This is a genomic window from Burkholderia sp. AU16741, from assembly GCF_002223345.1.
GTDB classification, from domain to species: Bacteria; Pseudomonadota; Gammaproteobacteria; order Burkholderiales; family Burkholderiaceae; genus Burkholderia; species Burkholderia sola.
This window is the reverse complement of sequence record NZ_NKEZ01000011.1, coordinates 341,241-398,911: the sequence shown is the minus strand read 5'-3', so window position 1 is coordinate 398,911 and position 57,671 is coordinate 341,241. Positions and strand designations below refer to the sequence as shown.

The 57,671-nt window shown below is 68.4% G+C and carries 47 protein-coding genes (1 of these 47 only partly in view); 24 read left to right on the top strand and 23 right to left on the bottom strand.

What is annotated here, in order from left to right; genetic code table 11:
* Positions 1-384 precede the first annotated feature (384 nt).
* The gene (locus tag CFB89_RS30795; RefSeq protein ID WP_089471253.1) at positions 385-936 is read left to right on the top strand and encodes a sigma-70 family RNA polymerase sigma factor; all 552 of its coding nucleotides are present in this window, start codon (positions 385-387) and stop codon (positions 934-936) included.
* A 77-nt stretch (positions 937-1,013) separates the two neighbouring features.
* Here the strand turns inward: CFB89_RS30795 and CFB89_RS30790 are convergent, their stop codons facing one another.
* The 12 genes from CFB89_RS30790 to CFB89_RS30740 form a co-directional block, all read right to left on the bottom strand.
* A complete protein-coding gene (locus CFB89_RS30790) occupies positions 1,014-1,466 on the bottom strand; it encodes a Fis family transcriptional regulator (protein WP_306427142.1) in 453 nt (150 codons plus the stop codon).
* Positions 1,467-1,473: 7 nt separating this feature from the next.
* A complete protein-coding gene (gene tldD / locus CFB89_RS30785; protein WP_089471251.1) occupies positions 1,474-2,961 on the bottom strand; it encodes a metalloprotease TldD in 1,488 nt (495 codons plus the stop codon).
* Positions 2,962-3,012: 51 nt separating this feature from the next.
* Positions 3,013-4,371, bottom strand: coding sequence for a TldD/PmbA family protein (locus tag CFB89_RS30780; RefSeq protein WP_089471250.1), 1,359 nt, complete (start codon positions 4,369-4,371; stop codon positions 3,013-3,015).
* Between the two features lie 224 nt (positions 4,372-4,595).
* The gene (gene trxA / locus CFB89_RS30775; RefSeq protein WP_089471249.1) at positions 4,596-5,816 is read right to left on the bottom strand and encodes a thioredoxin; all 1,221 of its coding nucleotides are present in this window, start codon (positions 5,814-5,816) and stop codon (positions 4,596-4,598) included.
* Positions 5,817-5,894: 78 nt separating this feature from the next.
* Positions 5,895-7,703, bottom strand: coding sequence for an ABC transporter ATP-binding protein/permease (locus CFB89_RS30770; RefSeq protein WP_256979837.1), 1,809 nt, complete (start codon positions 7,701-7,703; stop codon positions 5,895-5,897).
* Entirely contained in the window at positions 7,703-8,125 is a 423-nt protein-coding gene (locus CFB89_RS30765) for a biopolymer transporter ExbD (protein WP_089471247.1), read from the bottom strand. Before CFB89_RS30765 ends, CFB89_RS30770 begins: the two co-directional genes overlap by 1 nt.
* Before the next feature lie 11 nt (positions 8,126-8,136).
* Positions 8,137-8,877 (bottom strand): MotA/TolQ/ExbB proton channel family protein, encoded by a 741-nt coding sequence (locus CFB89_RS30760; RefSeq protein WP_089471246.1) that lies wholly within the window; start codon positions 8,875-8,877, stop codon positions 8,137-8,139.
* A gap of 23 nt (positions 8,878-8,900) precedes the next feature.
* Entirely contained in the window at positions 8,901-9,689 is a 789-nt protein-coding gene (locus tag CFB89_RS30755; protein WP_089471245.1) for an energy transducer TonB, read from the bottom strand.
* Positions 9,679-12,069 (bottom strand): TonB-dependent receptor, encoded by a 2,391-nt coding sequence (locus CFB89_RS30750; RefSeq protein ID WP_089471244.1) that lies wholly within the window; start codon positions 12,067-12,069, stop codon positions 9,679-9,681. The genes CFB89_RS30755 and CFB89_RS30750 overlap by 11 nt, the downstream gene beginning before the upstream one ends.
* Positions 12,070-12,164: 95 nt before the next feature.
* Positions 12,165-12,368, bottom strand: coding sequence for a hypothetical protein (locus CFB89_RS34615; protein ID WP_144030182.1), 204 nt, complete (start codon positions 12,366-12,368; stop codon positions 12,165-12,167).
* A complete protein-coding gene (locus CFB89_RS30745) occupies positions 12,365-12,829 on the bottom strand; it encodes an Lrp/AsnC family transcriptional regulator (RefSeq protein ID WP_089471243.1) in 465 nt (154 codons plus the stop codon). The genes CFB89_RS34615 and CFB89_RS30745 overlap by 4 nt, the downstream gene beginning before the upstream one ends.
* Positions 12,830-12,965: 136 nt before the next feature.
* Complete coding sequence (locus CFB89_RS30740; protein WP_089471242.1) at positions 12,966-13,913, bottom strand: DUF4880 domain-containing protein; 948 nt, start codon at positions 13,911-13,913, stop codon at positions 12,966-12,968.
* Positions 13,914-14,052: 139 nt separating this feature from the next.
* Between CFB89_RS30740 and CFB89_RS30735 the strand changes: the two genes are divergently transcribed.
* On the top strand, positions 14,053-14,145 hold the full coding sequence (locus CFB89_RS30735; protein WP_089471698.1) for an SDR family oxidoreductase: 93 nt from the start codon (positions 14,053-14,055) through the stop codon (positions 14,143-14,145).
* A gap of 28 nt (positions 14,146-14,173) precedes the next feature.
* Here the strand turns inward: CFB89_RS30735 and CFB89_RS30730 are convergent, their stop codons facing one another.
* Complete coding sequence (locus tag CFB89_RS30730) at positions 14,174-15,376, bottom strand: sugar transporter (protein WP_089471241.1); 1,203 nt, start codon at positions 15,374-15,376, stop codon at positions 14,174-14,176.
* Positions 15,377-15,577: 201 nt separating this feature from the next.
* Here CFB89_RS30730 and CFB89_RS30725 point away from each other — a divergent pair, with 201 nt between their 5' ends.
* The 7 genes from CFB89_RS30725 (at position 15,578) to CFB89_RS34610 (ending at position 22,209) form a co-directional block, all read left to right on the top strand.
* The gene (locus CFB89_RS30725) at positions 15,578-16,252 is read left to right on the top strand and encodes an HAD family hydrolase (protein ID WP_089471240.1); all 675 of its coding nucleotides are present in this window, start codon (positions 15,578-15,580) and stop codon (positions 16,250-16,252) included.
* 521 nt (positions 16,253-16,773) lie between these two features.
* Positions 16,774-17,736 (top strand): cyclopropane-fatty-acyl-phospholipid synthase family protein, encoded by a 963-nt coding sequence (locus CFB89_RS30720; RefSeq protein ID WP_089471697.1) that lies wholly within the window; start codon positions 16,774-16,776, stop codon positions 17,734-17,736.
* Between the two features lie 13 nt (positions 17,737-17,749).
* On the top strand, positions 17,750-18,844 hold the full coding sequence (locus CFB89_RS30715) for a methyltransferase type 12 (RefSeq protein ID WP_089471239.1): 1,095 nt from the start codon (positions 17,750-17,752) through the stop codon (positions 18,842-18,844).
* 12 nt (positions 18,845-18,856) lie between these two features.
* On the top strand, positions 18,857-19,915 hold the full coding sequence (locus CFB89_RS30710) for a Rieske 2Fe-2S domain-containing protein (protein ID WP_089471238.1): 1,059 nt from the start codon (positions 18,857-18,859) through the stop codon (positions 19,913-19,915).
* Positions 19,916-19,941: 26 nt separating this feature from the next.
* Positions 19,942-20,964 (top strand): Rieske (2Fe-2S) protein, encoded by a 1,023-nt coding sequence (locus CFB89_RS30705; protein WP_256979810.1) that lies wholly within the window; start codon positions 19,942-19,944, stop codon positions 20,962-20,964.
* A complete protein-coding gene (locus CFB89_RS30700; RefSeq protein WP_256979809.1) occupies positions 20,939-21,802 on the top strand; it encodes a DUF6402 family protein in 864 nt (287 codons plus the stop codon). The genes CFB89_RS30705 and CFB89_RS30700 overlap by 26 nt, the downstream gene beginning before the upstream one ends.
* Entirely contained in the window at positions 21,778-22,209 is a 432-nt protein-coding gene (locus CFB89_RS34610; protein ID WP_144030181.1) for a hypothetical protein, read from the top strand. The genes CFB89_RS30700 and CFB89_RS34610 overlap by 25 nt, the downstream gene beginning before the upstream one ends.
* Before the next feature lie 30 nt (positions 22,210-22,239).
* Here CFB89_RS34610 and CFB89_RS30695 read toward each other — a convergent pair whose 3' ends face one another.
* Together CFB89_RS30695 and CFB89_RS30690 are read right to left on the bottom strand one after the other, a co-directional pair.
* On the bottom strand, positions 22,240-22,947 hold the full coding sequence (locus tag CFB89_RS30695) for a succinate dehydrogenase/fumarate reductase iron-sulfur subunit (RefSeq protein WP_050013958.1): 708 nt from the start codon (positions 22,945-22,947) through the stop codon (positions 22,240-22,242).
* Positions 22,948-23,039: 92 nt separating this feature from the next.
* Complete coding sequence (locus tag CFB89_RS30690) at positions 23,040-23,282, bottom strand: DUF6566 family protein (RefSeq protein ID WP_089471236.1); 243 nt, start codon at positions 23,280-23,282, stop codon at positions 23,040-23,042.
* Positions 23,283-23,458: 176 nt separating this feature from the next.
* On the opposite strand from CFB89_RS30690, the gene CFB89_RS30685 reads away from it, so the two are divergent.
* From CFB89_RS30685 to CFB89_RS30620, 13 genes are all read left to right on the top strand, one after another.
* Positions 23,459-24,154 (top strand): MgtC/SapB family protein, encoded by a 696-nt coding sequence (locus CFB89_RS30685; protein WP_089471696.1) that lies wholly within the window; start codon positions 23,459-23,461, stop codon positions 24,152-24,154.
* Positions 24,151-24,489 (top strand): hypothetical protein, encoded by a 339-nt coding sequence (locus CFB89_RS30680; RefSeq protein WP_089471235.1) that lies wholly within the window; start codon positions 24,151-24,153, stop codon positions 24,487-24,489. Before CFB89_RS30685 ends, CFB89_RS30680 begins: the two co-directional genes overlap by 4 nt.
* A complete protein-coding gene (locus tag CFB89_RS30675) occupies positions 24,486-26,684 on the top strand; it encodes a VTT domain-containing protein (protein ID WP_089471234.1) in 2,199 nt (732 codons plus the stop codon). Before CFB89_RS30680 ends, CFB89_RS30675 begins: the two co-directional genes overlap by 4 nt.
* The gene (locus CFB89_RS30670) at positions 26,675-27,466 is read left to right on the top strand and encodes an endonuclease/exonuclease/phosphatase family protein (RefSeq protein ID WP_089471233.1); all 792 of its coding nucleotides are present in this window, start codon (positions 26,675-26,677) and stop codon (positions 27,464-27,466) included. The genes CFB89_RS30675 and CFB89_RS30670 overlap by 10 nt, the downstream gene beginning before the upstream one ends.
* Positions 27,467-27,495: 29 nt before the next feature.
* Complete coding sequence (locus tag CFB89_RS30665; protein WP_089471232.1) at positions 27,496-27,984, top strand: phage protein NinX family protein; 489 nt, start codon at positions 27,496-27,498, stop codon at positions 27,982-27,984.
* 151 nt (positions 27,985-28,135) lie between these two features.
* The gene (locus CFB89_RS30660; RefSeq protein WP_089471231.1) at positions 28,136-31,528 is read left to right on the top strand and encodes a maltotransferase domain-containing protein; all 3,393 of its coding nucleotides are present in this window, start codon (positions 28,136-28,138) and stop codon (positions 31,526-31,528) included.
* Entirely contained in the window at positions 31,528-34,938 is a 3,411-nt protein-coding gene (treS, locus tag CFB89_RS30655) for a maltose alpha-D-glucosyltransferase (protein ID WP_089471695.1), read from the top strand. The genes CFB89_RS30660 and treS overlap by 1 nt, the downstream gene beginning before the upstream one ends.
* On the top strand, positions 34,935-37,142 hold the full coding sequence (gene glgB, locus CFB89_RS30650; protein WP_089471230.1) for a 1,4-alpha-glucan branching protein GlgB: 2,208 nt from the start codon (positions 34,935-34,937) through the stop codon (positions 37,140-37,142). The genes treS and glgB overlap by 4 nt, the downstream gene beginning before the upstream one ends.
* Positions 37,143-37,174: 32 nt before the next feature.
* On the top strand, positions 37,175-39,289 hold the full coding sequence (glgX, locus tag CFB89_RS30645) for a glycogen debranching protein GlgX (RefSeq protein WP_089471229.1): 2,115 nt from the start codon (positions 37,175-37,177) through the stop codon (positions 39,287-39,289).
* Positions 39,290-39,298: 9 nt separating this feature from the next.
* Positions 39,299-41,170: a malto-oligosyltrehalose trehalohydrolase gene (gene treZ / locus CFB89_RS30640; RefSeq protein WP_089471228.1), complete on the top strand. Its 1,872-nt coding sequence runs from the start codon at positions 39,299-39,301 to the stop codon at positions 41,168-41,170.
* Complete coding sequence (malQ, locus tag CFB89_RS30635) at positions 41,167-43,392, top strand: 4-alpha-glucanotransferase (RefSeq protein ID WP_089471227.1); 2,226 nt, start codon at positions 41,167-41,169, stop codon at positions 43,390-43,392. Before treZ ends, malQ begins: the two co-directional genes overlap by 4 nt.
* On the top strand, positions 43,389-46,154 hold the full coding sequence (gene treY, locus CFB89_RS30630; RefSeq protein WP_089471226.1) for a malto-oligosyltrehalose synthase: 2,766 nt from the start codon (positions 43,389-43,391) through the stop codon (positions 46,152-46,154). Before malQ ends, treY begins: the two co-directional genes overlap by 4 nt.
* Before the next feature lie 584 nt (positions 46,155-46,738).
* Positions 46,739-47,989, top strand: coding sequence for a phosphatidylserine decarboxylase family protein (locus CFB89_RS30620; RefSeq protein ID WP_089471224.1), 1,251 nt, complete (start codon positions 46,739-46,741; stop codon positions 47,987-47,989).
* A 22-nt stretch (positions 47,990-48,011) separates the two neighbouring features.
* Here the strand turns inward: CFB89_RS30620 and CFB89_RS30615 are convergent, their stop codons facing one another.
* The 5 genes from CFB89_RS30615 to CFB89_RS30595 form a co-directional block, all read right to left on the bottom strand.
* Positions 48,012-48,245 carry a hypothetical protein gene (locus CFB89_RS30615; RefSeq protein ID WP_089471223.1) on the bottom strand — a complete coding sequence of 78 codons (234 nt, stop codon included), beginning with the start codon at positions 48,243-48,245 and terminating at the stop codon, positions 48,012-48,014.
* 307 nt (positions 48,246-48,552) lie between these two features.
* The gene (locus CFB89_RS30610; RefSeq protein WP_089471222.1) at positions 48,553-48,882 is read right to left on the bottom strand and encodes a DUF1488 domain-containing protein; all 330 of its coding nucleotides are present in this window, start codon (positions 48,880-48,882) and stop codon (positions 48,553-48,555) included.
* A gap of 3 nt (positions 48,883-48,885) precedes the next feature.
* Entirely contained in the window at positions 48,886-49,434 is a 549-nt protein-coding gene (locus CFB89_RS30605) for a type 1 glutamine amidotransferase domain-containing protein (protein WP_089471221.1), read from the bottom strand.
* Between the two features lie 268 nt (positions 49,435-49,702).
* Positions 49,703-50,068 carry a DUF3022 domain-containing protein gene (locus tag CFB89_RS30600; protein WP_089471694.1) on the bottom strand — a complete coding sequence of 122 codons (366 nt, stop codon included), beginning with the start codon at positions 50,066-50,068 and terminating at the stop codon, positions 49,703-49,705.
* An 85-nt stretch (positions 50,069-50,153) separates the two neighbouring features.
* A complete protein-coding gene (locus CFB89_RS30595) occupies positions 50,154-50,606 on the bottom strand; it encodes a hypothetical protein (RefSeq protein ID WP_089471220.1) in 453 nt (150 codons plus the stop codon).
* 158 nt (positions 50,607-50,764) lie between these two features.
* Here CFB89_RS30595 and CFB89_RS30590 point away from each other — a divergent pair, with 158 nt between their 5' ends.
* Together CFB89_RS30590 and CFB89_RS30585 are read left to right on the top strand one after the other, a co-directional pair.
* On the top strand, positions 50,765-51,127 hold the full coding sequence (locus tag CFB89_RS30590; RefSeq protein WP_089471219.1) for a DUF3175 domain-containing protein: 363 nt from the start codon (positions 50,765-50,767) through the stop codon (positions 51,125-51,127).
* Between the two features lie 43 nt (positions 51,128-51,170).
* Complete coding sequence (locus CFB89_RS30585; protein WP_089471218.1) at positions 51,171-52,493, top strand: cation:proton antiporter; 1,323 nt, start codon at positions 51,171-51,173, stop codon at positions 52,491-52,493.
* A gap of 4 nt (positions 52,494-52,497) precedes the next feature.
* Here the strand turns inward: CFB89_RS30585 and ligD are convergent, their stop codons facing one another.
* From ligD to katE, 3 genes are all read right to left on the bottom strand, one after another.
* Complete coding sequence (ligD, locus tag CFB89_RS30580) at positions 52,498-55,308, bottom strand: DNA ligase D (protein ID WP_089471217.1); 2,811 nt, start codon at positions 55,306-55,308, stop codon at positions 52,498-52,500.
* Positions 55,309-55,362: 54 nt separating this feature from the next.
* Complete coding sequence (locus tag CFB89_RS30575; protein WP_089471216.1) at positions 55,363-56,385, bottom strand: Ku protein; 1,023 nt, start codon at positions 56,383-56,385, stop codon at positions 55,363-55,365.
* A 91-nt stretch (positions 56,386-56,476) separates the two neighbouring features.
* A protein-coding gene (gene katE, locus CFB89_RS30570) for a catalase HPII (RefSeq protein WP_089471215.1) crosses the window boundary here: on the bottom strand, positions 56,477-57,671 show its 3' portion. Its footprint extends 920 nt past the window's final position; only the last 1,195 of its 2,115 coding nucleotides appear in the window; its start codon lies off the right edge, out of view — the gene reads right to left on this strand; its stop codon occupies positions 56,477-56,479.

Genomic DNA, 57,671 nt, shown 5'->3' with positions numbered 1-57,671 from the left:
GCGGCGGCGCTCGGCGGAATACCTTTTCAGCGCAGGTTGCGATGTCGGGAATTCGCCGTCCTCATTCCGATCGTCGCCTCACCACGATTCCACGATCCCTTGGTTTGTCGACGATGCGGTATCCGTATCGTTCACGGATTCGTCAGACTTATCGGCCGATGGCAGCGTGATTTTTCGACGGCGAAGCGACGGCACAAAATATTGCGTTGGTTTCAAACCACTTTGACTCCGGCGGTTTTTGTAATGGCATACTCAAGCCTGGGCGCTGCGCAGAGGCGTTGTCACTTCCAGAGGCGTGGCGGCGCAAATAATGTGCGCTTCTCATGTGCTGTTTTCGTGCACGCTTGCGTGCCTTGACGCCACGGGTCCAGGAATCCGTTTCATATGAATTACAGCTCACCGATCAGTGGCTCCCCCACGAGAAGCGACGTCGACGACGAACGCACGCGCTCGCGTGCGGCATGGCTGACCAGTGAATTCCGCGCGAGCTATGCATGGCTGAAGTCGAAACTGCAAAGGCGCGTCGGCTCGCCGGCCGACGCGGAGGATCTCGCGTCGTCATCGTTTGCAGAACTGGCGGATGTGCAGGACCTGACAGCCGTGCGCGATGCACGGGCCTTTCTCACGGTCATCGCCCAGCGTCTCACCTACGAGATGTGGCGCCGCCGCGACCTGGAACGCGCGTACCTCGAAACGCTCGTCCATCGGGAAGAAGCCGTCACGCCGTCGGCGGAAAGCATGGCGGAAGTGACGCAGGCGCTCTTGCTCGTGGATCAGGCGTTGAACGGCCTGTCACCCAATACGAAAAGCGCTTTCGTGATGAGTCAGATAGACGGCCTCACGCACGCTGAAATCGCCGAGCAGCTCGGCGTGTCGGTGAGCATGGTGCGCAAATATATCGCGCAGGCGCTGACGCAGTGCTATCTGATGGCATGAGCCGGCTGCGCCCGCGTCGGCGCTCCGCTGCCGGCTGACATTCTCCCCTGCCGTTCGTCGTCACGGACGTGCGTCTCTCACTGCGCCGCACCGGGTCGCTCCAGTTGCCGTGCGACGATGTCGATCACCCGGACGGGCGCTGTCTCGAGTTGCGAGTCGTGATCCGTCACGAGCGCCGCGAAGGCGCGAAAGGCGGCCTGGTCGAATCCGTAGCGGCCTTCCTCTCCCGATTCATAGGCATTGCCGGCGATGCGCTCGTATTCGTCGGACGCATGCAGGTGTTGCCCGCCGTAGCCGAGTTCGCGCAGCATCGTGGCGGCCATCGCCACGCGCAACAGGATGCGCAGCGCGGTCAGCGAGCCGGCGCCGGCGCGCAGCGCTTCGAGCTGAAGGTGATACTCCAGGGCAAGCGCATCGCGAATGGCCTTCGGTAAAGGCAGAAGCTCCGTCTTGTCCGCCCGCGACCGCACTCTCGACTGGTCGAGACGCTGTGCCCACCCTCTCATCGTCGGCTCGCCATCCGTCCGCACGCATTCGTCATGCCGTGCCGCCCACCGTCATGTCGTCCACGCGAACGGTAGGCTGCCCCACGCTCACCGGCACCGACTGGCCGGCCTTGCCGCACACGGCGCGGCCGGTGTCGAGCTCGAGGTTGTTGCCGACCATGCTGATTTTCTGGATCGTTTCCAGCCCGTTGCCGGTGATCGTCGCGCCTTTCACGGGCGCGCAGAGCCTGCCGTTTTCGATCAGGAACGCTTCCGATGCCTCGAACACGAACTGCCCGCTCGTGATGTCGACCTGGCCGCCTTCGAGCCCGGCTACATAGATCCCGCGCTTCACCGACGCAATGATCTCGTCGTGCTCGCGATCGCCGTTGAGCATGAACGTGTTGGTCATGCGAGGCATCGGCAACACCGCATAGCTCTCACGGCGGCCATTGCCGGTCGGCCGCATGTTCATTAGGCGCGCGTTGAGCGAGTCCTGCATGCAGCCGCGCAACACGCCGTCCTCGATCAACACCGTGCGTTGCGTCGGACAGCCCTCGTCGTCGACATTGAGCGAACCACGGCGGCCTTCGAGCGTGCCGTCGTCGACGATGGTGACGTTGCGCGCCGCCACTCGCTCACCGATGCGGCCCGCGAACACCGACGTCTTGCGCCGTATGCCGTCGGCCTCGAGACCATGACCCACGGCTTCGTGCAACAACACGCCATTCCAGCCCGGCCCGACGACGACCGTCATCGTTCCCGCCGGCGCGGGCCGTGCATCCAGTTTCGTCAGCGCGGCTTCGACGCGGTCGTACACCAGCGTGCGGAGGTCGTCGTCAGACCAGGAAGCGATCCCGTAGCGACCGCCGATCCCCCCGCTTGCGCTTTCGACCCGGTCGCCCGATTTGACCCGTACGTTGATCGCCAACCGCAGCATGGGTCGCACGTCGCCGACACTGAGCCCGTCGCAACGCGCGATCCACACCGTCTCGTGCGTCGCGGCGAGCATGGCGTTGACCTCGACCACGCGCCGATCCTTCGATCGCGCCAGTTCGTCGACGCGCTTGAGCAGCGCGAGTTTGCGCTCCGCGCCGATCGTGCCGAGCGAGGCTCGCGGGGCATAGATCGATCGCGCCGCCGCCGAGCCGGCTGGTTCGCCGCGAGGCGTTGCGCGGGCGATTGCCTCCGGTCCCGAACGAATCTGCCGCGCGATCGTGCGCAACGCGTCGGCCCCGATTCGTTGCGAACTCGCGAACGTCGTCTCCTCGCCGTTCAGCACGCGAATGCCGAATCCCGAATCGCATAGCCAGGCGCCGCCCCGCACGGCGCCGCCTTCGAGCGACCACGATTCGGCGATCGACGCCTTCAGATAGATGTCGGCGAAGTCGCCGGACTGGCCGAGCGCGCTGTTCAGCGCGGCGAACAGGTGCGTTTCGTCGATGCCGTGTTTGTCCAGCAGCCCGGCATACGCCGCGCGACGCATGTCGTCGAGCGAGGGGCCGCGGGTGTGGGTCAGGGTTTCGTTCGTGTCCAGCATGGTGTCGTACCGGTATGTGACAGGAAAGGTTGGCCGCGCACGCCGGGCGCGTCAGCTGCCGCCAATTCTCATTTCATCGATCAGCCACGAACCCGTGCGGAAGCTTCCTCTGGTCACGGTGTCGGCGCCCACGGCGAGCAGGCCGGAAAACATCGCGTCCAGATTCGACGCGATCGTGATGCCGGTGACCGGAAAACGGATCTGGCCGTTCTCCACCCAGAACCCTTTCGCGGCACGCGAGAAATCGCCGGTCAATCGATTCACGCCACCGCCTGCCATCTCGGTGACGAACAAGCCGCGATCGAGCCTTTTCAGCATCGCGTCGATCCCGTCCGCGTGGCCAGTTTTCTCGCTGCGCACTTCGAGGTTGTGCGGGCCCCAGCCGTTACCGGTCGGCGCCATGCCGAGACGCCGGGCCGCATACAAGCCAAGAAAATAGCCGCGCAACACACCTGCGTCGACAATCGATCGCCGGGACACGGCCACGCCGTCGGCGTCGAAACAGCGGCTCGCCAAGCCTCTCGGGACGAACGGATCTTCGTAGACCTGAATGTGATCGGCAAAGACGCGAGTGTCGAGACGGTGGGTCAGGTATGAGCCCGTCCGATAGAGCGCATCGCCCGACGCCGCGTTGACGAACTCGCCGAGCAGCGACATCGCGGCCATCGGCTCGAACAACACGGAGCAACGCTGCGTTTCAACCTGCGTGCCGCCCAGCAGCGCGAGCGCGCGCGTCGCGGCTTGCGCGCCGATCCGTGCGGGGGCGTCGAGATCAGCATAGGCGCGCGCGCCATCGCTCCAGAATCCCATCTGTTTCTCGCCGGTGCCTGCCGCGACAGGCATGCACGACAAAAAATGCGTGGACCACGGCACGCTGTGCCCGAACCCTTCGCTGGTCGCGAGCAGCGACAGCCCCGCGGAAGTCCCGACGCTGGCGCCGTTGGTCGTCACGATGGCGGGGCTCGTGGAAAATGCGGCCTCTTCCGCGCGACGGGCGTCGTCGAGCATGTCATCGAGCGACAGATCGAGCGGATGATACAAATCCAGATCGATGAAGTCCTTGGCGAGCAAGTCCGCCCGAGCCAGGCCGGCGGCAGCATCGACGTCCGTGACGGACGCGATGTCGATGGCGGCCGCCACCGCACCCGCGAGGCCGTCGGCGGACAAATCGGACGAGGTCGTCGCGCCGCGTCGGCCATTGCGATAGACCACGAGCGAGACCGATGAAGACAGCCGAAGGCTCCGCTCGGTCGGCATCCGGTTGCGCACGGTCGCTGTCCGCGATTCGACATGATCGATCTCCACACGAACGCCGTCGGCCCCTGCGCGTCGTGCGAGATCGAGTGCACATTCGGCCGCTGCCTCCAGGCTGGATTTCACGTCGCGCCACTGCGTACCGCCGTCTTGCATGGAAATTACTCCGAGTGTTGGAATGCCGTGTACCCGCTGAGCCCGCTCATCTGCCGAGACGTTTTCGCGTCATATCGAGGGGGAGCACATTGGAAACAGTCTATCGATCGCGATCGAAATTTTTTTACGAAAGAAATCGCCGTCTCGCGGATTCGTGGAATCGTTTTGCGCGCACGCCGGCGTATCCGGAATTTACGTTCGACGCGCGCTTTTTCTCAGAAGATTTACGTGCAGCGCTTCGTTATCGCGATCAAACGATCGCCGATGCTAATGCCGACCTTTTTCATGGCCCGCGTGCCATCGCCGTAGTGGGATCGAAACCGCGCGATGAGTGAGGAATCCACCAACTCGATCCGCTCGAGGGTCTTCTCGCCATGCGAAGCTTCTTCGCCGCGCTCCACCGCGCGCTTCGACGTTTCGTCCGCGAGTTGCATGAAGCGCCGGTCGTCGTCGGACGTCCAGTTGCAGGCCGCGCGCAACAATTCCCAATGCGCGCCCGCAAGGCCGAATATGAAATCGGTGACGATCGCGGCGTCGCCGAGCGGCTGCGCGGTCAACACGAGGAGCCGTGTCGCCAGCGCATGCGCGGCGCCGGCCGCCGCGGTGTCGGACTTCGCGAGCGCCTGCCTGATTGCGGCCAGTTCCGGGGCGAGCGGCCCTTCCGCCCGCGCGGGGTCATGCTGCGCGGTCAGCCGGTCGCGAATCGACAGCAACGTCGGATCGCCGCCGATCAACTCGGTCATCTCGCCGCCGGACAGCAGATCGGTGACCAGCATTTGCGGCAGCCGCGAGAGATTCGCCCCGACCGGCACGGCATCCAGCCAGTGCGCGACGAACTCCGCGCCGTTCAGATGGGTGCTGCGATAGCTCGACAGCGATTCCACCACGGCCAGCACGTTGGCCGGAATACCCAGCGTTCTTGCGCAATCGTCCACGTCCGCGGTGTTGCAGACGAACTGAATGGCGCTGCCGATTTCGCCATCCCACATCGCTTCCGAAGGCGCGGCCCGCTTGCGGTCCAGCCACGCGCCCAGCGCGGCAAGGCGCTCCGCCTTGAGCTGCGCGTTGCCGCCGAACGCGTTCGGTACAACGGCGATCACCGTCGGCAACGGCGTCACGGAGCCCAGGTGGTTGTCGATGAAGCCGGCCAGTTGCGTGGCGGAGCGATTGCCGACCACACGGCCGAGCTCCTTGCCGCCGCGCAGCAGGATCAGCGTCGGAATACCACGAACGCCGAATCGTTCGCGAACGCCGGCATTCTCGTCCACGTCGATCTTCACGAACGCCACGTTGTCCTGAAATTGCTCGCTCAATTTCGACAGCGTCGGCGCGAGCGCCTTGCACGGACCGCACCACGGCGCCCAGAAGTCCACCAATACGGGAAGCGGGTTGTTGATCACGTCGGCTTCGATTGTTTCCAGCGTCACTGCTTTCAGATTGCTCATGGATCGACCTTGTCCTGTTTCATTTGTTGGCGCGCCGTACATTGTTCAAATGCACGGCGTCGGTTGGGATCGTGGTGCTCAGCACAGCTGCGTTCCAACGGATGCGCGACTCCCGGCGTGTGCGCCCTCCGCTTCGTCGGCCGCATCCTGTCGTGCTTCCGGTGCCACCGGCGCGGGGAAATCGAGCGTCGTGTCGTGAAACGCCAGCAGTTCCTTGCGATGCGCGACGCTGACGACCGTGGCCTGAGGCAGACGCTCGATGAGCAAACCGTAAAGTTCCTTCTCGCTCTGGCTATCGAGTGCGGACGTGCATTCGTCGAGGAACACCGTGGAAGGTTTGGCGAGCAGCACGCGCGCAAATGCCACGCGCTGTTGCTCGCCGCCGGACAGCCGTATGCTCCAGCGGTCCTCGACATGGAGTTGGGATGCATAGGCCGACAATCCGCACGCGTGCAGCAGTGCCTCGCATTCGCTGTCCGAGTACGCCGAAGCGTCGCGCGGATAAGTCACGGCCGCCTTCAGCGAGCCCGGCGGGATATAGCTGCGTTGCGGCAAGAAGAACGTGCCGGCCGCCGGACGCACGATCGTGCCTTCGCCGTAGGGCCATAGGCCGGCCAGTGCACGCAGCAACGTGCTTTTCCCGCACCCCGAGCGACCGCGTACGAGGCAACGCTGGCCGGCTTCGAGCACGAAGTCGGGCACGCGCGACAGCGTGTCGCCGGACGCGTCGCGCAAGACGAGCCCGCTCGCGGCGACCGCTCCAGTGCGGCTTTCGTCCAGCGCGATTTCCTGCCGCGGCTCATGCTCGCTCACGTGCAGGCATTCGCGCAAACGGTTGGCCTCCGCACGCCACGACGTAAAACCCGGATAGGCTTGCCAAAAAAATGCCAGCGACCCCGTGACGGAATTAAATGCGCTGTTCGATTTCATCAGCCCGCCGAGCGTCAACCCGCCCGACATCAGCTGCGGCAGCATCAGCAAGGTCGGAATGATCGGAACGACCGAACTGAACTGACCGATGATATTGGTGAAGAACGAGAGGCGCGTCCTCACCCACAGCGTCGCGTAGAGATTCGATACCACGAAGCGAAACGATGCCTGCAGACGCCCATGCTCCGACGTTTGCCCTCGAAAAAACGCGATCTGTTCCGCGAATTCACGCACGCCCACCATGAGCACGCGAAAATCGCCCTCGAGACGATGCTGTTTCGCCGTCAGCGTGATGAGCCTGCGGCCCAGATAGTGCGTCGCCGCGAAAATAACGCTGGTGTAGGCAAATGCGGCGAACACCAGATAACCGTGCAATACGTACGACGATCCGCCGACATGCATCTGCAACGGGCCGCCCATGCGCCACAGCACGACGCTGAACGATACGACGCTGACCGGTACCGAAAGAAACCCCAGACTCAGCTGCAGCGTGTCGTTGACGAACAGCTTCACGTCCTCCGCGATACGCTGATCGACGTTCTCCAGTTCGCGGTCGCGTTCGATCCGGTAATAGTTGTTGCGCGCGAGCCATTTTTCGGCGAGCCACGTCGTGAGCCACCTGCGCCAGCGGATCTCCACGATTTCCTGCAACACCACCCCGGTAATATGCACGATCGCACCGGCCATCGCCACGAGCAGGAAACGCACGAGCAGCTCCGGCAACACCTTGAATCGGGAAGCGCCGATCGCATCGTAGAACGTGCCGGTCCAGTTGTTGTTCCACAGCATCACGTACGTCACGGCCCAGCTCGAACCGATCACGACAAGCAGCAACATCAGCGAGAAAACGCCTTCGCGCGTACGCCAGTAAGGCAGCAGCAGGCGCCACACCGACGGAAAACGGCGGCGCGCCTGCGCATCTTCCGCGCGGTCAACGGGGAAAGCGCCGTTCACCATCATTGGTGCGCCTCGGGCGGTTGCATCACGAAGTTGATCTTGTTGAGACCACCGCCCTGGAGCGCCGCGAGAATGGTCGCGACCTTGCCATACTCGACGTGCTGATCCGCGTTGATGTTGACCGCGGGCGGCTCGCCCTGCGCCGCGGCCTCGGCCACGCGCGCCTTCAACGCATCCGCGTCGACCGGCTGCTTGTTCCACAGCACCGTCTTGTCCGCCGTGATCGACAGATCGATGTCCTGCGTTCTCGAGACGGCCGGCTGCGCGGCAGCCTGCGGAAGATCGACCTTCACCGCCTTGTTGATGACGGGCAGCGTCACGATGAAGATGATCAGCAACACCAGCATGACGTCGATCAACGGCGTCATATTGATGTCGTTCATGACGCCTTCGTCGCCGCCGCCATCGGTAATCATTGACATGGCGGGCTCCTTCAGGCGGCCAGGTTGGGCGTCGCGCGCTTACTCGCGGCCGGTGCGCCGACCGGCCGGCTGGCGTCGGCACGGGCCTTCGCGCCGGTGACGAAATACACGTGCAGCTCGTGCGCGAAACGGTTCAGCCGATGGCTCACGCGCTTGTTGCCGCGGTTCACGTAGTTGAAGCCGAGCACCGCCGGAATCGCGACGAACAGCCCGATCGCCGTCATCACGAGCGACTCGCCCACCGGGCCGGCAACGTGATCGAGGCTGGCCTGCCCCGACATGCCGATCGCCATGAGTGCGTGATAGATGCCCCAGACGGTGCCGAACAGCCCCACGAACGGCGCGGTGCTGCCGATCGAGCCCAGCACGGCCAGGCCGTTCTGCAGGCGCGCGACTTCGTCGTCGAACGCATTGCGCAACCCGCGCGCCACCCATTCGCTCGCGCTCAGGCTGCCCTGCATCGACGGTTCGTTGCCCGCATGCTGTTCATTCGCTTCGCGCCCGGCAAGCACCAGCGCACGATAAGGATTGTCACCGCGCTCGCCCAGCGCCGCGATGCCGTCGCTGATCGACGCACTGGACCAGAAACCCGTTTGCGCGCGTTTGCCGAGCGATTCGAGACGCCGATTGGAAAATCCTTTCGTCAGTATCACGAACCAGGAGACGACGGACATGCCGATCAGGAAAACGAAGATGAAGCGGGTAACGAAGTCACCCTGTTGCCAGACGTTGGCGATGCCATACTGTTCCATGTGTTGCTCCGATTGGTGCGGGTTCAGTCGTTCAGGTTGAATGCGATGGGTTGGGAAGCTTCGACCGAGCGCGCGATGCCCGCGGTCTCGTACGGATGACAGCGGCCGGCACGGATCGCCGCGACGGCGGCCGCGTCGAGCAGCGGCGAACCGCTGCTCTGCGCCACGCGCGCGTACGTCACCGCGCCGTCGGTGCCGATGCTCAAATGCACGACCACCGTGCCTTCCTGCTGCAGCCGTCGCGCTTTCGCCGGGTAGTCGGGTCGCGGCATCTGGCATCCCAACTGCTTCAACTCACCCGCGCTGATTTGCTTCGGCGCGTCCAGCAGGTTCGGCCCCGGCGCGGGGGGCGCGACAGGTTGCGCCGGCGCCGCTTCGGGTGCGGGATGCGGCGTGGGCGACGGCGCGGCCGGCTGCGGCTGGGCGGGTTTCGGCGTCTCCTGGGGTGCCGCTTCCACCGTGCGCGGGCTCGGCGCGTGCGACGCCAGCACGTGCGCCTTTTCCGGCTTCGCCGGCGCCACCGGTTTCGGCGGCTCGGTGCGCGGCTTGGGCGGCGCAGGCGGTGTCGGCGCGGGCCGCGGCGCCGGCGCGGCGACCAGTTGCACCTGCACCGTGCCGCCCGCGGGACGTCCCGCCTCGAGCCTGAGCGTCACCGCGCTTTGGTGAACCGCGACGTACAGCCCCAGCGCATGCGCGAGAAGTACCCCTGCGGCACACGCGATGCGGCGTGTGCGCGCATGGAGTACCTGGGACGTGTTCTCGCGCGCGGCGACGTCGTCCCAGGGGCGGCCGGGCAAGGAATCAGAAGTCATAGGTTCCGGTCAGCATGACCGTCCGCTCCGGTCCCATCGGGATCATGCTGGACGTCGTGCTGCTGTAGTAGAGCTTGCGATTGAATACGTTCTTGATCGAAAGATTCAGGCCGTAGCCCTTCTTCCGATAGAACAGGCCGAGATCCGTCTCCACCTGGCTGGGGATGCGATACAGCCCGCCCGAGCCGATGTACTGTCCGCTTGCAAAAAATAGTCCGGCGCCGACCCCAAAACCCTGGAGCTTCTCAGAGCGAAAGTTATAGGTGGCCCACAGGCTCGCGCTGTTCTTGGGCAGGTTCACCGCCAGAGTGGTGGTCGAGGGCTGCACGAAGTCGTTGTAGGTGTAGCTGCCCACCACGTTGACGCCAGGCAGCGGCTGGCCGCTGATCTCCGCTTCGAATCCGCGGCTCACCGCGCCGCCGGCAGGAAGAGAGAAGCCGCGATGGGCCGGGTCGGCAACGTTGTAATTGCTGAACGAGGTGCGGTAAGCCGAGGTCGTGATGGCCAGCTTGTCGTCCAGCAGGTTGAACTTCATGCCCACTTCGACTTGCTGGCTGATTTGCGGTGGGAGCACACCGCCACCGAAACGAAGCGCCGTGCCCGGCTGGAAGCCACGGTTGTAGCTGGCGTAGACGGCAACCTCGGACGTCAGTTCGTAGAGCAGGCCGAGGCTCGGGCTATAGGCGTTCTGATGGCTTCCCGGTGGTGGGTTACCGGCGTAGGTCGCATGTGTCAGATAGGTATCCCGGCGCACGGACGCGAGCGCATGGAAATTCTTATAGGAAAACTGATCTTGTAGATATAAACCGGTTTGAGTGAAGTAGGTAGTGTTATTCGGCATCACGTTTCCGGTGTCGGGAGACGGAAGCGCAAATGAGCCGAAGACATTCGGAATGGAAATGAATTTCGATGTCGTGGTGTCAGACTGATGCTGGCTGTAGCGAAGAACGTCCCAGCCCGCAATCACCGTATTTTTCACAGCGCCGATATTGAACTTGGCTCGCAGGTAATTCTGGAAGCTCCAACTGTAGAAATCCGAGACCGAATCGAAGTTGTGGAACAACATGCCGTTGGTCGCCGAGAGCGGCGTCGCCGTTGTCCAGGCTTGCTGCGTTTGTTGGGTCCGCGTATAGGAACCCTTGCTCACGAAGGTCAGCGCCGTGCCGAGCTTTTGTTCGAGGTGAACGAAAATATTGTCCGTTTGCGCGCCGAAATGGTCGGACGGCGTGCCAAGCGGCCTGTCGATATAGTTTCGATAGATGTCGCCCTTGGCATAGCCGACGGTGAATGGCGGAACCGGCTCGCGATTGACCGTGCGCTCATATCCGACCGTCACATCCGTGGTCGAGTCCTTCCATTGCAGGGTCGGTGCGAAGTAGAAATTTCTTTCGCCGTCATATCCCATCGAATTCTGGCCGACCCGTTCACCCGAGATGATGAAGCGATACCGGAGCTTCTTGTCGGCGGTGATGGCGCCCGTGCTGTCCAGTGCGATCTGCTCGCTGCCGTAGGAGCCGTAGCCCACCTGGATTTCGTGAAACGGATCAGCCTGAGGCGTCTTCTTGACGATATTGATGACGCCCCCCGGCGGGCTGTTGCCGTTCACGATCGCCGACGGGCCCTTGACCACTTCAACGCTCGAGATGGCGATCGTCGGCGTGACGTTGGGCGCCGAGCCCACCGTCGCGAGCCCGTCCGAGGTCAGGTTCTGCGCCGTGAACCCGCGAATCGTGTAACTCGGCACGCCCAGCGGCCCCGGCCGCGTCACAACACCGGAAGCATTCCTCAGCACATCGGAGAGCGACTGAGCGGCCTGGCTCTGGATCACCGCCGCATTGATGACGCTGACCGATTTCGGCGTCTCGCTCAGCGGCACGTCCGAGCGCGCATAGGTGGACGACGATTCCGCGACGAAGCCGGTACCGCCGGAGTCCCGGCTGGCCGCCACGCTGATGAGCGGAAGCGTGGTATCGACAGGCCCCACGGAGGCCGCTGCCGCCGACGCCGCAGCGGGCGCCGCCGCGGCAGGCTTCGCAACCGCCTTCTGAATGGTCAGACCACCGCTGCCCGTCGCGACGAGTTCGAGGCCGGTGCCTCGGAGCGCTTGTCGAATCGCGGCCTCGGCGGTGTAGCTACCCTCGACGGGCGATGACTTCAACGATTGCACGAGGCCCGCGTCGTAGCTCAACCTCACGTTGGCCTTCTGCGCGATTTCGACCAGCGTACGGTCCAGCGGACCGCTCGCGAGATGCCACGACTGCTGGGCCGCCTGTTGTGCATGCGCCGACGCCGCGATGAAAACCTGTGCGACGGCGACCGCGATGGCAACCCCTGATGCCTGGCTCGAGATAACCCGGCGTGTTCTGATGTTGAGCTTCACGTTTGAACCGCTCCCTTGTCGAATGTATTGGCTCTTCGTCCGTTCTATCAGTATTCCTACGCGTAACCGCGTCATCGTCGTGTCGCAAAGTATCTTCATACTTCAATTCGGGCCTGGGTCAGCCTCTTGCCCGAACGCGTCATCGATGAAACAAGTCTATCGTCCGGGTCTGGAATGTTTTTTTGAAACAATTCCCTTGCGCTGCCCGTTTTGGAATTCCATTCCGCGGTTTCCGCCGCGCCGGTGAAATTCCGTCCTTCTCCGCCGCCGCCGACAAATTGCCCGGCCCGTGCGGTCACAGCATGTAATCGAGCGGTAATACGGTGGTCTGCTTAATGGTCTCCATCGAGAAGCTGGAACTGACGTCGAAGATGTCGACCGCGCCGATCAGACGCCTGTATACGCTGTCGTACGCGTCGATATGCGGCACCACCACCTTGAGCATGTAATCGATGTGCCCGCTCATGCGATGAACTTCCACCACCTCGGGAATCGTCGCCACGACGTCACAGAAGCGCCGCAACCACGCGGCGGTATGTTCCGCGGTCTTGATTTCCACCAGAACGGTCACGCCCACGTTGAGCTTCTTCGCATCCAAAAGCGCCACGCGACGCGCGATCACGCCGTCCTGCTCGAGCTTCTGAATGCGTCGCCAGCATGGCGTCGTCGAAAGGTTCACGCGGTCGGCGATCTCGGCCACCGAGAGCGTGCTGTCCTGCTGCAGCACGGACAATATGGACTTGTCGATAGCGTCGAACACACTTCCTCCACTCGAGTGCACGGGTTGATGTCGAGCGATTCGATGCGCTCTTATTTACCTTGTGCAACGAGCGGCGAAAAGTGACACCGCAAATCGAAAAAAAATTCGGAGGGGGCCGCCGCCGCAGCCTGCGGTTTCAGGCAGGAGTGGCGACGGCGAGCATCTTGCCGTACAGATTCAGGGAAAACCCGAGGCTTTCGGCCAGTTGCCGGAGGGCGGCCGGCGCGTCGTCGAGCGGAAAGACACCGCTCACCCGGCGCGACAGCGCGGCCTCCGGAAAACGGATATAGCCGCCGAAGTAACGGCCCAGCGTTTCGATCACGTCCGGCACCGCGCGATCGAGCACGACCAGCGTGCCGCGCGTCCACGAGAAGATGTCGGCCGACGTTTCGGGCATGCGCGCGATCTGACCGCCCGACAAGGACCACGCCGATCCATCGGGTACCCGCAAGCGGCGCCCGCGAGGCACGGCGAGGACCGCGTCGCCGCCTTGCACGGCCACGACGGTATGCAGGCGCAGAACGTCCACGCTCACGCGCGCCCGCTCGGTGCGAACCATGCCGTCGCGGGTGGTCACGACGACAGGCTGATAGCCGGCGCGATTCGGATCGGTTGCAACCTGACCGGCAGCCAGATAAAGGTCGGCTTGCTCACGTGCATGGGTATACACCCGCGTGGCCGCGCCGGCCGTGACCGAAACATCGCCGTCGAACTGGACTCTTTGCGGGACCACATCGCCATTGTGGTAGTCCGCGTCGAGCGAAAACGTCGAAATGAGCTGGCGCGTACCGATCCCGGCGAGCACGATGCCTCCCAGGCCCGCGCCGGCTTTCAGCCATCGTCTGCGGTGATGCGACGGCTCATCGAGCGCCCGCCGCACCGCCGTACTCGACGTGCCCTGCAACGGCCCCAGCCTGCCGAGCCGCTGCTGCAGCCGCGCCCACGCTTCTTCGTGGGCCGGATCCGCGCGCCGCCATGCCAGGAATGCGTCGCGCTCGTCCTGCGAAATCTCGCCGGAGCGCAGCCTCACTTCCCAGTCAATCGCCTCTTGCGCCACTGGATCGAGCGTGGAGTTACCGTTCATGAGCGTCAATCAATCGAGGGCGAACGGCCGTGCCGCAAACGCGGCCCGTTGCCGAGCCGCGAATTTCGGAACACGGGTTTCGCGCGGAGCATAACACGCCGTATCGACGCCGGCCGGCCGCCGGGCGTCATCGGCCGGGATAGCGACGATCGTCGCATTTCTCGCGTCGGACGATGCCCGCTATGTGTCGGGGCACGCGCTCGTGGCCGACGGCGGCTATTCGGTCGCGTGATCCACCGGACGCGCGCCGCGCGGCGGCTTCAATGCGCAGCGGCCTCGACCGCCGCTTCGCGTTTCGCGTGCAGCCACAACGCGGCCCACGCGACACCGGCCGCGAGGATCGCGACCACGCCGCCGAACGTGCCGATCCACGGCAGCCCGAAGTCGCCCGCGATATGGTTGCCGAGCAGCGCACCGGCGCCGATACCCACGTTGTACAGCCCGGAGTAGATCGACACGGCGAGATCGGTCGCCTCCGGCGCCAGCTTCAGCACCCACGCCTGCATCGCCAGCCCGAAGCAGACGATCGCGCCGCCCCACACCAGCGTGTGCACGGACAGCGTGACGATGTTCAGCGCGCACGGGAACAGGATCAGCAGGCAGCCCGACAGCGCGACGATCGACGCGAGCAGGAAATCGTCGGGCCGGTGCGGATAGATGCGATTGAAGCAGACCGCGGCCGGCAGGCCGGCGACGCCGAACAGGATCAGCACGTACGTGATCCGGCTGCTGCTCGCATGGTTGATGCTCTGCACGAATGGTTCGATATACGTGTACGACGTGAAGTGCGCGGACACGACGAGCACGGTGATCGCGTACAGCGCGACCAGCGCCGGCTTGCGCAGGAACACGCCGATGCTGTTCAGCGACCCGGCGCCCTGGCTCGGCAGCACCGGCAACGTGGCGCGCAGCAACAGCAGCGTGGCGCCCGCCGCGCCGGCGATGATCAGGAACGTGACGCGCCAGCCGAACGCCTCGCCGATCAAGCGGCCGAGCGGAATCCCGGCCACCATCGCGATCGCCGAGCCCATCGCGATCAGGCTGAGCGCACGGCTCTTGCGGTCGCTCGGCGCGAGCCGCACCGCGAGCGGGATCGAAATCGACCAGAACACCGCATGCGCGCATGCGATGCCGAGCCGGCCGATCATCAGCACCGCGAAATTCCACGCGAAACCGGTCACGACATGGCTGCCGATGAACACCAGCAGCGCCACGCTCAATAGCTTGCGGCGTTCGACGTGCCGCGTGACGAAGGTCAGCGGCAGCGATACGACCGCGACGGCCCACGCGTAGATCGTCAGCATCAGGCCGACGGCGGTCGGCTGCATCTGCAGGCTGTCGCCGATCGCGCTCAGCAGCGCGACGGGCACGAATTCGGTGGTGTTGAAGATGAAGGCGGAGAGCGCCAGGGCCAGAACGCCCCACCAGGATTGTTCGGAACTCACGGCGTCGGGGGTTGCCATACGGGGATTCGACGAAGGTTGGGCGCGCGCGGGCGGCCCGCCCGGCGCATCGGCGCGATTGTACCAGCGCCATTCGACACGCCGCCGCGAGGCGCGGCGCGGGCGGCGCGGGACATGGCGGTGACACGGCCGCGCGCCGATAATGTGACGAATTGGGTTTGCCGACGATTTGCCCGAATGCCATCGGGCCAGGAGATTCGCATGCGCATTGAAACGTCATTTCTGTTCGATCTCGACGGCACGCTCGTCGACAGCGTCTATCAGCACGTACTCGCGTGGAAGGAAGCGCTCGATGCCGAAGGCATCGAACTGTCGGTGTGGCGCATCCATCGCAAGATCGGGATGAGCGGCGGCCTGTTCCTGAATCAGTTGCTGCGCGAGACGGACGGCGACATCGACGCCGACCGTGTCGAACGGCTCGCGCGGCTGCACGCGGCCGCGTACCAGCGGCTGCGCGCGCAGGTCCGGCCGCTGCCCGGCGCGCGCGAGTTGCTGGCCGCGCTGTCGAGCGCCGGCATTCGCTGGGCGATCGCGACCAGCGGGCGGATGGAAACCGCGGCGATCAATCTGGAGGCGCTCGGCGTCGATCCGGCGAAGAACGTCGTCGTCACGCGCGACCAGGTGAAGTATGCGAAGCCGGACCCCGACCTGTTCCTGACCGCCGCCGCGAAACTGAACGTGCCGATCGAGCATACGGTGGTGGTCGGCGACAGTATCTGGGACATGCTCGCCGCGAGCCGCTGCCGCGCGCTGGGCGTCGGGCTGCTGGCGGGCGGGTACGGCAGCGACGAGCTGGAACGGGCGGGCGCGCTGCGTGTGTACGACGATCCGGCGGATCTGCTGCGGCATCTCGACGAGATTGCCGCGCGGCCGTAGGCGCCGGCGGGTCACGCCCGCCTCGTCCGACCGGGCAGCCGGGCGCGATCCTTCTCGGCGCGGCTGCCCTGTTTCGATTCATCGAATCGAAACAATCCGGATTGCCATTGACGATCGCGATTTAATTATTTTACCGATGCTTGTTTTCCCGTGTTTTTAAAACGGACGGGAAGATTCTTGAAAAAACGAATCACCTCTCATATAACGAATACACCTCGCGTCCGGTTCACGATCTTGGTATCCGGATCACGAAAATGCGAGCATCATACGGAGCCGAACCGCCCAGCCGGCGCAACCCCACGTCGCCAGAAGGCCTGTGCATGATATGGGGTCTGCATCGCGATACTGCGTTACGGCGCCATTTCCGCCATTTATTCGGGGCTCTATAAATGCGCACGGATATTTCCCCTTCATAACGCTTCGACAGAAGCATGACATCGATTTATTCGATCGCACGATCGCACGTATCGGCGGGCATCGTTGTGTCCGGCTTGACGGAAATGGACGACGCGAGGGTTTCGATGAATCAGATCAGCGAACAGGCAATCGCCGACATGCGCGCGCCGCACCGGGCGCCCGCGCTGCCTATCCGGGTGCTGCATGGCGAGACGGTGAGCGACTACGAGCAGAAAGTGCAGGCGACCTACGCCGGCAGTCCGGACGACTGGCGCAAGGCGATCGGCGAATACCTGTTGTTCCAGTTCGGCGTCTACGACGATCCGCGCTCCACGCCGCCGATCTCGCTCGATGAATCGGGCATTCGCTACTTCGAACGCCAGCTTCGCCTCGCCGGCTTCGACGACCCCGTGCCCGCGTGCGTCGAGCGCATTCTCGACATCGGCTGCGGCTGGGGCTACATCCTCAAGTATCTGGCGGGCCGCTTCCCCGGCTGCATGCGCCTCGACGGCATCAACGTCAGTCGCGAACAGCTCGACTACTGCGCCCGCTTTCATGCGCAGCACGGGCTCGCTCGACGCATCAACCTATACCAGTGCAACGCGCAGGACGTCGACCGACTGCCCGATCCCGCGACACCGTACGATCTCGTGATCATTCGCGGCGTGATCTCGCATTTCCCGAACGCGCTGTACGAAAAGGCGATGCGCGCGCTGCATGCGCGGGTGCGCGGCGGCGGGTCGGTGATCATCTCCGATAATCTGTACAACGTCGAACTGAGCGAATACCAGTCCGACACGCCGGACGAGATCGACCGGATCGCGTGCAAGCACCGGAAGACGCCGGACTATTTCAGGCAGGTGCTGATCGACGCCGGATTCGCGATCCGCGACATGCGCGTGCTGCCGTCGAACATCGACGTGGCACGCTGGCTGATGGATGCCAAGGCCAACATCGACCGCCATTTTCCGCATCGCGCGCCGGACACGCTGGAGGAATTGCGCGTGCTCGCCGAAAACTGGTCCGTCGCGCTGATCAAGAACAAGGTGTCGACCTACAGCATCGTCGCGGTCAAACCGGACGCGTAACCCGGAGATTCCCATGCAAGCATCCGGAACGCCGCGCGTCGAGAACGTCGTGCCGAGCGCGACGCACACGCTGGTGCTGCCGCTGCCGCGGCTCTTGCTGCCCGTTGCACGGCACCCGCAGCACGAAGCCATCGAGCGGCAACTCGCGATCGACGACTATCCGACCATCCTGCGGCACTATCGCAGCGACGCGGCGGCACGCCGCTTTCTCGCGCAGCGCATTCCCGCGTATGGCAGCCTGTGCTATCCGAATGCGCGGCCCGATCGCGCGTACACGATCCATCGGATGATGAACGTCACGACGCTGATGGACGACGCCTTCACGCATCTGGCGCGCACCGGCGACCAGGCGGGGCTCGACACGTTGCGCGATCATTGCCTCGCGGCCGTCGACGGCATGCCGCCGCCGGCCGATGTGCCCGCCGCGCGACTGCTGCACGACACGCTGTGCTTGATGCGCACCCGGTGCGACGCGCGCCCGGCCTTCTGGCAGCGGTTCGTCGAATGCGTCCGCGCGCAGATCCGTACGCAGGCCGATCCGACGGCGACCGACGCATCGCGCCTGTCGCTCGCCGACTATCTGGCGTTTCGCCGGGTCGAGGGTTTCGGCCACTGGATCACGCTGCTCACCGAATACGCGCTCGACATCGACATGGAGCAGCGCCTCGCGCAACACGCGGCCCTGGCCGACGCGCGGGACAGGACGATCGATTCGGTGATCCTCGTCAACGACCTGTTTTCGTTTCGCAAGGAACGCTCCGCGCACGAGCGATTCAATGCCGTCTGGATCCTGATGCGTGTCGAGCAGTTGAACGTCCAGGCGGCGCTCGACCGGCTCGCGGCGCTCTGCACGTCGAACGAGCGCCGCCTGATCGACGCGCGCGAAGCGGTCGCGACAGGCGTGCTGGCGGACGACGCCGACGCGCAGGCCTACGTGACGGAGCTGGGCTACATGAGTGCGGGCAACGCGGAATTTCACGCGTTCAGCACCCGCTACCACGGCGACGATCTCGGCGGCGGCCGCTTCGCCGGCGGTGAAGTCGCGATGACGGCGCTGCCGACGCTCGAGGAAATCGCGGCGGCGGACCGGCATGCTTCGCACCGGTGACTGGAGACGCGCATGCACGCATCGATCCCCGTTGTGCCCGAAGCCGCCGCCACTTCCCGACATCGCTACCCGGACGGCTGGTTCGCGCTGGCCTACGGCCGCGACGTCAAACGCGGCGCACTGATCGTCACGCGCTTCATGGGCGAGGACGTCGTGCTCTATCGAACGGCATCGGGCCTGATTCGCGCGGTCGCGCCACATTGCCCGCACCTCGGCGCGCATCTCGGGCATGGCGGCGTCGTGCGCGGCGAGGAGATCGTGTGCCCGTTCCATCACCTCGCGTTCGCGCCGGACGGCACCTGCGTGCGCGCAGGACGGGACGGCAAGCCGCCCGCCGCCACGCTGCGGCAGCGCCACGTGCTCGAATGGAACGGCCTCGTGCTCGCGTGGCAGGACCGTGCGGGCGCACCGCCGTCGTGGTCGCTGCCCGAACTCGATCTCGACGGCTATTCGCGGCCGCGCGGCGCATGCCACACGCTGAATGGCAGCCTGCAGAATCCGGCCGAGAACGGCGTCGACGTCAACCATTTCAGCCCGGTGCACGGGTGGTCGAATCCGGTGCTCGAACCGCCTCAAGCCGACGGCTACCGGATGACGATGCGCTCGACGCTCGTACTGCTCGGCCAACGGCTGCTGCTGGACATCACGATGCACGGCCTTGGCTGCATGGCCGCGCGCATGGAACTGCCGGACCTCGGGCTGCATGCGCGGGTCGTGCTGTTCCCGACGCAGATCGAACCCGACCGCTGGACCTGTCGCGAATTCGTTGCGCTGCGCGTCGAACGCGCATCTGCGTGGCCGTCGCCGCTGCGCCGGGCCGTGCACGAGATACTCGTGAGCGCCGCGTACCGGTTGTGGTTCGTGCCGCAATTCAAGCGCGACCTGCGCATCTGGGATCACCGCGACTACGACGCGCGCCCGACGTTGATGGCGGGCGAGATGCCGATCATGACGTTCCGGCGCTGGGCTGCGCAGTTCTATCCGGCGGCCGGCGATGACGTGCCCGTCGGACAATGCGACGCCGTGCCGGCCGCCGCCGCCGCGCACGCCGGTAGGGAGTTCGCGCGATGAGGGCCATGCCGATGCAGGAGCACACGATGCATGCAACCGGCCCCGTCGACGAAACCGCGCCGCTGCCCTATCCGGACGGATGGTTCGCGCTGTGTTTCAGCCGCGAGCTGAAGCCGGGCACCGTGCTCACGACGCCTTTCATGGGACGCGATGTCGTGCTGTACCGGACGGCTTCCGGCGTCGCGTGCGCGGTCGACGCGTATTGCCCGCATCAGGGCGCTCATCTGGGCCACGGCGGCACGGTCGACGGCGAGCAGATCGTCTGTCCGTTCCATCACTACGCGTACGGCCCCGACGGCCGGCGCACCACCGCCGGCTGCGCGAAAAGCGGCCACGCGCTGACGCTTCGCACCCGGCACGTGCGCGAGTGGAACGGCTTCGTGTTCGTGTGGCAGAACGCCGATGGCTTCGCGCCGACATGGGAACTGCCGGAAGTGGACATGACCGGCTTCTCGGCGCCGGTGGGCCGGGCTTTCACGCTGCGCGGCGTGATGCAGAACCTGCCGGAAAACGGCTACGATCTCGAGCATTTCGGTGCGCTGCATCGCTGGAAGGACATGAAGCCGCATGCGCCCGTGATCGACGGCCCGCGCATTTCGATGCAGGTGGACATGGCATGGAAGAACGTCAAATGGAGCACGCTGATCGGCGTTCATGGCCTCGGCTGCGTGTCGTCCGACCATGAAATGAAGGCGATCGGCCTCGAAGCGAAGATCTTCGCGTGCGGCGTACAGATCGCGCCGCTGCGCTGGACGTTCCGCGACGGTATTTCGTTCCGCTTTTCGTGGCTGTCGCGGTGGCCGGCCCCGTTGCAGCGAATCGTCTATGCGGCGCTCGGCCGGTTGCTGCACCGACTATGGCTGGTGCCGGTGTTCAAGGAAGACATCATGGTGTGGAGCCATCGCGATTACACGGGCTACGGGACGCCGGTCGCGGGTGACGGGCCGTACCCGGTGTTTCAGCGATGGGCGCGGCAGTTCTATCCGAGCGAGGGTCGCGCGGCGGCGCAACGGCGTGCCGCGCATGTGGACGCGTTCGCCGAGAAGTAGCGGGAGCCGGCGACGGCAACGACGAACTGGAACGCGCCGGCGCGCTGCCCGGCAGCATCCGGCATTTCGCGCACCTCCAGATAGCTGGGCGAGGTTGAGAGAACTGCTACGGCATGTGGTGAAAGAAAAATTCGCATCTTCGGTAGATTTCGATTTTCAGACGGTTGGCGATAAAGGCAATCCCGTCGAGTTTTGCAGGAAGTGGCAATTTCAACTCGTTAATGTGTCCAGCTTTGACACGACGGGAGGTCTCCCGTATGCGCCGACAGATTTGACTGCTGCTCTCGCGAACTTCAACATCTATGCCGCCATTGGACGCGCAGAGTTTTCTGGAGACAAATATTATAAATACGACAATCATGAAAAAACCAAATCCTACTGCATCGACTTGATTGCATCCATAACGCACGTCTATGCATACATAAAAGATAGCTACTCCTTCAATGACGAGAAGTTGCCATCGGGCAGCCAGTATTTGGGACACTGGAATAAAAAAGGCATGGTTATCACGAATGGAGGGCGAATCAGGGAGATTCTATATCGAAGCGGCGTCAATTCGAATCTTGGAGACTCCCTCGACATTGAATCCAGGATTAAATGGAAGTATCTGATTGATGATTTTCTGGATAAACCTATCGATACGCGGAAGGGCCTGGTCAGGAAATTCAGGGCTTGTGACGTGCACTACCCTGTTTTCAACAGAACCTACAACGATTGGAGAATCAAGCATAATCGCGGAGAGGATTTCGTGATATATTCCCAATTCCGATACCTCAAGTTGACAAACCCCATTAAATTGAGCCTGGGCGAAATATGCAGGTCACCAGAAAAAATTTAATCGCATTCGCGCTCGTTTTGGCGCTGGCGATTCCGTCTCTTATGTTGCGGAAATCATATGGGGGTTGCGAAAACTATACTCAGACTCTTAACGGAGGAACGAAAGAGTTCGGTGGCGAGAAATACAAAATCGAGCTGTGTGGGGCACGTCGCTCCTTTGGCGACGGCGACGAAATTCGGCTCCGGGTGATAGGCCCGGCCGGAGAGGTGCGGGCGGAGCGGTATTTTTCGGTACGCACGATTAACGACGCAGCCCCTCGGGAACTGGAGTACGGCGACGACACCATTTTCTACTACGACCAATCGAAGTCGTCTCCATTGCGCTTCATCGCCATGCCGCCTTCCAACGTCGATGGCTGGACGGCGCGAATACCTTTGCTGCAACGACTGATCGCGTTATTTTCTTGATTTCGAAAGCACGCATTCAGACATCGCGCATCACACCGTCCGCCTGACCAGCATCGTCCGAATCTCCGAAATCGCCTTCGTCGGATTCAGCCCCTTCGGGCATACGTCCGTGCAGTTCATGATCGTCCGGCAGCGGAACAGCCGGTACGGATCCTCCAGATCGTCGAGCCGTTCGGCCGTCGCCAGATCGCGCGAATCGGCGATGAACCGGTACGCCTGCAACAAGCCGGCCGGCCCGACGAACTTGTCCGGGTTCCACCAGTAGCTCGGACACGACGTCGAACAGCACGCGCACAGAATGCATTCGTACAGCCCGTCGAGCTGATCGCGCTCTTCCGGCGATTGCAGCCGCTCGCGCGCCGGCGGCGTCGTGTCGTTGATCAGGTAAGGCCGGATCGAGTGGTACTGGTTGAAGAAGTCGGTCATGTCGACGATCAGGTCGCGCACCACCGGCAGCCCCGGCAGCGGCCGCAACACGATCTCGCGCGGCAGCGTCTGCATGTTGGTCAGGCACGCGAGGCCGTTCTTGCCGTTGATGTTCATCGCGTCCGACCCGCAGATCCCCTCGCGGCAGGAACGGCGATACGCGAGCGTCTCGTCGTCGCGCTTCACGCGGCCGAGCACGTCGAGCAGCATGCGGTCGTCCGGGTTCACGTCGATCTCGTAGCGCTGCAGATACGGCTGCGCGTCGCGATCGGGGTCGTAGCGGTAGATATGAAGCGTGCGCGGATCGCTCATCGGTTCCTCCCGGCGCGGGCCGGCATGGATGGGTTCACGGGATGCCGCGGGGCGGCTGTCGCGGCCAGCGGCGCCCGCAAGCGCCATGCCGTTCAGTCGTCGTCCACCCGCTTGTCGATCAGATAACGGCCGCGCTCGAGCCCCGCGCGCAGCGCCTCGACCTCGGTCAGCCATTCGGGGCCGGCGGCCTCCGGCACCAGCAGCTCGATGCGCGCGCCGTCGACGTACACCTGTACCTCGTCGCGCCATGCGCCGCGCTCGTTGGGTCGCGCCCACACCAGGATTTCGTGGCCGCGATACGGATCCCGAACCTGTGCGTCCTGTTGATGTGCCACGGTGGCCTCCTGTCTTATCTGCGATGGCGATGAAAAAAATGCGCACCGCATGACCGCCGTGCGCGCCGCCGCCCTCGCGCGCACGCGCCGTGCCCGGCCGGCACGCTGCTTGCGTCCCTTTTCCGCATCGAACCGCTGCCGGCCCGCATCGCGAAGGGCCGGAAGGGATGCACATCATGATCGGCCACCTCGAATTGCTTGGACGCCTGCTGCTGGCCGCGCTGCTCGGCAGCGTGATCGGGCTCGAACGCGAACGCCTGAACTGGGCCGCCGGGCTGCGCACGCACATGCTCGTGTGCGTGGGCTCCGCGCTCGTGATGCTGGTGTCGACGTTCGGCTTCGAGGACGTGCGTGGACAAAATGGCGTCGTGCTCGATCCGTCGCGGGTCGCCGCGCAGGTCGTGTCGGGCATCGGCTTTCTCGGCGCGGGCTCGATCCTGCTGCGCGGCGAGGTGGTGCGCGGGCTGACGACGGCCGCGAGCCTGTGGGCGGTGGCCGGCGTCGGGCTCGCCGCGGGCGGCGGCATGGTGGTTGCATCGGTCGGCGCGACGGCGATCGTGCTCGCGATCCTCGCGGGCGTGAAACCGCTCGAGCGCCGCTTCATCGCGCAGCGTCAGCAACGCACGCTGCTGCTCGTGGCCGAACGCGGCGGCCTGACGCTCGGCACGCTGCACGAGGCGCTCGGCCCCGGCCGCGTGCGCGTGAAACGGTTCATCGTCCAGCAGTCGGACGACGATCCGGACACCGACGACATCTCCGTCTCGTTCTCGCGCACGAGCGGGCCGGAATTTGCGGCGATCTGCGAAACGCTGCAAAACATCGCGTGCGTACGGACTTGTCAACCCGACACCTCGTCAAGGAGTTTCGCGTGACCCAGACCGACCTGCTCTCCTATCTCGTGACGAGCCAGCTCGCTGCCCGGATGCGCAGCGGCGCGTGGCTCACGACCGGCCAACTCGTCGGCGCGTTGCGCGCATGGCTCGCGTGCCGGCACGCCGACTGCGAGTGGCTCGACCGGATCAGGATCGCGCACGCGTCGGCGACGATCGCGCAGGAGATCTACGACATCGCGATCACGCACGGCGACCCGCAGAGCGGCGAACGCGTGCGGCTCGACGCGCATTCGCCGGAACTCCAGGCGCTGCGTGCGCGCTGCGATGCACTGTTGCAGCGGATCGACGGCGACCGGGACGTCGGCGCGCGATGATCGTGGCGGATCGCGTGACCCGCGCCGACGAGCGGCGCGTCGACACGGCGCCGGCGGACGGCCCTTCGCGGCACGGCCTGCTCGAGCGCGGGCGCAACTGCGACACGATCCGCCACGCGGACCGCTTCGCGATGCTGGTCGACGGCGACGCGTACTTCTCGACGCTGCGCGCCGCCTTGTTGCGCGCGCGCCATACGGTGTTCATCGTCGGCTGGGACGTGGACAGCCGGATGCGGCTCGCGCCGGGCGGCGAAGACGACACGCTGCCCGACACGCTCGCGGCCTTCCTGCACGCGCTCGCGTCCGCCCGCCACAATCTGCGCATCTACGTGCTCGCGTGGGACTTCGCGATGATCTACGCGCTGGAGCGCGACTGGCCGCCCGTGTATCGGGCCGCCTGGCGCGCGCATCGCGGGATCCGGTTCCGGCTCGACGATACGCATCCGCGCGGCGCGTCGCATCACCAGAAGCTCGTCGTGATCGACGACCGGCTCGCGTTCGTCGGCGGCCTCGACCTGACGCGCGCCCGCTGGGACACGCCCGCGCATGCGGCCGACGACCCGCGCCGCCGCGACGAGCATGGCATGCCGTACGGGCCGTTCCACGACGTGCACACGATGTTCGACGGCGACGCGGCCGCCGCGATCGGCGAACAGGCGCGCGCCCGCTGGCTGCAGGCGTGCGGGCGCCCGATCGCGATCCGCGCGCAGCGGCATCTCGACCGGCCGGACGACCCCGATCCGTGGCCGCCCGGCGCGCCCGTCGACGTACGCGACGTGCGGCTCGGCATCGCGTATACGGCGCCGCGCCACGGCGGCCGCGAGGCGGTCACCCAGGTGCGCGCGCTCGTGGAGGACACGATCCGCGCCGCGCAGCGGCACCTGTATCTCGAAAATCAGTACTTCACCGCGGCGGTGGTACGCGAAGCGTTGTCCGAACGCCTCGCCGATGCGCACGGGCCGGACGTGACCGTCGTCGCGCCGCGCGTGCAGAGCGGCTGGCTGCAGGAAGCGACGATGGGCGTGCTGCGCGCGCGGCTGCACGCGACGCTCGCGTCGGCCGACCGCTTCGACCGCTACCGGCTGCTGTATCCGCACGTCGACGGGCTTGGCGACGGGTGCGTGAACGTGCACAGCAAGGTCGCGGTCGTCGACGACGAATGCATCGTGATCGGTAGCGCGAACCTGAACAACCGCTCGATGCTGCTCGACACCGAATGCTGCATCGCGCTGGTCGCGGCCGGCGATGCCCGCATTCGCGCGGCGATCGCCGGCATGCGCGAGCGGCTGCTGGCCGAGCACCTCGGCACGACGCCCGCGGCGGTGGCCGACGCGTTCGCGTGCGGAGCACGGCCGAACGTCGTCCTCGACCGGTTGCGCGCGAAGCCGGGCCGCACGCTGCGCACGCTCGACCCGGCCGTGTCGCCGCAATTCGAGGCGCTCGTGCCGGTCAGCGCGCGGCTCGACCCCGAGCAGCCGATCGAGCCGGACCGGTTCGTCCGCGAATTCGTGCCGCACGAGCAGCATCGCTCGCTCACCGCGCGGTTTTTCGTGCTGGGCGCGGTGGTGCTCGCGCTCGCCGCGCTGACGCTCGCGTGGCGCTTCACGCCGCTGGGCGCGCACCTGAACGTCGCGTCGTTGTCGCACGCGGTGGCCGGCATCGCGCGGCTGCCGGCCGCGCCGGTGCTGCTGCTCGCGGCCTACGTGATCGCGGCGACCTTCGCGGTGCCGATCACGCTGCTGATCGCCGCGACGGGGCTCGTGTTCGGCGCGTGGCCGGGCTTCGCGTATGCGGGCGTCGGCTCGATGGCGGCGGCCGCCGCGACCTACGCGCTCGGCCGCTGGCTCGGGCGCGACGCGGTACGCCGGCTCGCCGGCGCGCGCGCGAACCGGCTGAGCGAGCACATCGGCCGGCGCGGCGTGGTCGCGATGGCCGTGCTGCGGCTGCTGCCGATCGCGCCGTTTACCGTCGTGAACCTCGTCGCCGGCGCATCGCACATCGGGCTGCGCGACTACCTGATCGGCACCGCGCTCGGGATGCTGCCCGGCATCGTGCTGACCGTCACGTTCGCGCACCAGTTGACCGCCGCGCTCAGCCATCCGGAGCCCGGCGCGTTCGCGTGGCTCGCGGCGATCGGCCTCGCGCTGGTCGGCGTGTCGGTCCTGCTCGTGAGGATGCTGCGACGATGGCGCTGAGCAAGGACCCCGCCCCGCCGCCGCACGTCGTCACCGCCGACGCGGCGCCCGCCGCCGCGCCCGGCGGGCGCGACCTGCGAATCGCGACCTACAACATTCACGGCGGCGACGGCGCGTGGCCGGCGCGCGCGGTCGACCGAATCGCGGCCGTGATCGACGAACTCGACGCGGACGTGATCGCGCTGCAGGAGGTGCCGCTCGGCGGCACGCGCACGCCGGACGTGCTCGCGCATCTGCGCGACGCGACCGGCATGCACGCGGTGGCCGGCCCGACGATCGACACGCCCGAGCGCCGCTACGGCAACGCGGTGCTGTCGCGCTGCCCGATCCGCGCGGCGCGCACGCTCGACCTGTCGTTCCACCCGCGCGAGCCGCGCGGCGCGCTCGACGCCGACATCGATTGCAGCGCGGGCCCGATCCGCGTGGTCGCGACGCATCTCGGGCTGTCGGCCAGCGAACGCAGCGCGCAGGTGCAGCGGCTCCTCGCGGCGTTCGACACGGGCGCGATGCCGGTGATCCTGCTCGGCGACATCAACGAATGGTTCGTGCGCGGGCGCGCGCTGCAGGCGCTCGTCACGCGGTTCCGGCGCGCGCCGGCGCCGCGTACGTTCCCGACCGTGTGGCCGGTGTTCTCGCTGGACCGGATCTGGATTCATCCGGGCGAGTTGCTGGTCGACGTGGCCGTGCATCGCAGCGCACGGGCGCGGCACGCGTCCGACCACTATCCGCTGGTGGCCCGGATGCGCGCGACACCCGCGACGGGCACGGCGCTTGCGCGGTGAGATTTTTTTCGATCCGACGGAGGCAGCTCATGCGAACCGACGCACTCGACGGAAAGGATCTCGACTACTGGTGCGCACGCGCGTTGTGCGCCGACGACGAAGACACGCTGGGCTTCACGGCCGTCGCGCCGACCGTCGTCGTGACGGCCGCGTGCGACGCGCTCCGGCATCTCGACGCGCCGTTCGCGCCGTCGGCATCGTGGGCCGACGCGGGCGCGGTGCTCGATCGTGCGATCGATCTGCGGATCGCCCGCCACGGCGACGACGTCGAATGCGACGCGACCTTCGTCGACGGCCCGTCGACCTGCGGCGCCCATGGGCGCGATGCGCGGGTGGCGCTGCTGCGTGCGTTCGTGCGCGCGCGCTTCGGCGACGAGGTGGACGAGCCGCCGCCGTTTCCGCACCGGATCGAACATGGGACGGTGGTGCGGTATGACCCAGGCGCGCCGATTCCGACTTCGGACAACGATCCGGCAACGGGCGACAATTCGGACATCCGGTCGATACCGCGCATGTAGTACATCCGCGAGTCCAGCGGTCATGTAAAAACGACAGGCCCTTTCAAACCGGCTTCCCCGCACATGCCGTGCCCACGGGGCATCGCGCAGCAGGCACGCACGTTGCGACGCACCGACGGTTACCGCTCGCCGCCACCACCCGCGCCACGCCATGGACTCCACACCGCCGTTCGCCCCGCACCTCTACTTCTGCGACGCCCGCCTCGTCGGGCCGCTCGACGCATGGCCGCAGACCTTCGCGCATATCGCGGGAATGGGCTTCGATCACGTGCTCGTCGGCGCGTTCTGGGCCGCGAGCGTGGCCGGCTTTCCGCGCCACGTAGCCGATTTCCGGCGGCCGGCCCGGTCGTTCGAGACGCGCGCGAGCGCGCTCGAAACCTTCTCGCGACTCGCGCAACTGGCGAAGGGCCACGGGCTGCGCCTGCTGCTCGAAGTCGTGCCAGATCGCATCGCACGCGAGAACCCGCTGCGCGCCGAACATCCGGACTGGTACGTCGAGCGCACGCACGACGACGCATTGATCGACCCGCGCGGCACCGCGCACGCGCTGGACATCGCGCATGCGAACACCGGCGACGAAGCGGTGCGCGACGCGCTGTCGGCATGGTGGTGCGCGCATCTCGCGGCGTTCGCCGATGCCGGCGCGGCCGGTTTCCTGATCGACGCGCCGCATCATCTGCCGGCCGACTGGTGGCCGGGCTGGCGCGCGGCGCTGCGCCGGGCGCGTCCGGACGTCGCGGTGCTCGCGGGCGTGCCCGGCCATGCGCGCGACGCGCTCGCGCAGCTCGAGGCCGCCGGGTTCGACGCGGTGTTTTCATCGGTGCGCTGGTGGGACCTGCGCGCGCCGTGGTTCGCGGACGAACACCGGCTGCTGCGGCGCATCGGCGCGCCGATCGCGTTTCCCGATGCGCCGGACGGCCCGCGTCTCGCCGATGACTGGCCCGACGCATCGGACGACACTATCGCCCGCGCGTATCGCCGCGCGCTGTGGACGGCGGCGGCCGTCGGCACCGGCTGGCTCGTGCCGATGGGGTTCGAGCGCGGCGTGACGGTGCCGCTGATGGCGCGCGACGCGGATGCCGCGCGCTATCGCGCCGCGTTCGAGCACGCCCGTTTCGACCTGTCGGGCGCGCTCGCCGATGCGAACGCGTGGCGCCGCGCCACGCCCGTCGCGGCCACGCGCGGCGAGATCGTGCAACTGAGCGCGCCGGGCGCGGGCGCGACCGCGTTGCTGCGCGGCACGGGGCCGTTGCTCGAACACGACGACGCGGCGTTGCTGATCGCGTTGAATCCCGATCTCGACGCGCCCGCCACGATCGACCCCGCGACGTTCCTGCCCGGCGTGCCGGGCGGCTTCACGCGCGTCGCCACGCAGGACGGCGCGCACACGCAGCCGCCGGCCGCGATCGAGCCGTTCACGCTCGCGCCCGGCGCGTATGCGCTGCTGCACGCCTGGCGGGCGCCGCCCGTCACGGCGCGCGCCGACGCCGCGCGCGAGCGCACCGCGCTGTCGGCGGCGCTCGCGGCCGACCGGATCGCGATCGAGCGCGTCGAACCGTCGGTCGACGGCGGCCGCTTCGCGATCAAGCGCGTGGTCGGCGAGCCGCTCGTCGTGAGCGCATCGATCTTCACGGACGGGCATGCGCATCTGGCGGCCGTGCTCCAGTGGCGCCCCGCCGATGGCGACGAATGGCGCGAAGTGCCGTTCGAAGCCGAGCCGAACGACCGCTGGCACGCCTGCGTCGCGCTCGACCGGCTCGGCCGCCACGAATTCCGCGTAGTCGCATGGCGCGACGACTGGGCGTCGCTCGTCACCGACATCGCGAAGAAGCGCGCGGCCGGCCAGGACGTCACGCTGGAGGTGCGCGAAGCGCAACTGCTGCTGGCGACCGCGCTGAAGCTCGCCGAGCCGGCCGATCCGCGCGCGCTCACGCAGATGAAACAGCGCATCGCGGAGCTCAAGGACGCCTCCCCCGACGACCGCCTCGCGCTGATCGGCGGCCCCGCGCTCGCCGATGCGTTCGCGGCGCTGCGCTACCGCCCGTTCGTCACGCACGACGCGACGGTCTACCCGGTCGACGTCGAACGCCGCAAGGCGCGCTTCTCGAGCTGGTACGAGATGTTTCCGCGCTCGGCCAGCGACGATCCGCACCGGCACGGCACGTTCGACGACGTGATCGCGCATTTGCCGCGCATCCGCGACATGGGTTTCGACGTGCTGTATTTCCCGCCGATCCACCCGATCGGCACGTCCGCGCGCAAGGGACGCAACAACAGCCTGAGCGCCGGCCCCGACGACGTCGGCAGCCCGTACGCGATCGGCTCGCCCGACGGCGGCCACACGGCCGTGCATCCGCAACTCGGCACGCTCGATTCGTTCCGCGCGCTGGTCGACGCCGCGCGTGGGCACGGCCTCGAAATCGCGCTCGATTTCGCGATCCAGTGCTCGCCAGACCATCCGTGGCTCGCCGCGCATCCGGGCTGGTTCGCGTGGCGGCCCGACGGCTCGCTGCGCTTCGCGGAAAATCCGCCGAAGCGCTACCAGGACATCGTGAATCCCGATTTCTACGCGCCGGACGCGCTGCCCGACCTGTGGCTCGCACTGCGCGACGCGGTGCTGTTCTGGGTCGACGCGGGCGTGCGGATCTTCCGCGTCGACAACCCGCACACGAAACCGCTGCCGTTCTGGGCGTGGATGATCGACGACGTGCGCGGCCGGCATCCGGACGTCGTGTTCCTGTCCGAAGCGTTCACGCGGCCGGGGATGATGTACCGGCTGGCGAAAGTCGGCTTCTCGCAGTCGTACACGTACTTCACGTGGCGCGAGTCGAAGCGCGACTTCATCGACTACCTGACCGAGCTGACGGCCGGCCCGCCACGCGAATTCTTCCGGCCGAACTTCTTCGTGAACACGCCCGACATCAACCCGCGCCACCTGCAGAACGCGCCGCGCTCGCAGTTCGTGATCCGCGCGGCGCTCGCGGCGACGCTGGCCGGCTCGTGGGGCCTGTATTCGGGCTTCGAGCTCGGCGAATCGGCGCCGCTGCCGGACAGCGAGGAATACGCGGATGCCGAGAAATACGAGCTGCGCGCACGCGACTGGAGCAAGGCCGCGCATATCGGCACGGAAATCGCGCGGCTGAACCGCGCGCGGCGCGATCATCCGGCGCTGCAGACGCATCTCGGGCTCACGTTCGTCGCCGCCGACAACGATTCGGTGCTCGTGTTCATGAAGGCGACGCCCGCGTTCGACAGCGTGGTGCTCGTCGCGATCAGTCTCGACCCGTGGCATCCGCAGGCCACGAACTTCACGCTCGATGCGGCGCTGTGGCGCGGCCTCGGGCTGGCCGACGGCGAGCCGCTCGATGCGCTCGAACAGGACGCCGCGCACGCGCAAACCTGGCGCGGCCATCGCCAGTACGTGTCGCTCGATCCGCACGTGCGGCCGTACGCCATCTGGCGGCTCGCGCCGTCTCCGGGCGCCGCGCGGGCGGCGGCGCCCGAACCGGATCCCCCCCGCCGCCCTTCGGGAGCGCATGCATGATGAAACGCGAAGATTCCCTCGACGACGTGCGCCGCGCGCAATTCCCGTCGCTCGCGCCGGCCGGCACGCCGCGCCGGCGCCGCGCGCGCCGCCGCGAACCCGCGCTCTGTGCGGACGATCCGCTGTGGTACAAGGACGCGATCATCTACCAGGTGCACGTGAAGTCGTTCTTCGACTCGAACAACGACGGCATCGGCGATTTCCCCGGCCTGATCGCGAAGCTCGACTACATCGCCGAACTCGGCGTCGACACGATCTGGCTGCTGCCGTTCTATCCGTCGCCGCGCCGCGACGACGGCTACGACATCGCCGACTACCGCGACGTGCATCCCGACTACGGCACGCTGGCCGACGTGCGGCGCTTCATCCGCGAAGCGCATGCGCGCGGCATCCGCGTGATCGCCGAACTCGTGATCAACCACACGTCGGACCAGCATCCGTGGTTCCAGCGCGCGCGCCGCGCGAAGCCGGGCTCCACGCATCGCGACTACTACGTGTGGTCCGACACCGACACGAAATACGCGGGCACGCGGATCATCTTCCTGGACACCGAAACGTCGAACTGGACGCACGATCCGGTGGCCGGCCAGTACTACTGGCACCGCTTCTATTCGCACCAGCCGGACCTGAACTTCGACAACCCGGCCGTCGTGCGCGAAGTGATCCAGGTGATGCGCTTCTGGCTCGATCTCGGCATCGACGGGCTGCGGCTCGACGCGGTGCCGTACCTGGTCGAGCGCGAAGGCACGAACAACGAGAACCTGCCGGAGACGCACGCGATCCTGAAGCGGATCCGCGCGACGATCGATGCCGAGTATCCGAACCGGATGCTGCTCGCGGAAGCGAACCAGTGGCCGGAAGACGTGCAGGAATACTTCGGCAACGAGGACGAATGCCACATGGCGTTCCACTTCCCGCTGATGCCGCGCATCTACATGTCGATCGCGAGCGAGGATCGCTTCCCGATCCTCGACATCATGCGGCAGACGCCGGCGCTCGCGCCGAGCAACCAGTGGGCCGTGTTCCTGCGCAACCACGACGAGCTGACGCTCGAGATGGTCACCGATTCGGAGCGCGACCTGCTGTGGCAGACCTATGCGAGCGACCGCCGCGCGCGGCTGAACCTCGGCATCCGGCGCCGGCTCGCGCCGCTGATGGAGCGCGACCGGCGCCGCATCGAGCTGATCAACTCGCTGCTGCTGTCGATGCCCGGCACGCCGGTGATCTACTACGGCGACGAGCTCGGGATGGGCGACAACATCCACCTCGGCGATCGCGACGGCGTGCGCACGCCGATGCAGTGGTCGTCGGACCGCAACGGCGGCTTCTCGCGCGCCGACCCCGAACTGCTGGTGCTGCCGCCGGTGATGGGCTCGCTGTACGGCTATGACGCGATCAACGTCGAGGCGCAGACGCGCGACCCGCATTCGCTGCTGAACTGGACGCGGCGCATCCTCGCGACGCGCCGCGCGTCGCAGGCGTTCGGGCGCGGCACGATCCGCTTCCTGCGCCCGGACAACCGCAAGGTGCTCGCGTACCTGCGCGAACTGGACGGCCACGAGCCGGTGCTGTGCGTCGCGAACCTGTCGCGCGCGTCGCAGGCCGTCGAACTCGACCTGTCCGAATTCGCGGGCCGCGTGCCGACCGAGATGACGTCCGATTCGCCGTTTCCGCCGATCGGCCAGCTCCCGTATCTCCTCACCTTCCCGCCGTACGGGTTCCTGTGGTTCGTGCTCGCCGAGCACGGCCGCGAGCCGTCGTGGCGGCAGCCGCATGCGGAGCCGCTGCCCGAATACGTGACGCTCGTGATGCGGCGCGGCGATACGCGGCCGGACGTGTCGCAACTGCATGCGCTCGCGCACGACGCGCTGGCATCGTGGCTCGCGCGGCGGCGCTGGTTCGCGTCGAAGGATCGCAAGATCGGCGACGCGTGGCTGAACGTCGTCACGCCGATTCCGGACGAGCCGTTCCAGTATGCGGAGGCGTGGGTGTCCGCGAGCGACGGCGGCGTCGAACGCTACGTGGTGCCGCTCGCGACCGCGTGGGGCGGCGAGACGTCCCATCCGCTGTTCGCGCAACTGGCGCTCGCCCGCGTGCGGCGCGGCCATACGGTCGGCTACCTGACCGACGCGTTCGCGTTGCCGGCGTTCGCGCGCGGGATGCTGCGCAAGCTGCGCGACGGCGCGACGGCGCCCACGTCCGACGGCGGCCGGCTCACCTTTCTGCCGGAAGACGCGCTCGCCGGGCTGGACCCGGGCGACGACGCGGACGTGCGCTGGCTCGCGGCCGAGCAGAGCAACAGCTCGCTCGTGATCGGCGACGCGATCGTGCTGAAGCTGGTGCGCAAGGTCGCGCACGGCATTCATCCGGAAGCGGAAATGAGCCGGCACCTGACGCGCATCGGCTACGCGAACACCGCGACGCTGGCCGGCGAAGTCGTGCACGTCGATCCGGACGGCACGCCGCACACGGTCGCGATCCTGCAGCGCTACGTCGACAACCAGGGCGACGCGTGGACGCGCTCGTTCGATTTCCTGCGGCGCGCGATCGACGAACTCGCGCTGCCGGCCGCGGACGAAGGCGAGGCGGCCGAAACCGGTGAGGAGCCCGACGCGCTGCTCGGTTACGCGGCGTTCGCGGGCATCATCGGCACACGGCTCGGCCAGTTGCACGTCGCGCTCGCGCAGCCGTCCGACGATCCCGCGTTCGCGCCGGAACGCGCGACGCCCGATCACGTCGAAGGCTGGTGCGTGGACGCGATCGCGTCGTTCGAGCGCGCGCTCGACGTGCTGCGCACGCGGCTCGACGCGCTCGATCCGGCCACCCGCGCGTCGGCCGACGCGCTGCTCGCGTCGCGCGACGCGGCCGTCGACGCGCTCGGCGAACTCGTGCCGCGCACGCTCGACGCGCAATGCACGCGGATTCACGGCGATTTCCACCTGGGCCAGGTGCTCGACGTGCAGGGCGACGCGCTGCTGATCGACTTCGAAGGCGAACCGGCGCGTGCGCTCGAGCGGCGTCGCGCGAAATCGCATCCGCTGCGCGACGTGGCCGGCCTGCTGCGCTCGCTGTCGTACGTGAGCGCGACCGCGCAGTTCGCGATCGAAAAGGCGCCGCCGCAGGCGGCCGGCCGCAAGCGCGCGCTGTTCGACCGCTTCGGGCAGGCCGCCGCCGACCGCTTCGTCGAATGCTATCGCGCGGCGGCCGACCACGCGCCCGCGCGCTTCGTCGATCCGCACTACGCGGATCGCCTGCTCGCGCTGTTCCTGATCGACAAGGCGTCGTACGAGCTGTGCTACGAAGCCGCGAACCGGCCCGACTGGCTGAGCGTGCCGGTCGGCGGGCTCGCGGCGCTGGTCGACCGGCTGCTCGGCGACGGCGTGCTGCCCGACGACGGAGGAAACCCATGACCGACACGCTGTTCGAACGCGCCGATATCGATGCGCTGCTCGCCGGCCGCCATCCCGACCCGTTCGCGTGCCTCGGCCCGCACGAACAGGCCGACCAGGTCGTCGTGCGGGCGCTGCTGCCCGGCGCGGAGCGCGTGCGCGCGCTGTCGCCGGACGGCGCCGAACTCGGCGCGCTCGCCTGCGTCGATCGCGCCGGCTGCTTCGCGGGGACGATCGTGCACGACGGCGGCTCGCCGCATTACCTGCTCGCGATCGACTGGCCGGATGCGCACCAGGTGACCGACGACGCGTATGCGTTCGGCACGCTGCTCGACGAAGCGGCGCTCGCGCGTTTCTCGGCCGGCGACCCGGCCGCCGTGCTCGACTGCCTCGGCGCGATGCCGATGCGCGTCGACGACACCGACGGCGTGCGTTTCGCGGTGTGGGCGCCGAGCGCGCAGCGCGTCTCGGTGGTCGGCGATTTCAACGCATGGGACGGGCGCCGCCATCCGATGCGGCTGCGGCGGCCGTCGGGCGTGTGGGAGCTGTTCGTGCCGGGCATCGGCCCGGGCGAGCGCTACAAATATGAGCTGCGCGCGGCCGACGGGCGCGTGCTGCCGCACAAGGCCGACCCGTGCGCGCGGGCGACCGAGGCGCCGCCGCGCACGGCGTCGGTCGTCGCCGACGTCGCGGCGCTCGACGCGTTCGCATGGCACGACGACGGCTGGATGCACGCGCGGCCGCGCAACGACCGCTACCGTATGCCGTGGTCGATCTACGAGGTCCATCCGGAATCGTGGCAGCGCATCCCCGAGGACATGGAGCGCAGCGCGACGTGGGACGAACTCGCCGAGCGGCTGATTCCATACGTGAAGGGAATGGGCTTCACGCACGTCGAATTCATGCCGATCGCCGAATACCCGTTCGGCGGCTCGTGGGGCTACCAGCCGCTCGCGCAGTTCGCGCCGTCCGCGCGCTTCGGGCCGGTCGACGGCTTCGCGCGCTTCGTCGACCGCGCGCATGCGGCCGGCATCGGCGTACTCGTCGACTGGGTGCCCGCGCATTTTCCGAACGACGCGCACGGGCTCGCGCAATTCGACGGCAGCGCGCTGTACGAGCATGCCGATCCGCGCGAAGGGATGCATCCCGACTGGAACACCTGCGTGTTCAACGTCGGGCGCACCGAGGTCGGCGCGTTTCTCGTCGCGTCGGCGCTCGCGTGGGCGCGCCGCTATCACGTCGACGGCATCCGCGTCGATGCGGTCGCGTCGATGCTGTACCGCGATTATTCGCGCAAGGAAGGCGAATGGGTGCCGAACGTGTACGGCGGCCGCGAGAACCTCGAATCGGTCGCGTTCCTGCGCCGGCTGAACGACACGCTGCACGGTGACGCCGCGCCGCCCGGCGTCGTCACCGTCGCGGAGGAATCGACCGCGTGGCCGGGCGTCACCGCGCCGACCGCCGACGGCGGGCTCGGCTTCGACTTCAAGTGGAACATGGGCTGGATGCACGACACGCTCGCGTATCTGCACGAAGACCCGATCCACCGCCGCTATCACCACGACCGGATGACGTTCGGGCTCGTATACGCGTTCTCCGAACGCTTCGTGCTGCCGCTGTCGCACGACGAGGTCGTGCACGGCAAGGGTTCGCTCGTCGCGAAGATGCCCGGCGACGCGTGGCAGCGGCTCGCGACGCTGCGCGCGTATTTCGGCTTCATGTGGGCGCATCCCGGCAAGAAGCTGCTGTTCATGGGCAGCGAATTCGCGCAATGGAGCGAGTTCGCGCACGATGCGACGCCGCACTGGGACTTGCTCGACGCGCCCGCGCATCGCGGCGTGCAGCGGCTCGTGCGCGACCTGAACCGCACGTATGCGGCCGAACCGGCGCTGCATGCGCTCGACTGCCACGCGGCCGGATTCTCCTGGCTGATCGGCGACGACCGCGACAACAGCGTGTTCGCGTTCGCGCGCCGCGACGATGCGGGGCACCTGGTCGTCGCCGTGTGCAACTTCACGCCCGTGCCGCGCGCCGGTTATCGGCTCGGGCTGCCCGCGCCGGGCCACTGGCGCGAACTGATGAACACCGATGCCGCGTCGTACGGCGGCACCAACGCCGGCAACGACGGCGCCGTGTGGGCCGAAGCCGTGCCCGCGCACGGCGAGGCGTGGTCGGCGACCTTGCGCCTGCCGCCGCTCGCAACGCTGTGGTTGACCCCTGCCTGATCGCCCACCTCCCCGACACGGAGATTCACCCCATGCCGACCGCCCTGCCCGACCGTCTCGAACCCGGCCGCAGCTACCCGCTCGGCGCGACCTGGGACGGCCTCGGGACCAACTTCGCGGTGTTTTCCGCGCACGCGCACCGGATCCAGCTGTGCGTGTTCGATCCGACCGGCCGCAGGGAACTCGCGCGCCTCGACCTGCCCGAATGCACCGACGAGGTGTGGCACGGCTACCTGCCGAACGCGCATCCGGGCACCGTGTACGGGTTCCGCGCGGACGGCCCGTACCAGCCGCAGCAAGGCCACCGCTTCAATCCGACCAAGCTGCTGCTCGACCCGTACGCGCGCAAGCTGGTCGGCCAGTTCCGCTGGTCGGACGCGCTGTTCGGCTATCGCGTGCATTCGAACCGGGCCGACCTGTCGATGGACCGCCGCGATTCGGCGCCCGCGATGCCGAAAGCCGTGGTCGTCGACGAGGCATTCGACTGGAGCAACGACCGCCGCCCGAACGTGCCGTGGCGCAGCACCGTGATCTACGAGACCCACGTGCGCGGCGCATCGATGCGCCGCGCCGGGCTGCGCCCGCCGGAGCGCGGCACGTTCGCGTCGCTCGCGCATCCGGCGTTCGTCGACCACCTGCTGTCGATCGGCGTGACGACGGTCGAGCTACTGCCGATCCACGCGTTCCTGCAGCAGCGCGAACTCGTGAAGCGCGGGCTGCGCAACTACTGGGGCTACGACACGGCCGCGTTCTTCGCGCCGGAGCCGTCGTACCTGACGACGCGGCGGCTCGACGAGATGCGCATCGCGGTGCGCCAACTGCATGCGGCCGGCATCGAGGTCGTGCTCGACGTGGTCTACAACCACACGTGCGAAGGCAACCAGCTCGGGCCCACGCTGTCGTGGCGCGGGCTCGACAACGCGAGCTATTACCGGCTGCGGCCCGACGATCCGCGTTACCACGTCGACGAAACCGGCTGCGGCAACACGCTGAACCTGTCGCATCCGCGCGTCGTGCAGATGGTGATGGATTCGCTGCGCTACTGGGCGACCGCGTTCAACATCGACGGCTTCCGCTTCGATCTCGGCGTGACGCTCGGCCGCGAGGACCACGGCTTCGAGCCCGGCGCGGGGTTCTTCGACGCGTTGCGGCAGGACCCGGTGCTCGCACAGCGCAAGCTGATCACCGAACCGTGGGATCTCGGCCCCGGCGGCTATCAGCTCGGCCGCCATCCGCCCGGCTTCGCCGAGTGGAACGACCGGTTTCGCGACACCGTGCGGCGCTTCTGGCGCGGCGACGCCGGGCAGCGTCCGGAACTGGCCGCGCGCCTGTCGGGCTCGGCCGACCTGTTCAATCACGGCCGGCGCCGTACGTGGGCGTCGATCAATTTCGTCACCGCGCACGACGGCTTCACGCTGGCCGACCTCGTGTCGTATGCGGGCAAGCACAACGACGCGAACGGCGAGGACAACCGCGACGGCCGCGACGACAACTGCAGCGCGAACTGGGGCGCGGAAGGGCCGACCGACGACGCGGCGATCCGCGACGTGCGCCGGCGCGTCGCGCGCTCGATGCTCGCGACGCTGTTTACCGCGCTCGGCACGCCGATGCTCGTGGCCGGCGACGAATTCGGCCGCACGCAGCACGGCAACAACAACGCGTATTGCCAGGATAACGAACTGTCGTGGCTCGACTGGGACCTCGCGCACAGCGAAGCCGGCGTGGAAATGACGCGTTTCGTGTCGCGGCTCGCCGCGCTGCGGCGCATGTATCCGGTGATGTCGGCGCCGCGCTATCCGTCGGGCGACCGCGACGGCGCGCCGGGCATGCGCGAGATCGGCTGGTTCGACGAACGCGGCGACGCGCTCACCGTCCCCGCGTGGGAAGACGGCGAACGCCGCGCGCTGACGATGCGGCGCGTCGGCACCGGCCGCACCGGGCGCACCGAGGCCTTGCTCGTGATGCTGAACGCGTCGGCCGACACCATCACGTTCATGCCGCCCGCGCCCGTGCTCGATTACCGGATCCTGCTCGACACCGCGAACCCCGATTCGGGCCCGCGCTCGTGGCCGGATGCCGGGCTCGACGTCGCCGCGCACGCGGCCGTGATCGCGGTCGCGGCCGTGCCACCCGACCTGTCTTCGTGAGGAGCCGCCATGACGCCCCGTTCCGCCCATTCGCCCGGCACGCACGCGTACGCGTCGTCGTTCGGCGCGACCTGCCTCGATGCGGATCGCACGCGCTTCCGGCTGTGGGCGCCCGCGAGCCGCACGGCCGCCGTCGAACTGCAGGACGCCGGCGGTCGCGCGATCGCCATGACGCCGGCCGGCGACGGCTGGTTCGAGACGATCGCGCCGTGCGGCCCCGGCACGCTGTACCGCTACCTGCTCGACGATGCGCTCGCGGTGGCCGATCCCGCGTCGCGCTTCCAGCCGTACGACGTGCTCGGCCCGAGCCAGGTGGTCGATCCGGCCGCGTACCGCTGGCGCAACGACGCGTGGCGCGGCCGCCCGTGGCACGAGACGGTGCTGTACGAGCTGCACGTCGGCGCATGCGGCGGCTACGCGGCCGTCGAGCGGCGGCTGCCGGCGATCGCCGAACTCGGCGTGACCGCGGTCGAGCTGATGCCCGTCAATGCGTTCCCCGGCGCGCGCAACTGGGGCTACGACGGCGTGCTGCCGTTCGCGCCCGACGCGTCGTACGGGCGGCCCGAGGAACTGAAATCGCTGGTCGACACCGCGCACGGGCTCGGGCTGCAGGTGTTCCTCGACGTCGTGTACAACCACTTCGGCCCCGAAGGCAACCTGCTGCCGCGCTACGCGCCCGACTTCTTCCGCGCGGACCGGCAGACCGCGTGGGGGCCGGCGATCGACTTCTCCCGCCCGCAGACGAGCACGTTCTTCATCGACAACGCGCTGTACTGGCTCGACGAATACCGCTTCGACGGGCTGCGCATCGACGCCGCGCATGCGATCGACGACGACGCGTGGCTGTGCGAACTCGCGCGCCGCGTGCGCGCCTACGCGGGCGACGCACGCCACGTGCATCTCGTGCTGGAGAACGAGCGCAATAGCGCGAGCCTGCTCGGCCCGGGCGGCTTCGACGCGCAATGGAACGACGATTTCCACAACAGCGCGCACGTGCTGCTGACCGGCGAGCGCGACGGCTATTACCGCGCGTACGCGGACGCGCCGCTGCGTCATTTCGCGCGCACGCTCGGCGAAGGCTTCGCGTACCAGGGCGAGCCGTCGCCGCTGCACGACGGCGCCGCGCGCGGCGAACCGAGCGCGCACCTGCCGCCGACCGCGTTCGTCGCGTTCCTGCAGAACCACGACCAGATCGGCAACCGCGCGTTCGGCGAACGGCTGCGCGCGCTCGCGAACGACGACGCGGTGCGCGCGGCCACCGCGCTGATGCTGCTCGCGCCGTCGATCCCGCTGCTGTTCATGGGCGAGGAAGACGGCAGCACGCAGCCGTTCCAGTTCTTCACCGACTATCGCGGCGCGCTCGCCGATGCGGTGCGCGAAGGCCGGCGTCGCGAATTCGCCGCGTTTCCCGCGTTCGCCGACGCCGCGCATCGCGACGCGATTCCCGACCCGAACGACATCGCGACGTTCGTGCGCTCGTCGTCGCACCATCCGCCCGACGAATCGTGGCCCGACGCGGCCGCGTGGCGGCGCTTCTACCGCAGCGCGCTGGCCGTGCGCGCGGCGCTCGTGACGCCGCACCTGGCCGATGCGCGCGCGCTCGGCGTCGCGCTGCTCGCGGGCGACGGCGACCCGCCCGCGCTGCTCGCGCGCTGGCGCCTCGGCGACGGCAGCACGCTGACGATCGCGCTGAATCTCGGCTCGCACGACGCGACGCTGCCCGCGCTGCCGGTCGGCAAGATCGTGTTCGAGACGCCGCCGCGCGCGCGCGACCGGCTACCCGGCGGGCACGTGCCGCCGCGCGCGTGCATCGCGTGGCGCGACGGCGCGGTCAACCACGATGCGCGGCAGCACCGCGCGAACGGACGGAGCCCGTCATGACGACCGACGTCCCGATCGCGGCGCTCGCCCGCGCGGCCGGCCTGGCACCCGACTGGACCGACGCGGGCGGCGTCGCGCGGCGCGTGGACGACGACGCGCTCGTCGCGCTCGTCGACGCGCTCGGCTGGCCGTGCGGCACCGCGATCCAGCGGGTGGACAGCGCGGCGGCGCTCGCCGATGCGAAGGCCTCCCCGCCGCGCGTCGTGACCGGCGATGCCGGCCAGCCGCTGACGCTGCCGGCGACCATCGCGGCGCCGGGCGCGCGCTTCCGGATCTCGCTCGAAACCGGCGGCCACGTGGACGGCCGCGTGAGCGGCACGGGCGAACACGGCACGCTGCCGCCGCTCGCGATGCCCGGTTATCACGCGCTCGACATCGGCGAGCAGCGCGTCGGGCTCGCGATCGCGCCGCCGCGCGCGCAGCCGTTCGACACGTTCGCCCGCCCCCACGACGCGGGCCGCCGTTGGGGCATCGCGGCGCAGCTCTACAGCCTGCGCCGCACCGGCGACGATGGCGCGGGCGACTACACGGCGCTCGCGCGGCTGGCCGCGCGGGCCGCTCGCCACGGCGCGCAAGCGGTGGCGATCAGCCCGACGCACGCCGGCTATCCGGCGCTGCCCGCGCACGACAGCCCGTATTCGCCGTCGTCGCGACGCTGGCACAACGTCGCGTATCTCGACTGCGACGCGGTGCCGGGCGCCACTGCCGCGCAGCGGGCATCCGCCGGTTCGGCCGATGCCGCGCTGATCGACTGGCCGCGCGTGCTGCCCGCGAAGCTGCGCCGTCTGCGCGCGTGCTTCGACGCATGGCGCGCCAGCGACGACCCGTCGCGCGATACGTTCCAGCGTTTTCGTGCGGCGGGCGGCGCGGCGCTCGACGCGCATGCGCGCTTCGATGCGTTGCAGGCGTTCTGCATCGAGCACGGGATCGGCGCGGACTGGCGGCAATGGCCCGTGCAATGGCGCATCCCGGGATCGGCGGAAGTCGACGCGTTCGCGCACGCGCATGCCGACACGATCGCGTTCCACACGTTCCTGCAATGGTGCGCGTCGCGCGCGCTCGGCGACGCGCAGCACGCGGCGCGCGGCGCGGGCATGGCGACCGGCCTGATCGCCGATCTCGCCGTCGGCTCCGATCAGTCCGGCAGCGACGCGTGGGCGCACGGCACGACGCTGCTGCGCGGCGTATCGCTCGGCGCGCCGCCCGACCTGTTCAATGCGGCCGGCCAGGCCTGGGGCGTGACGACGTGGACGCCCGACGCGCTGCGCGCGGACGGCTTCATGCCGTTCATCGAGCTGCTGCGCGCGGCGTTCGCGCACGCGGGCGGCATCCGCATCGATCACGTGCTCGGCTTCGCGCGGATGTGGATCGTGCCGGACGGCGGCTCGCCGCGCAGCGGCGCGTACCTGCGCTATCCGCTCGACGATCTGGTGCGGCTCGTCGCGCTGGAAGCGGCCCGCCATCGCGCGATCGCGATCGGCGAGGATCTCGGCACCGTGCCGGCCGGCTTGCGCGAACGGCTCGGCGCGCAAGGGGTCGCGGGGATGCGCGTGCTGTGGTTCGAGCGCGACGCGAACGGCGCGTTCCGGCCGCCGTCCGCGTGGGATCGCGAGGCGATCGCGATGACCTCGACGCACGATCTGCCGACCGTGGCCGGCTGGTGGCGCGGCGTCGATCTCGGGTGGCGGCGCGTCGCGGCCGACGCCGAAGCCGCGAAGCGGCGCGACGAAGCGCAACCACCGCACGATGTCGCCGCCCCGGCGCCGGACGATGCGAGCACGCACGATTCGGACGAGATCGTGCAAAGCATGGCGTACGGCCACGACACCGTGCAGCGCCCCGATTCGAATCGCTCGACGCCCGCGCCGCCTCCGGAACTGCTCGCCGCTCACAGGGAACGCGCCACCGAGCGCGCGGCGCTGTGGCACGCGCTGCAGCACGCAGGCTGCGCGCCGGCCGGCGCCGCGGTGCCGCCGGCCGACATGCCGCCGGTGAACGCGATCCTGGCCTACGTCGCGAGCAGCCCGTCGCCGCTCGCGCTGCTGCCGCTCGAGGATCTGCTCGCGCTCGACGCGCAGCCGAACCTGCCGGGGCCGCCATGCGGCCATCCGAACTGGCGGCAGCGGCTGCCGCGCCCGATCGACACGCTGTTCGACGCCGACGTGCGCACGCGCATCGCCGCCGTCGTGCAGGCGCGCCGCGCGCAGGGGCACCGCCCATGACCCCACGCGCGACGCTGCGACTGCAGCTGCATGCGGGCTTCACGTTCGACGACGCGGCCGCGCACGCCGACTACTTCGCGCGGCTCGGCGTGAGTCACCTGTACCTGTCGCCGGTGTCGACGGCCGAGCCCGGCTCGCTGCACGGCTACGACACCGTCGACTACGGCGCGCTCGGCGCGGAACTCGGCGGCGAAGCCGGCTTCATCCGGCTCGTCGACGCGCTGCGCGCGCGCGGCCTCGGCATCGTCATCGACATCGTGCCGAACCACATGGGCGTCGGCGGCTCGTCGAACGGCTGGTGGAACGACGTGCTCGAATGGGGGCCGGCCAGCCCGTACGCGCGCTATTTCGACATCGACTGGCATCCGCCCGACCCGGCGCTCGACGGCAAGGTGCTCTTGCCGTGCCTCGGCGCGCCGTACGGCGAGGCGCTCGCGGCCGGCGACATCACGCTGCGCGCCGATCCGGCCGCGGGCCGCTTCTATATCGCGTGCCCGGGGCGGCGGCTGCCGGTCGCCGCCGCCACCTACGCGGAAATCCTGCGCATCGCGAATCGCGCGGACCTGAACGCGCTCGCCGAGCGCTTCGACGTCGCGCCGATCCGCGACAGCGCGCGGCTGGCCGCCGCCCATGCGGCGCTGCGCGACCATGCGGCCGCGCACGGCCCGCATGCGCTCGACGCGGTGTTGCGCGGCGCCGATCCGCGCCGCGCACGCTCGCGCGCGTGCCTGCACCGGCTGCTCGAACGCCAGCACTACCGGCTCGCCTGGTGGCGCACGGCGGCCGACGAGCTGAACTGGCGGCGCTTCTTCGACATCGCGACGCTTGCGGGCGTGCGCGTCGAAGACGAGGCGGTGTTCGACGCCGTGCATGCGCTGCCGCTGCGGCTGCACGCGGCCGGACTCGTCGACGGCGTGCGCGTCGATCACGTCGACGGCCTCGCCGATCCCGGCGCGTATTGCCGCCGGCTGCACGCGCGGCTCGCCGCGCAGCGCGACGCGCGACCCTACGTCGTCGTCGAGAAGATCCTCGCGCCCGGCGAAGCGCTGCGCACCGACTGGGCCGTCGACGGCACCACCGGCTACGACTTCATGAACGACGTCGGCGCGCTGCTGCACGACCCGGCCGGCGCCGAACCGCTCGCCGCGCACTGGGCGGCCATATCAGGTTCGGCGCGCACGTTCGCGCAGGAAGCGGTCGACGGCAAGCGGCGCGTGCTGATGCGCCAGCTCGCCGTCGAGCATGCGCGCGTCGCGCGGTTGCTGCACGGCATCGCGCGAGCGTCGCCCGCGACGCGCGACATCAGCCTGATCGCGATCCGGCGCGTGCTGGGCGAGCTCGCGGTGCGGCTACCCGTGTACCGGATGTATCCGGCGCCGGGCGTCGAACCGGCCGACGCCGACCGGCGCGTGCTCGCGCATGCGTACGACGGTGCGTATGCGGCGGTCGATCCGACCGACCGCTTCGCGCTCGAGCGTGTCGCCGCGTGGCTCGGCTTGCCGGTCGTGCGGGTGCCGCGCGTGGACGCCGATGCGCTGGCCGCGGCGCGGGTCGCGTTCGCGCAGCTCACCGCGCCTCTGGCCGCGAAAGGCGTCGAGGACACGGCCAACTATCGTTACGGGCGGCTGCTGTCGCGCAACGAGGTGGGCGCCGATGCCGGCGACTTCAGCCTGTCGCGCGGCGCGTTCCATGCGCGCAACCGGCGCCGCGCGCGCACCGTGCCGCACGGGCTCGTCGCGACGGCCACGCACGACCACAAGCGCGGCGAGGACGCGCGGGCGCGGCTCGCGGTGTTGAGCGAGGTGCCCGATGCGTGGCGCGCGGTGTCGCTCGACTGGTCGGCGCTGAATCTGCCGCATCGCGGCGGTGCGCACCGCGACCTCGCGTGGACGCCGGGGCCGGCCGCCGAGGCGATGCTGGTCCAGACGCTCGTCGGCTGCTGGCCGCCGACGCTCGCTCCCGACGACGCGGCCGGCCTCGACGCGCTCGCGACGCGCGTCGTGCAATGGCAGACGAAGGCGCTGCGCGAAGCGAAGCAGTACACCGACTGGCTCGCGCCCGAGCCGGACTACGAGCACGGCTGCGAAGCGTTCGTCCGCGCGATCCTGACACCGCGCGGCGCGGGCGATTTTGCGCATCGGCTGCATGCGTTCGTCGCACGGATCGCGCCGGCCGGCGTCGTCAACAGCCTGACGCAAACGGCGCTGCGGATCGCGTCGCCCGGCATGCCCGATCTCTATCAAGGTACCGAGTCGTGGGATCACTCGCTCGTCGATCCGGACAACCGGCGCGACGTGCCGTTCGCGACGCTGGCGGCTGAATCGGTCGATGGGCCGGTTGCGTCGTATCTGCCGACGTGGCCCGATGCGCGCGTGAAGCGCGCGCTGATCGAACGGATGCTGGCGCTGCGTGCGCGATGGCCCGCGACGTTTGCGGACGGCGCTTACGTTCCGCTGCGGGTGCGTGGCCCGCTTGCGCGGCACGTGGTGGCGTTCGCGCGGTGCGACGACGCGGCTACCGTGGTGGTGGTCACGACGCGGCTCGCGTGCCGGTTGCTCGGCCAAGCGCCCGCGTTGCCGCGCGTGGAGCCTGCGCGATGGGGAGATACGGCGGTCGTGCTGCCGCGCGACGTGGAAGGGCCGTGGATCGACTGGCTGAATGCGGGCGACGCGATCGATGCGCCGGAAGGAGTGCTGGCGCTCGATCGCTGTCTGGCAGAGTTGCCTGTGGCGGTGCTGGTCGCGGCGCGGAGGGGAAATTGAAGCCGATGTCCGAGCGGCATTAGCGACGCGGGAAGTGGGACACGGACGCGATCGAGGCTGCTGAAGGGAAGTGATCGTATTTGGCAAGCCCGGTCGGCGACGCGACCGGGCTTTTTCATTGGCGGAAATATAAGTACGCCGCGCGGGATTTTTCGAGCGACCTATTTATCGTGCGAGCCGCGGATTTATCGCGTGCGGCCTCGTCACGACCACTCTTCCGGCGGCATCTCGCCGCGGTCATCTTCCCACAGCGGTTTCGCCGTCTCCTCTCCACGGCTCGGCGTCACGGGCCCGTTGCCGCTTGCACGAGTGTCACCACGCTCGCCGCGCCGCGCCCCGTCGCGCGTCGTCGCCGCACGCGGCCGTGTTCGCGTACGCGTCGGCGTCACGGTCCGCTGCCCGTCGCGACGACGCTCGTCCGTCGTTCCCGCATCGTTCGTCTGTCGTGGGTTCGAAGCTGTAGCCATTTTTCTCTCCTGAGTCATCGAAGGAAACCCGTTGCCCGAGCGCCGCAATTTCGGTGCCGCGCGCCGGGCAAGCGTCTTGCTCCATCGCTTCGCCCCCTAACCATTCCGGAGGAGACGATGCCGACGAATCGCAACGCGCCGCCCGCCACACGCCGCCGCCTCGGCGAATGGATGGCCAGCGAGGAAGCGCACATGGCCGCGTTCCGCGAAAAAATCGCGAACGAAGCGCGCGCGCATGCCGGCGAGCAACTGCGCACGCCGGCCGTGCAGGAACTCGCGCGGCTGTTCGACGACAACGCCGTGTTGCGCATGAGCGTGACGCGCGCGATCGACGAGGCGCGCGAAGCGGGATACCGGCTCGGCTACGCGTCGATCGGGGAACTGATGACCGTGCTCGACCATCTGATGACCTACACGCCGCCGTTCAGCGAGGAAAGCCTGATCGTGTGCCCGCTGAACGCATTCTTCGACTGGCCGATGTGCATGCCGTCGGGCCACGCGGTGTTTCGCGACGCGTCCGTCAATGCGCAGTTGAAGCGCGTATTGAATGCGTGGTGCGACTTCCTCGGCGGCCCGCATTCGCGTGCGCATCTCGACACGTCGCCGCCCGACGGCTGGTTCTGCGACGAAGCCCGCAAGCGCCTCGGGCTGTCGCAGTTCCAGTATCGCGAAGACCAGCCCCACTGGGGCTTCGATTCGTGGAACGACTTCTTCACGCGGCGCTTTCGCGACGGTGCGCGGCCCGTCGCGGCGCCCGACGATCCCCACGTGATCGTCAGCGCGTGCGAGGCCGCGCCGTATCACACCGAAACGAACGTGAAGCTGCGCGACACGTTCTGGATCAAATCGCAGCCGTACTCGCTGCGCGACCTGTTCACGCCTGCGTGGCTGTCGCTCGCCGAGCGCTTCGTCGGCGGCGACGTCTACCAGGCCTACCTCAGCGCGTACAACTACCATCGCTGGCATGCGCCGGTGCGCGGCGTGGTCACGCACGCGTATCGCGTCGACGGCGCCTATTACTCGGTCGCCGAAGCGGAAGGCCCGGACCCGGCCGGGCTCAACGACTCGCAGGGCTACATGACGGCGGTCGCCGCGCGTGCGGTGGTCGCGATCTCCAGCGACGATCCCGGCATCGGCACGGTGGCCGCCGTGTTCGTCGGGATGGGCGACGTGTCGTCGTGCGTGATCGACGTCATGCCGGGGCAGCGCGTCGACAAGGGCGACGAGATCGGCTATTTCCAGTTCGGCGGCTCGACCTACTGTCTGCTGTTCGAGGCCGGCGTGATCGACCGCTTCCTGTACGCGCCGCCGTTCGACGGCCAGCCGCCGGTCGTGCAGGTCAATGCGCCCGTCGCGATCGCACGCTGAGCGCCGCGGGCGGCCCGGTGCGTCACGCTTCCGCTTCCGTTGCGTCGGACCGGGCCCCGTCGTGCCGCTGCACGCTGTGCAGGACCGACAGGCCGTCGGCGGTCAGCGCGGGCCGGTGTTGGCCGGACGCATCGTCGCGCTCCATCACGATCAGGTGTCGTTCGACGAGCGCGACGATGTCGTCGCGGTCGAGTTGAATCTGTTCCGGTGCGCGATGCACCAGGAACAGTGCGGCGAATTCATGGGCGGTCAGCATGCTCGTTTCCCCGTTGGCGGCTACGCGCGACGCGACACCGGCGTCGCATCGGCCAGCGGCGCGTATCGTGCGCCGGCAACGTCATGGACATGCAGGGAGCGTGCCAACCGGTGTCGTTCAATCGGTGGCCGTGCAGTGCGCGCGCCGCGCGATGTGGCACCACGCGAACGCGTTCGAGCCGCTGCAAAGTTTTCAACGGCATGTAATCGGTAACGGCAGGGCAACGGCGGACACGGGAGACGTCCGGTGAAACCGGCCTGGGGCCGACCCGTCACAGCCCGGGATCGCGAGACGAAATGCGGCCCGCTCAGGGTTCCCGCGAGCGAAACAATCCCGCCCGCGCCGCGCCGGCCGGCGCACGGAAATACCCGCTGTGCAGCACCACGTCGTGGTTGCCGCTCGCCAGCACGTCCGCGCATGCGGCTTCGATCCGCGCACGGCCCTGCTCGAACGCGTCGCGCAAATCGGCCTCCAGCGCGGAGCGCGCGCCGAAATGATCTTCCAGCGCCTCCACCGTGATCGCGCACGCCTGCGGCGCCCCGTCGACGTCGACGACGAAGCGCAACTGCAGCGCCGCGCCGTCGAACGTGGGCGGTTGGTCGGTCAGCGTCACGGCGCGCGGGGAATCGGCCGGCATCGCTCATGCCCTCCGCGCCGCGAGACGCTCGACCAGCGCGCCGTTGAACGCGGGCAGATCGGCCGGCTTGCGGCTCGTGATCAGGTTGCCGTCGCGCACGACTTCCTCGTCCACCCACTTGCCGCCCGCGTGCCGGATGTCGTCCTGCAGGCTCGGCCAGCTCGTCATCGTCTTGCCCTCGACCAGCCCGGCCGATACCAGCAGCCAGCCGCCGTGGCAGATTGCCGCGACCGGCTTGCCGGCGCCGACGGCCGCCGTCACGAATTCGCGCGCGGCCGGCACCATCCGGATCGCATCGCCGTTGATGACGCCGCCCGGCAGCACGACCGCGTCGTAGTCGCCTTCGCGCGCATCGTCGAACGTGCGATCGACCTTCACGCGCTCGCCCTTGTCGACGTGCCGGAAACCCTGGATCTCGCCGCGCTTCTGCGAAATCACGTCCACCTGCGCGCCTTCGGCCGCGAGCGCGCGCTGCGGTTCGACGAGTTCGGCTTCCTCGAAGCCGTCGACCGCGAGAATCGCTATCTTGCAATGATCCAGCCTGCCGCTCATGAGTGCCTCCGTGGATGGGAATAAGGTGGGACGGCACACGCCGTGCCGTTTCCCGTCGTGCAGCAATCGCCATTCCGCCCGCCAGCGCCGCGGCCCACCGGCCTCGTCGCTTCGTGCGCAATGCGGGACAACGGGGAACGACCCGCGATCGACGGCGGCCATCCACGCAGGGGAGGACCGACCGCCGCCCGTCGCCGCGCCCGGCTGCAAAGATTTCAACGGGATGTAACGGGACGCCGTGGCGACGCCGTACGTCGATCCGGCGCGATTACTGCAGATGACGTGCGGCGTCGAGCATCGCGTCGGTCAGCTCGACCGTCAGCGTCAGGTTTTCGTCGGTATCGGGCAACTGTTCGAGCGTCTGCTGCACGGCGTCGTGCAGCATCGCGTGCACGCGCATCCGCGCGCCGTCGTCGAGATCCGCGTAGCGCTCCATCGTCGAGCATTCGAGCGCGAGCACGACCGAATGCCGGGCCGCCTCGGGCGGCGCCTCGACGGCGTTCGCCCACGCCGCATGGAACATGACCCTGCCCGTTTCGACGTCCACGTGAACCGTCGTGTCGAGATCGTCCACGTCGGTTGCGTCGCCGTCGATCTCGTCGTTCTCCAGGAAAATCCGGGAATTCGATTGCATGATGTCCTCCTGCGTGGTGGCGGCGGGCCCGTCCCGGGAAACCGCGCCGCCATCGCACCGTGCCGGCCGCGCCGGCACGGTGCCGTCAATAACCGCTGGAACCGCCGCCCGTCCCGCCGGCCCCGCCGCCGCCCGTGCCCGTCGAGCCCGCCGAACCGCCGTTGCCGGCGCCCGTGCCGCCCGACCCGCCGGCCCCGCCCGACCCGCCGCCGACCCCGCCGCCCATGCCTCCGCTACCGCCCTGGCCGGCGCCGTTCGGGCCGCCGCCCGGCTTCACGTGGCCTGCCGCCCCGCTGTGCGAACGCATCCCGTGCTTCGCCCCATGCCGTTGCGTGCCCGCCGGCGGAGGCGGCGCGGTCGTATTGCCGTTGGTGCCCGGCGTCGACATGTCCATCGACGGATTCGGCGCACCGGTGCCCTCGTCCGAGCGCTGCGAATTCTGCGCCCATGCAGCCGGCGCGGCCGCGACGATCGCGACGGCCGCGCAGGCCAGCACGCGCCGCGCGACGAACTTCGATTCGAATGCTGCTGACTTCATGGCGTTTTCTCCCTATGGGTGATGGCGTGATGGAAATTCCTGCTCCGATCCTTCAGCAAGGCCCATGCCGTCACCGGCCACGTTCGCGACGCGGCACGCGATTTGCGGCCCCTCTGTTCGCACGCCCCTTCTGTCATCCCATACGGAGCCCTTGCCTTATGCCTTCCGCTTCTGCTTCCGCTTCCCACGCTCACGGCAAGCGCCACACGCGCCGCCCGGGCCGCGCGCGCAGCGCCGACCCGGCCCACCGCAAGCGCTGGTCCGGCGAAGTCACGCAAAAAAGCGATGCGCTCGACATCGAGCCCGACATCTTCAAATCCGACGATCCGGCCGAGATCGCGGCGTCGCTGAAGCACTCGGCCGAACACAGCCGCCGCCGCAAGGCGTCGCCGTTCCAGTCGGCGATGTCGATGCTGAACTTCTACGTGAACCGCGCGGGCCGCAACCTGCCGAAGACGCGCCGTACGACGCTCGAACGCGCGAAGCGGAAACTGCGCGAAGCCTTCGGCCGCAAGCCCTGACGGCTGGCGCGCCGCCCGTCTCCCTCCGCTGCGATTCCCACGCATGCACGAAACCCTCTGGTATCTGATCGTTGGCGCGGTGCTGCTGGGCATGGGCGTCGTGACGTCCGCGCTGCGTCACCTGCCATGCAGCTCCGCGATGATTTACCTGGTGATCGGCGTCGCGCTCGGCCCGGCCGGCGCCGGCCTGCTGCATCTCGACCTCGAACGTGACGGGCAGCTGCTGCGCGAGATCGTCGAGGTCGCGCTGCTCGTGTCGCTGTTCGCGATCGGGCTGCGGCTGCGCGTGCCGCTGTCCGACAAGCTGTGGCTCGTACCGTGCCGGCTCGGACTGCTCGCGATGATCGTCACCGTGCCGCTGCTCGCCGCGTGCGCGGTGCTCGCGCTGGGTCTCGGCTGGGGTCCCGCGCTGCTGCTCGCGGCGCTCCTCGCGCCGACCGACCCGGTGCTCGCGCACGACGTGCAGGTGCACGATCCCGGCGATCGCGACCTGGTGCGCTTCGCGTTGTCCGGCGAAGGCGGGATGAACGACGGCATCGCGCTGCCGTTCGCGCTCGCGGGGCTCGCGCTGTGCGGCGCGCCGGGCGCGACGTACGGCATCCCGCCGCTGTCCGGCACGTTCGCGCTCGTCGCGCTGTGGGGCATCGCGGGCGCGGTCGCGATCGGCGGCGGGCTCGGCTGGGTCACGACGAAGACGATCGGCTGGCTGCGCACGCGGCACGCGCAGGCGCTGGGCCTCGAAGGCTTCTTCGCGCTCGCGCTGATCGTGCTGTCGTTCGGCGCCGCGCAGCTCGCGCACACGTTCGGCTTCATCGCGACGTTCGCGGCCGGCGTCGCGATGCGGCGCGTCGAGCATCGGGCGAGCGGCGACCGGCCGCCGCGCGAAGTGATCGGCCAGATCGATTCGGAAGACGTGGTCGCCACCGAGAAGCATCCGGAAAAAGCGCATGCGTTCATGGCCGAATCGGTGCTGGGCTTCACGATCGAGCTCGAACGGATCGCCGAAGCGGTCGTGATGACGATGATCGGCAGCGTGCTCGCGACGCTGCCCGGCCCGCTGCTCACGTGGGGCGCCCTCGCGCTGGCCGCCGCGCTGTTCGTCGCCGTGCGTCCGCTCGCGGTGCTGGTCACGCTCACCGGCTCGCGCGCGACGCATGCGCAGCGGCGGCTGATGGCGTGGTTCGGCATCCGCGGGATCGGCTCGTTCTACTACCTGCTGTTCGCGCTCGAGCACGGGCCGTCCGAAGTGGTGCGCCCGCTTGCGGCGCCGGTGCTGGCCGTGGTATCAGCGTCGGTGGTCGCGCACGGAATCTCCGCGACGCCGCTGATGAACTGGTATTACCGGCTGCAGCAGCGTCGGCGCTGACGCTTCATGCGTCGGTGCCAAGCCGCGCCCGCATCGCCGCGGTGATGCGCTGGCGCGTGCTCGCATAGTCTTCCCACGGGTCGCGCTTCAGCGTGTCCAGCCGCTCGTGCAGCGTATCGATCGTCCATTGCGCGCCGCCTGTCGTGTGGGGCACCTCGTCCCAGTCGAGCGGCACCGACACGCCCATGCCGGGCCGCGCGCGCACCGAATACGCGGCGATCGTGCTCGCGCCGCGCCCGTTGCGCAGATAGTCGACGAAGATCTTGCCGCGCCGGTGGCGCGGCCCCATCGTCGCGGTGAAACGGTCGGGCAGCGTGCCGGCGACGTGCTGCGCGACCGCGCGCGAGAAGTCCTTCACGTCGTCCCAGCCCGCATGCCGCGTGAGCGGCACGACGACGTGCAGCCCCTTGCCGCCGCTCGTCTTGCAGAACGACACGAGCCCGAGCTCGTCGAGCAGCCCGCGCACGAGTTGCGCGGCGTCGATCATCGTGCGCCACGGCAACGCCGGATCGGGATCGAGGTCGAACACGATGCGGTCGGGCCGCTCGATGTTCGACGCGTGCGCGTTCCACGTGTGCAGTTCGACCGTGCCCATCTGCGCGGCGCCGAGCAGCGCATCGACGCTGTCGATCGACAGCAGCGGGCCGTGGCCGGGATCGAGCCCTTCGTGCTGCGTGACGAACGGAATCTCGCGGCGCTCCGCGTGCTTCTGGAAGAACAGCTCGCCGGCGATGTCGCCCGGCGCGCGCACGAGCGACACGGGCCGGCCTTTCAGGTCGGGCAGCAGCCACGGCGCGACCCACTGCCAGTAACGCGCGAGATCGATCTTGCGCGTGCCGCCTTGCGGATCGAGCACGCGCTCCGGATGCGTGATGCGCACGCGGCCGAGCGTGTCGGGGCCGGACGCGTCGCCTTCGGCGCGCGCGGCCGCACGCGCACGTGACGGGCGCTTGCGATCGGCGGTCTCGTGAGCGGCAGGCGATGCGCGCTTGCGTGTGTCGTCGTGCGGGGTCTGGCGTTGATCCATCGTCACCTCCGTTTCGGTGTGTTTCGGCCGCTCGCGGACGATCTGCTCCGCCGGCTTGTCGTCGCGCAGCGCGATGAATGCCGCCTGCCGCACGATCCCGTCGCCGGTCCATTCCGCGAATTCGCATTCTGCGACGAGCGTCGGCTCGACCCAGTGCACGCGCGTGCGCGTGCGTTCGCGCGGCGGTGCATCGAACGGCATCGTGTCGCGTTCGTGCTTGCGCAAAATCGCGGCGAGACGGTCGAGCATCCGCGCGTCGAAGCCGGTGCCGACGCGGCCGACGTAGTGCAGCGGCGCCGGCCCGCGCCGCCGTTTGCCGGCGGCCGGCGGCTCGTGCACGCCGAGCAGCAGCGCGCCGAAGCCGTGCCGGCTGCCCGACGGCTCCGTAAAGCCGCCGATCACGAACTCCTGCCGGCGCCGGCATTTGAGCTTGATCCACGCAGGCGATCGGCCGGCGCGATAGCGCGAGTCCGCACGCTTGCCGATCAGCCCTTCGAGGCCGGTGTCGCACGCGCTCGCGATCAGCGACGCGACGTCCTCGCCGAGATCGGGCGAAAAGCGCACGCGCGCCGGATCGCTGTTCGCGAGCAGCGGTTCGAGCAGCGCGCGACGGGCGGTGAGCGGCGCGTCGCGCAGGTCGTAACCGTCGAGATAAGGCAGATCGAATACGAAGAACGTGACCGTGTCCGAGCGGTCCGCGCCGAACGCGTTCTGCAACGCCTGGAAATCGGGCAGACCGTTTTCGCCGAGCACGACGGCCTCGCCGTCGAGCCATGCGTCGTCGACGTCGAGCGCCGCGAGCGCGTCGCGCTGCGCGCGCAGCTTCGCGGTCCAGTCGCGGCCTTCGCGCGTCATCAGCGTGACGCGCCGGCGCGTGCCCTTCCCTGCAATGCGCGCGAGAATTCGATAGCCGTCGAACTTCAGTTCGTAGCACCAGCCGCCCTGGGTCGGCGGCGCGTCGACCAGCGTCGCGAGTTGCGGCGCGACGCGCTCGGGCAGCGGCGCACGCACCGCGCCTTCGACCTGCGACGGATCGGCGGGGGGCGGGCTTTCTTCACTTTCGTGGCTGGCGTCACCAGCGTGTCGCGCGTCAGGTCCATCGCCGCCCCCGTCCGTCGAGCGGCCGCGCCGCGTCGCGCGCGTGCGCGCCGCGCCGTTGGACGCACCGTCGTGCACGCTCCCCGGCCGCTCGCCGACGACGTCGAATTCGTCGGCGCTGCGGGCGTCGTCGTCCCGTTCCTTGATCAGCAGCCACTGCTCCTGGCGCCCTTCCTGCCGCCCGCTGCGCACGAGCGCCCAGCCGCCGTGCAGCTTCTCGCCGTCGAGCCGGAACGTCAGCTTGCCCGCCCGATAGCCTTGGCGCGCCTGCGCCACGCCGCCGTCGGGCGTCCACGTCCCCTCGTCCCAGACGACGACCGACCCCGCGCCGTAATGCCCGGCCGGAATCTCGCCTTCGAACGACGCGTATTCGAGCGGATGGTCCTCGACGTGCACCGCGAGCCGCTTGACCTGCGGATCGAAGCTCGGCCCCTTCGGCACGGCCCACGACTTCAGCGTGCCGTCGAGTTCGAGCCGGAAGTCGTAGTGCAGCCGGCGCGCGTGGTGCTCCTGGATCACGAAGCGCAGCGGCTGGCGCTCGCGCGCGGCAGGCTTCGCCTTCGGCTTCGTGCCCGCTTTCGTGTCGGCCCGCGCATCGGCCTTCGTGCGTCGCTTTCCGTGCGCCCCTTCGGGCTCGGGCGTCGCGCCGAAATGGCGCTTGCGGCGATACGGATCGAGCTTGCCGGCCATCGCGTCACCTCGTCGGAGGAGTCGGAATCGGAATCGGAGTCGGCGTGATGGGCGTCACGCCGCATGCTTGCGGCGCGCGGCGGTCTTCTTCGTCGCATGGTCGCTCGCCGCGCTGCGTTTCGCGGCGGTTTTCTTCGCCGCGGTTTTCGTCGTCGTGCCCTTCGACGCGGATTTCGATGGCGGCTTGCGACGCGCGCCGCCCCGCGCGGATGACGGTGACGACGACGCGTCGTCCTCGCCTTCATCGCGTTCCGCACGCAGATCCGCCGCCCGCGCACCGGCGCCGCCCTTCAGGCTGCGCTTCAACAATTCAGTGAGATCGACGACGTTGCTCGCCGCGCGGCCCGTCTGCGCGGGCCGATCCTCGATCTCCTCGATCTTGCCCGCGCGCACCTTGCGCTCCACCAGTTCGAGGATGTCGTCGCGAAACGTGTCGTGATATTCGTCGGGCGTCCACGTGCCCGACATGTCGTCGATCAGCTTCTTCGCCATCCCGAGTTCGCGCGCGGTCACGCCCGCGCCCTTCGCATCGGCAGCCGGCACCGATAATTCGTCGAGCGGCCGCAATTCTTCCTGCCAGCGCAGCGTATCGAGCGCGAGTATCGGCCCGACCGGAATCAGCGCGCCCAGATGCTGGCGGTCGCGCATCACCACGAGCGCGATGCCGATCTTGCCGCTGTCCTTCAGCGCGTCGCGCAGCAGCGCATAGACCTTCTCGCCCTTGCGGTCGGGCACCAGGTAGTACGGCGTGTCGAGATAGAGAAACGACACGGCGTCGGCGTCGACGAAGGTCAGGATATCGACGGTCTGCGTCGATTCCGGGTTCGCCGCGCGGATTTCGTCGTCGGTGAGCACGACGTAGCGCTCCTTCTCGTACTCGTAGCCGCGCACGATATCCTCGCGCGTGACTTCCTTGCCGGTACGCTTGTTGATCTGCCGATAGCCGATCGGGTCCATCGAGCGCTTGTCGAGCATCCGGAACGACGGCTTCACGGTGCGCGTCGCCGGAAACAGCTGCACGGGCACGTGCACGAGCCCGAAGCTGATCGCGCCTTTCCATATCATCCGCGGTGCCATGCGTGTTCCTCCTTGCCGGATGCGCGCCCGCCCGAAGGCAGGTGCGCGGTACGGCCCAAACCGCTATCGGCCGCGATCGGCCAATTTCGCGCTATGCCGGCAACTCCGCCGCCTGCTGCTCGCGCGCCCACACGCGATGCTGGCCGAGGTGATCCGACAGCGTGTTCAGTACCGTGTCGAGATCGACCGGCTGCCCGACGCACACGCCTTCGGCCGGATCCGGCAGGTGCGCGGCGCTGAGCAAGTGCCGCCCGGCCCCGACGGCCGCGATCGGCTTCAGGTGCTTGAACGCCTCGCGCACGAAATGGCGGGCGTCGGCGCTGTGCGCGAGATCGCGGCCATCGCCGTCGCCGCCACACACGAACACCGCATCGAACATCACCGACGGCATGCCGACGAGCGTCGCCTCCGGCACGATGCCGCCGATCGGCGCGAGCGTCGGCGCGACGATCGTCGGCACCGCGTGCGCGGCCAGCAGCGCGTCGCGCACCTGCTCGACGAGCACCGGGTTCACGCCGGGCGTCGCGATCAGCGCGATCTTGCGCGAGCGGATGCCGGGCTTCGCGCGGCCGATCAGGCTCAGCGCGGGCGAGCGCTGCGCGACGACCGGCGTCGCGGCCGCCTGCGGCGCCGGCAGCCCGAGCCGTTCGGCGACCTGCGCGGCGAGCCCCGCGTCGAAGCGCGCGATGATCTCGTTGACCACGCGCTCGCGAATGTGCGGCTGCGTCACCTTGCCGAGCTCGAAGCAGTACGCGTCGCGGATATGCCGTTGCTCGATGTCGGTCATGCTCTGGTAGAACAGCGCGGGCTGCGAGAAATGGTCGGCGAACGATTCGCTGCGCACGCGCACCTTGTGGCCTTCGAGCGGCTCCGGCACGGTCTCGAACCCGCCGCCGGACGGCGCGGGCGGCGTCTCGCGCGGCCAGCCGCCGCTCGTCGAGTTCGGCTCGTACGACGCTTGGCCGACGTTGATCGTCTGCCGATGCATCGCGTCGCGCTGGTTGTTCGCGAACGGGCACACCGGCCGGTTGATCGGAATCTCGTGGAAATTCGGGCCGCCGAGCCGGCTCAGCTGCGTGTCGGTGTACGAGAACAGCCGCCCCTGCAACAGCGGGTCGTTCGTGAAATCGATGCCCGGCACCACGTGGCCCGGGTGAAACGCGACCTGCTCGGTTTCCGCGAAGAAGTTGTCGGGATTGCGGTTCAGCGTCATCCGGCCGATCGGCCGCACCGGCACGCGTTCTTCCGGCACGAGCTTGGTCGGATCCAGCAGGTCGAAGTCGAAT

What these genes read in the sequence shown, in the direction of transcription:
- CFB89_RS30780 (WP_089471250.1), bottom strand. Translation starts at nt 4,371, where the DNA reads ATGCAAGACGGCGGTACGCAGTGGCGCGACGTGAAATCCAGCCTGGAG.
- CFB89_RS30670 (WP_089471233.1), top strand. Translation starts at nt 26,675, where the DNA reads ATGGCGCTGAGCAAGGACCCCGCCCCGCCGCCGCACGTCGTCACCGCC.
- CFB89_RS30770 (WP_256979837.1), bottom strand. Translation starts at nt 7,703, where the DNA reads ATGGTGAACGGCGCTTTCCCCGTTGACCGCGCGGAAGATGCGCAGGCG.
- treS (WP_089471695.1), top strand. Translation starts at nt 31,528, where the DNA reads ATGAAACGCGAAGATTCCCTCGACGACGTGCGCCGCGCGCAATTCCCG.
- CFB89_RS30730 (WP_089471241.1), bottom strand. Translation starts at nt 15,376, where the DNA reads ATGGCAACCCCCGACGCCGTGAGTTCCGAACAATCCTGGTGGGGCGTT.
- ligD (WP_089471217.1), bottom strand. Translation starts at nt 55,308, where the DNA reads ATGGCCGGCAAGCTCGATCCGTATCGCCGCAAGCGCCATTTCGGCGCG.
- CFB89_RS30795 (WP_089471253.1), top strand. Translation starts at nt 385, where the DNA reads ATGAATTACAGCTCACCGATCAGTGGCTCCCCCACGAGAAGCGACGTC.
- CFB89_RS30725 (WP_089471240.1), top strand. Translation starts at nt 15,578, where the DNA reads ATGCGCATTGAAACGTCATTTCTGTTCGATCTCGACGGCACGCTCGTC.
- CFB89_RS30660 (WP_089471231.1), top strand. Translation starts at nt 28,136, where the DNA reads ATGGACTCCACACCGCCGTTCGCCCCGCACCTCTACTTCTGCGACGCC.
- CFB89_RS30755 (WP_089471245.1), bottom strand. Translation starts at nt 9,689, where the DNA reads ATGACTTCTGATTCCTTGCCCGGCCGCCCCTGGGACGACGTCGCCGCG.
- CFB89_RS30760 (WP_089471246.1), bottom strand. Translation starts at nt 8,877, where the DNA reads ATGGAACAGTATGGCATCGCCAACGTCTGGCAACAGGGTGACTTCGTT.
- CFB89_RS30675 (WP_089471234.1), top strand. Translation starts at nt 24,486, where the DNA reads ATGATCGTGGCGGATCGCGTGACCCGCGCCGACGAGCGGCGCGTCGAC.
- CFB89_RS30700 (WP_256979809.1), top strand. Translation starts at nt 20,939, where the DNA reads ATGTGGACGCGTTCGCCGAGAAGTAGCGGGAGCCGGCGACGGCAACGA.
- CFB89_RS30620 (WP_089471224.1), top strand. Translation starts at nt 46,739, where the DNA reads ATGCCGACGAATCGCAACGCGCCGCCCGCCACACGCCGCCGCCTCGGC.
- glgX (WP_089471229.1), top strand. Translation starts at nt 37,175, where the DNA reads ATGCCGACCGCCCTGCCCGACCGTCTCGAACCCGGCCGCAGCTACCCG.
- CFB89_RS30695 (WP_050013958.1), bottom strand. Translation starts at nt 22,947, where the DNA reads ATGAGCGATCCGCGCACGCTTCATATCTACCGCTACGACCCCGATCGC.
- CFB89_RS30705 (WP_256979810.1), top strand. Translation starts at nt 19,942, where the DNA reads ATGCATGCAACCGGCCCCGTCGACGAAACCGCGCCGCTGCCCTATCCG.
- tldD (WP_089471251.1), bottom strand. Translation starts at nt 2,961, where the DNA reads ATGCTGGACACGAACGAAACCCTGACCCACACCCGCGGCCCCTCGCTC.
- CFB89_RS30685 (WP_089471696.1), top strand. Translation starts at nt 23,459, where the DNA reads ATGATCGGCCACCTCGAATTGCTTGGACGCCTGCTGCTGGCCGCGCTG.
- CFB89_RS30595 (WP_089471220.1), bottom strand. Translation starts at nt 50,606, where the DNA reads ATGAAGTCAGCAGCATTCGAATCGAAGTTCGTCGCGCGGCGCGTGCTG.
- glgB (WP_089471230.1), top strand. Translation starts at nt 34,935, where the DNA reads ATGACCGACACGCTGTTCGAACGCGCCGATATCGATGCGCTGCTCGCC.
- CFB89_RS34610 (WP_144030181.1), top strand. Translation starts at nt 21,778, where the DNA reads ATGCAGGTCACCAGAAAAAATTTAATCGCATTCGCGCTCGTTTTGGCG.
- malQ (WP_089471227.1), top strand. Translation starts at nt 41,167, where the DNA reads ATGACGACCGACGTCCCGATCGCGGCGCTCGCCCGCGCGGCCGGCCTG.
- CFB89_RS30590 (WP_089471219.1), top strand. Translation starts at nt 50,765, where the DNA reads ATGCCTTCCGCTTCTGCTTCCGCTTCCCACGCTCACGGCAAGCGCCAC.
- CFB89_RS30615 (WP_089471223.1), bottom strand. Translation starts at nt 48,245, where the DNA reads ATGCTGACCGCCCATGAATTCGCCGCACTGTTCCTGGTGCATCGCGCA.
- CFB89_RS30765 (WP_089471247.1), bottom strand. Translation starts at nt 8,125, where the DNA reads ATGTCAATGATTACCGATGGCGGCGGCGACGAAGGCGTCATGAACGAC.
- CFB89_RS30610 (WP_089471222.1), bottom strand. Translation starts at nt 48,882, where the DNA reads ATGCCGGCCGATTCCCCGCGCGCCGTGACGCTGACCGACCAACCGCCC.
- CFB89_RS30665 (WP_089471232.1), top strand. Translation starts at nt 27,496, where the DNA reads ATGCGAACCGACGCACTCGACGGAAAGGATCTCGACTACTGGTGCGCA.
- CFB89_RS30605 (WP_089471221.1), bottom strand. Translation starts at nt 49,434, where the DNA reads ATGAGCGGCAGGCTGGATCATTGCAAGATAGCGATTCTCGCGGTCGAC.
- treZ (WP_089471228.1), top strand. Translation starts at nt 39,299, where the DNA reads ATGACGCCCCGTTCCGCCCATTCGCCCGGCACGCACGCGTACGCGTCG.
- CFB89_RS30600 (WP_089471694.1), bottom strand. Translation starts at nt 50,068, where the DNA reads ATGCAATCGAATTCCCGGATTTTCCTGGAGAACGACGAGATCGACGGC.
- trxA (WP_089471249.1), bottom strand. Translation starts at nt 5,816, where the DNA reads ATGAGCAATCTGAAAGCAGTGACGCTGGAAACAATCGAAGCCGACGTG.
- CFB89_RS30710 (WP_089471238.1), top strand. Translation starts at nt 18,857, where the DNA reads ATGCACGCATCGATCCCCGTTGTGCCCGAAGCCGCCGCCACTTCCCGA.
- CFB89_RS30740 (WP_089471242.1), bottom strand. Translation starts at nt 13,913, where the DNA reads ATGAACGGTAACTCCACGCTCGATCCAGTGGCGCAAGAGGCGATTGAC.
- CFB89_RS30585 (WP_089471218.1), top strand. Translation starts at nt 51,171, where the DNA reads ATGCACGAAACCCTCTGGTATCTGATCGTTGGCGCGGTGCTGCTGGGC.
- CFB89_RS30720 (WP_089471697.1), top strand. Translation starts at nt 16,774, where the DNA reads ATGAATCAGATCAGCGAACAGGCAATCGCCGACATGCGCGCGCCGCAC.
- CFB89_RS30575 (WP_089471216.1), bottom strand. Translation starts at nt 56,385, where the DNA reads ATGGCACCGCGGATGATATGGAAAGGCGCGATCAGCTTCGGGCTCGTG.
- CFB89_RS30715 (WP_089471239.1), top strand. Translation starts at nt 17,750, where the DNA reads ATGCAAGCATCCGGAACGCCGCGCGTCGAGAACGTCGTGCCGAGCGCG.
- treY (WP_089471226.1), top strand. Translation starts at nt 43,389, where the DNA reads ATGACCCCACGCGCGACGCTGCGACTGCAGCTGCATGCGGGCTTCACG.